Origin of the sequence: Agromyces zhanjiangensis, assembly GCF_040496055.1 — a bacterium.
GTDB classification, from domain to species: Bacteria; Actinomycetota; Actinomycetes; order Actinomycetales; family Microbacteriaceae; genus Agromyces; species Agromyces zhanjiangensis.
Map to the genome: position 1 here is coordinate 1 of NZ_JBEPKB010000001.1, position 56941 is coordinate 56941.

At 72.0% G+C, this 56941-nt stretch carries 51 protein-coding genes and 1 riboswitch (1 of these 52 cut by a window edge); of the genes, 35 read left to right on the plus strand and 16 right to left on the minus strand.

Annotated elements, in window-relative coordinates; translation table 11 throughout:
* Nucleotides 1-253: 253 nt before the first annotated feature.
* From ABME02_RS00005 to ABME02_RS00015, 3 genes are all read right to left on the minus strand, one after another.
* Nucleotides 254-1351: a BMP family lipoprotein gene (locus tag ABME02_RS00005; protein ID WP_353813214.1), complete on the minus strand. Its 1098-nt coding sequence runs from the start codon at nt 1349-1351 to the stop codon at nt 254-256.
* 171 nt (nt 1352-1522) lie between these two features.
* Nucleotides 1523-2581 (minus strand): BMP family lipoprotein, encoded by a 1059-nt coding sequence (locus ABME02_RS00010; protein WP_353813215.1) that lies wholly within the window; start codon nt 2579-2581, stop codon nt 1523-1525.
* Between the two features lie 22 nt (nt 2582-2603).
* The gene (locus ABME02_RS00015; protein WP_353813216.1) at nt 2604-3722 is read right to left on the minus strand and encodes a mannose-1-phosphate guanylyltransferase; all 1119 of its coding nucleotides are present in this window, start codon (nt 3720-3722) and stop codon (nt 2604-2606) included.
* Between the two features lie 158 nt (nt 3723-3880).
* On the opposite strand from ABME02_RS00015, the gene sdhC reads away from it, so the two are divergent.
* From sdhC to ABME02_RS00055, 8 genes are all read left to right on the plus strand, one after another.
* Nucleotides 3881-4303 carry a succinate dehydrogenase, cytochrome b556 subunit gene (gene sdhC, locus ABME02_RS00020; RefSeq protein WP_154345235.1) on the plus strand — a complete coding sequence of 141 codons (423 nt, stop codon included), beginning with the start codon at nt 3881-3883 and terminating at the stop codon, nt 4301-4303.
* Nucleotides 4304-4313: 10 nt separating this feature from the next.
* Entirely contained in the window at nt 4314-4760 is a 447-nt protein-coding gene (locus tag ABME02_RS00025) for a succinate dehydrogenase hydrophobic membrane anchor subunit (protein WP_155841959.1), read from the plus strand.
* A 7-nt stretch (nt 4761-4767) separates the two neighbouring features.
* A complete protein-coding gene (gene sdhA, locus ABME02_RS00030; RefSeq protein ID WP_353813217.1) occupies nt 4768-6576 on the plus strand; it encodes a succinate dehydrogenase flavoprotein subunit in 1809 nt (602 codons plus the stop codon).
* A 1-nt stretch (nt 6577) separates the two neighbouring features.
* On the plus strand, nt 6578-7336 hold the full coding sequence (locus tag ABME02_RS00035) for a succinate dehydrogenase iron-sulfur subunit (protein WP_353813218.1): 759 nt from the start codon (nt 6578-6580) through the stop codon (nt 7334-7336).
* A 155-nt stretch (nt 7337-7491) separates the two neighbouring features.
* A complete protein-coding gene (locus ABME02_RS00040; protein ID WP_353813219.1) occupies nt 7492-8802 on the plus strand; it encodes a YhjD/YihY/BrkB family envelope integrity protein in 1311 nt (436 codons plus the stop codon).
* A gap of 10 nt (nt 8803-8812) precedes the next feature.
* Nucleotides 8813-9649 (plus strand): exodeoxyribonuclease III, encoded by an 837-nt coding sequence (locus tag ABME02_RS00045; protein WP_353813220.1) that lies wholly within the window; start codon nt 8813-8815, stop codon nt 9647-9649.
* A gap of 23 nt (nt 9650-9672) precedes the next feature.
* The gene (trpS, locus tag ABME02_RS00050; protein ID WP_353813221.1) at nt 9673-10683 is read left to right on the plus strand and encodes a tryptophan--tRNA ligase; all 1011 of its coding nucleotides are present in this window, start codon (nt 9673-9675) and stop codon (nt 10681-10683) included.
* On the plus strand, nt 10680-11498 hold the full coding sequence (locus tag ABME02_RS00055) for an HAD family hydrolase (RefSeq protein ID WP_353813222.1): 819 nt from the start codon (nt 10680-10682) through the stop codon (nt 11496-11498). The genes trpS and ABME02_RS00055 overlap by 4 nt, the downstream gene beginning before the upstream one ends.
* 118 nt (nt 11499-11616) lie before the next feature.
* Here ABME02_RS00055 and glpK read toward each other — a convergent pair whose 3' ends face one another.
* From glpK to ABME02_RS00070, 3 genes are all read right to left on the minus strand, one after another.
* A complete protein-coding gene (gene glpK, locus ABME02_RS00060) occupies nt 11617-13131 on the minus strand; it encodes a glycerol kinase GlpK (protein ID WP_353813223.1) in 1515 nt (504 codons plus the stop codon).
* A 59-nt stretch (nt 13132-13190) separates the two neighbouring features.
* A complete protein-coding gene (locus ABME02_RS00065) occupies nt 13191-13964 on the minus strand; it encodes an MIP/aquaporin family protein (protein WP_353813224.1) in 774 nt (257 codons plus the stop codon).
* A 134-nt stretch (nt 13965-14098) separates the two neighbouring features.
* Nucleotides 14099-15847: a glycerol-3-phosphate dehydrogenase/oxidase gene (locus ABME02_RS00070; protein WP_353813225.1), complete on the minus strand. Its 1749-nt coding sequence runs from the start codon at nt 15845-15847 to the stop codon at nt 14099-14101.
* Nucleotides 15848-15967: 120 nt separating this feature from the next.
* Between ABME02_RS00070 and ABME02_RS00075 the strand changes: the two genes are divergently transcribed.
* The 6 genes from ABME02_RS00075 to ribH all read left to right on the plus strand — a co-directional run bounded on the left by ABME02_RS00075 (nt 15968) and on the right by ribH (nt 22196).
* A complete protein-coding gene (locus ABME02_RS00075) occupies nt 15968-16996 on the plus strand; it encodes a sugar-binding transcriptional regulator (RefSeq protein ID WP_436408230.1) in 1029 nt (342 codons plus the stop codon).
* Nucleotides 16997-17089: 93 nt separating this feature from the next.
* Nucleotides 17090-18355 carry a hypothetical protein gene (locus ABME02_RS00080; protein ID WP_353813226.1) on the plus strand — a complete coding sequence of 422 codons (1266 nt, stop codon included), beginning with the start codon at nt 17090-17092 and terminating at the stop codon, nt 18353-18355.
* An 83-nt stretch (nt 18356-18438) separates the two neighbouring features.
* Nucleotides 18439-18584, plus strand: a riboswitch (FMN riboswitch).
* Between the two features lie 76 nt (nt 18585-18660).
* Entirely contained in the window at nt 18661-19725 is a 1065-nt protein-coding gene (gene ribD / locus ABME02_RS00085) for a bifunctional diaminohydroxyphosphoribosylaminopyrimidine deaminase/5-amino-6-(5-phosphoribosylamino)uracil reductase RibD (RefSeq protein ID WP_353813227.1), read from the plus strand.
* A 1-nt stretch (nt 19726) separates the two neighbouring features.
* The gene (locus ABME02_RS00090) at nt 19727-20431 is read left to right on the plus strand and encodes a riboflavin synthase (protein WP_353813228.1); all 705 of its coding nucleotides are present in this window, start codon (nt 19727-19729) and stop codon (nt 20429-20431) included.
* A complete protein-coding gene (gene ribA / locus ABME02_RS00095) occupies nt 20428-21729 on the plus strand; it encodes a GTP cyclohydrolase II (RefSeq protein WP_353813229.1) in 1302 nt (433 codons plus the stop codon). The genes ABME02_RS00090 and ribA overlap by 4 nt, the downstream gene beginning before the upstream one ends.
* Nucleotides 21726-22196, plus strand: coding sequence for a 6,7-dimethyl-8-ribityllumazine synthase (gene ribH, locus ABME02_RS00100; protein ID WP_353813230.1), 471 nt, complete (start codon nt 21726-21728; stop codon nt 22194-22196). Before ribA ends, ribH begins: the two co-directional genes overlap by 4 nt.
* Nucleotides 22197-22286: 90 nt before the next feature.
* On the opposite strand, the gene ABME02_RS00105 is transcribed toward ribH, so the two are convergent.
* Genes ABME02_RS00105 through ABME02_RS00115 form a run of 3 tightly spaced genes read right to left on the minus strand, consistent with a single transcriptional unit; the run spans nt 22287 to nt 26948 of the window.
* Entirely contained in the window at nt 22287-22757 is a 471-nt protein-coding gene (locus tag ABME02_RS00105) for an FMN-binding protein (protein ID WP_353813813.1), read from the minus strand.
* Nucleotides 22757-24163: a ferredoxin reductase family protein gene (locus ABME02_RS00110; RefSeq protein WP_353813231.1), complete on the minus strand. Its 1407-nt coding sequence runs from the start codon at nt 24161-24163 to the stop codon at nt 22757-22759. Before ABME02_RS00110 ends, ABME02_RS00105 begins: the two co-directional genes overlap by 1 nt.
* Nucleotides 24164-24221: 58 nt before the next feature.
* Nucleotides 24222-26948 (minus strand): AMP-binding protein, encoded by a 2727-nt coding sequence (locus ABME02_RS00115; protein WP_353813232.1) that lies wholly within the window; start codon nt 26946-26948, stop codon nt 24222-24224.
* 338 nt (nt 26949-27286) lie between these two features.
* Between ABME02_RS00115 and ABME02_RS00120 the strand changes: the two genes are divergently transcribed.
* Nucleotides 27287-28786: an MFS transporter gene (locus ABME02_RS00120; protein ID WP_353813233.1), complete on the plus strand. Its 1500-nt coding sequence runs from the start codon at nt 27287-27289 to the stop codon at nt 28784-28786.
* 206 nt (nt 28787-28992) lie between these two features.
* Nucleotides 28993-29412 (plus strand): four-helix bundle copper-binding protein, encoded by a 420-nt coding sequence (locus tag ABME02_RS00125; protein ID WP_353813234.1) that lies wholly within the window; start codon nt 28993-28995, stop codon nt 29410-29412.
* 72 nt (nt 29413-29484) lie between these two features.
* Here the strand turns inward: ABME02_RS00125 and ABME02_RS00130 are convergent, their stop codons facing one another.
* Nucleotides 29485-29835 (minus strand): hypothetical protein, encoded by a 351-nt coding sequence (locus ABME02_RS00130; RefSeq protein WP_353813235.1) that lies wholly within the window; start codon nt 29833-29835, stop codon nt 29485-29487.
* A 174-nt stretch (nt 29836-30009) separates the two neighbouring features.
* Between ABME02_RS00130 and ABME02_RS00135 the strand changes: the two genes are divergently transcribed.
* From ABME02_RS00135 to ABME02_RS00155, 5 genes are all read left to right on the plus strand, one after another.
* A complete protein-coding gene (locus ABME02_RS00135) occupies nt 30010-30930 on the plus strand; it encodes a pseudouridine-5'-phosphate glycosidase (protein ID WP_353813236.1) in 921 nt (306 codons plus the stop codon).
* Nucleotides 30914-31819, plus strand: a complete 906-nt coding sequence (locus ABME02_RS00140) for a carbohydrate kinase family protein (protein ID WP_353813237.1) — start codon at nt 30914-30916, stop codon at nt 31817-31819. The genes ABME02_RS00135 and ABME02_RS00140 overlap by 17 nt, the downstream gene beginning before the upstream one ends.
* Nucleotides 31820-31958: 139 nt before the next feature.
* Entirely contained in the window at nt 31959-34013 is a 2055-nt protein-coding gene (locus ABME02_RS00145) for an ABC transporter ATP-binding protein (RefSeq protein ID WP_353813238.1), read from the plus strand.
* Between the two features lie 141 nt (nt 34014-34154).
* The gene (locus ABME02_RS00150) at nt 34155-34955 is read left to right on the plus strand and encodes a hypothetical protein (RefSeq protein ID WP_353813239.1); all 801 of its coding nucleotides are present in this window, start codon (nt 34155-34157) and stop codon (nt 34953-34955) included.
* A 37-nt stretch (nt 34956-34992) separates the two neighbouring features.
* The gene (locus ABME02_RS00155) at nt 34993-35463 is read left to right on the plus strand and encodes a 2'-5' RNA ligase family protein (RefSeq protein ID WP_353813240.1); all 471 of its coding nucleotides are present in this window, start codon (nt 34993-34995) and stop codon (nt 35461-35463) included.
* A gap of 219 nt (nt 35464-35682) precedes the next feature.
* Here the strand turns inward: ABME02_RS00155 and ABME02_RS00160 are convergent, their stop codons facing one another.
* Nucleotides 35683-36078, minus strand: a complete 396-nt coding sequence (locus ABME02_RS00160; RefSeq protein WP_353813241.1) for a DUF1622 domain-containing protein — start codon at nt 36076-36078, stop codon at nt 35683-35685.
* A gap of 168 nt (nt 36079-36246) precedes the next feature.
* On the opposite strand from ABME02_RS00160, the gene ABME02_RS00165 reads away from it, so the two are divergent.
* The gene (locus ABME02_RS00165) at nt 36247-36762 is read left to right on the plus strand and encodes a CHRD domain-containing protein (protein ID WP_353813242.1); all 516 of its coding nucleotides are present in this window, start codon (nt 36247-36249) and stop codon (nt 36760-36762) included.
* A 147-nt stretch (nt 36763-36909) separates the two neighbouring features.
* On the opposite strand, the gene ABME02_RS00170 is transcribed toward ABME02_RS00165, so the two are convergent.
* The gene (locus ABME02_RS00170) at nt 36910-38778 is read right to left on the minus strand and encodes a phosphoenolpyruvate carboxykinase (GTP) (protein ID WP_353813243.1); all 1869 of its coding nucleotides are present in this window, start codon (nt 38776-38778) and stop codon (nt 36910-36912) included.
* A gap of 128 nt (nt 38779-38906) precedes the next feature.
* On the opposite strand from ABME02_RS00170, the gene ABME02_RS00175 reads away from it, so the two are divergent.
* The 3 genes from ABME02_RS00175 to ABME02_RS00185 all read left to right on the plus strand — a co-directional run bounded on the left by ABME02_RS00175 (nt 38907) and on the right by ABME02_RS00185 (nt 41826).
* Nucleotides 38907-40349 carry a helix-turn-helix domain-containing protein gene (locus ABME02_RS00175; RefSeq protein WP_353813244.1) on the plus strand — a complete coding sequence of 481 codons (1443 nt, stop codon included), beginning with the start codon at nt 38907-38909 and terminating at the stop codon, nt 40347-40349.
* 152 nt (nt 40350-40501) lie between these two features.
* A complete protein-coding gene (locus ABME02_RS00180; protein WP_353813245.1) occupies nt 40502-40843 on the plus strand; it encodes a PadR family transcriptional regulator in 342 nt (113 codons plus the stop codon).
* Entirely contained in the window at nt 40840-41826 is a 987-nt protein-coding gene (locus tag ABME02_RS00185) for a hypothetical protein (RefSeq protein ID WP_353813246.1), read from the plus strand. The genes ABME02_RS00180 and ABME02_RS00185 overlap by 4 nt, the downstream gene beginning before the upstream one ends.
* Before the next feature lie 168 nt (nt 41827-41994).
* Here ABME02_RS00185 and ABME02_RS00190 read toward each other — a convergent pair whose 3' ends face one another.
* The 4 genes from ABME02_RS00190 to ABME02_RS00205 all read right to left on the minus strand — a co-directional run bounded on the left by ABME02_RS00190 (nt 41995) and on the right by ABME02_RS00205 (nt 46070).
* Complete coding sequence (locus tag ABME02_RS00190) at nt 41995-42783, minus strand: SDR family NAD(P)-dependent oxidoreductase (RefSeq protein ID WP_353813247.1); 789 nt, start codon at nt 42781-42783, stop codon at nt 41995-41997.
* Between the two features lie 34 nt (nt 42784-42817).
* Nucleotides 42818-43993, minus strand: coding sequence for a thiolase family protein (locus ABME02_RS00195; RefSeq protein WP_353813248.1), 1176 nt, complete (start codon nt 43991-43993; stop codon nt 42818-42820).
* A 52-nt stretch (nt 43994-44045) separates the two neighbouring features.
* Nucleotides 44046-45572, minus strand: coding sequence for a glyceraldehyde-3-phosphate dehydrogenase (locus ABME02_RS00200; RefSeq protein ID WP_353813249.1), 1527 nt, complete (start codon nt 45570-45572; stop codon nt 44046-44048).
* A 195-nt stretch (nt 45573-45767) separates the two neighbouring features.
* Entirely contained in the window at nt 45768-46070 is a 303-nt protein-coding gene (locus ABME02_RS00205; RefSeq protein ID WP_353813250.1) for a hypothetical protein, read from the minus strand.
* A 214-nt stretch (nt 46071-46284) separates the two neighbouring features.
* Here ABME02_RS00205 and ABME02_RS00210 point away from each other — a divergent pair, with 214 nt between their 5' ends.
* The 10 genes from ABME02_RS00210 to ABME02_RS00255 form a co-directional block, all read left to right on the plus strand.
* Nucleotides 46285-47952, plus strand: coding sequence for a thiamine pyrophosphate-binding protein (locus tag ABME02_RS00210; protein ID WP_353813251.1), 1668 nt, complete (start codon nt 46285-46287; stop codon nt 47950-47952).
* A gap of 117 nt (nt 47953-48069) precedes the next feature.
* Complete coding sequence (hpaH, locus tag ABME02_RS00215; protein WP_353813252.1) at nt 48070-48855, plus strand: 2-oxo-hept-4-ene-1,7-dioate hydratase; 786 nt, start codon at nt 48070-48072, stop codon at nt 48853-48855.
* On the plus strand, nt 48840-49715 hold the full coding sequence (locus tag ABME02_RS00220; protein ID WP_353813253.1) for an HpcH/HpaI aldolase family protein: 876 nt from the start codon (nt 48840-48842) through the stop codon (nt 49713-49715). Before hpaH ends, ABME02_RS00220 begins: the two co-directional genes overlap by 16 nt.
* Before the next feature lie 77 nt (nt 49716-49792).
* Nucleotides 49793-51343, plus strand: a complete 1551-nt coding sequence (locus ABME02_RS00225) for a fumarylacetoacetate hydrolase family protein (protein ID WP_353813254.1) — start codon at nt 49793-49795, stop codon at nt 51341-51343.
* Nucleotides 51340-52023: a GntR family transcriptional regulator gene (locus tag ABME02_RS00230; RefSeq protein WP_353813255.1), complete on the plus strand. Its 684-nt coding sequence runs from the start codon at nt 51340-51342 to the stop codon at nt 52021-52023. The genes ABME02_RS00225 and ABME02_RS00230 overlap by 4 nt, the downstream gene beginning before the upstream one ends.
* Nucleotides 52024-52106: 83 nt before the next feature.
* Nucleotides 52107-53639, plus strand: coding sequence for a 5-carboxymethyl-2-hydroxymuconate semialdehyde dehydrogenase (gene hpaE / locus ABME02_RS00235; RefSeq protein WP_353813256.1), 1533 nt, complete (start codon nt 52107-52109; stop codon nt 53637-53639).
* 76 nt (nt 53640-53715) lie between these two features.
* On the plus strand, nt 53716-54840 hold the full coding sequence (hpaD, locus tag ABME02_RS00240; protein WP_436408220.1) for a 3,4-dihydroxyphenylacetate 2,3-dioxygenase: 1125 nt from the start codon (nt 53716-53718) through the stop codon (nt 54838-54840).
* A gap of 176 nt (nt 54841-55016) precedes the next feature.
* A complete protein-coding gene (locus tag ABME02_RS00245) occupies nt 55017-55496 on the plus strand; it encodes a sugar 3,4-ketoisomerase (RefSeq protein ID WP_353813258.1) in 480 nt (159 codons plus the stop codon).
* A complete protein-coding gene (locus tag ABME02_RS00250) occupies nt 55493-56698 on the plus strand; it encodes an NAD(P)/FAD-dependent oxidoreductase (protein WP_353813259.1) in 1206 nt (401 codons plus the stop codon). Before ABME02_RS00245 ends, ABME02_RS00250 begins: the two co-directional genes overlap by 4 nt.
* Nucleotides 56695-56941, plus strand: partial view of a glycosyltransferase family 2 protein gene (locus ABME02_RS00255; protein ID WP_353813260.1) — the 5' end (the start) only. 632 nt of this gene lie beyond the right edge of the window; only the first 247 of its 879 coding nucleotides appear in the window; its start codon is at nt 56695-56697; its stop codon lies beyond the right edge, outside the window. The genes ABME02_RS00250 and ABME02_RS00255 overlap by 4 nt, the downstream gene beginning before the upstream one ends.

Genomic DNA, 56941 nt, shown 5'->3' on the forward strand with positions numbered 1-56941 from the left:
TCTCCCCCGCCTCGACAGTGAGATCGATATGGTCGTTCGCCACCAGGGAACCGAACTTCTTCGTGATTCCTCGGAGTTCGAGTTTCATGCCACCGATCCTAGTGATCGCGCCGGGTTCCGCAGCGGTCGTGCGCCGAAGTGCGCCGATGAGCGTCCCGAACTGCTCAGATGTTGGCGGACGTGCTCAGCAGCGCCCGGAAATGCAGGGAGGGAGGCCGGTTCCTCACCGGCCTCCCTCCGCGAACGGCTCGGCTCAGCCGGCCAGGTAGGACTCGACGGTGATGTCGCCGTCGATGATCATCTGCTGCAGCTCATCGATCTTCGACGAGAGGTCGGCCGGAACCGCGTCCTCGAAGTCGTGGAAGGGGGCAAGGCCCACGCCCTCGTTCTCGAGCGTGCCGATGAACGGCGACGGGTCGAACTCGCCGGCGCCCGCCGCGAGGATGGTGTCCTCGACACCCACGTCGATGCCCTTGCGGATCGAGGTGAGGAGCAGGTCGCCGACCGACGGGTCGGTTTCGTAGACGTCGGCGTCGACACCGAGCAGCATGATGTCGCGGCCGGAGTCGCGGATCGCCGCAGCACCCGACTGGTAGATCGGGCCGCCGACGGGCAGCAGCACGTCGATGTTCTGGTCGATGAGGCCCTGGGCGACCTGGCGCGCCGTGTCGTTCGCCTCGAAGCCACCCGTGAACGAGCCGTCCTGCGCCTCGCGATCCCAGCCGAGGACCTGCACGTCGGTGCCGTTCTCCTCGTTGTAGTAGTCGACGCCCTGCGCGAAGCCGTCCATGAAGATCGACACGGTCGGGATGTTGATGCCGCCGTAGGTGCCGACCGAACCGGTCTCGCTCATGCCGGCCGACAGGTAGCCCGCGAGGAACGCCGCCTGCGCGGTGTCGAAGATGATCGGCTTGATGTTCTCGGCGTCGGTGGTGCCGTCGAAGTCCTGGTCGACGGTGTCGTCGATCGAGACGTACTCGAGGTCGGGGTTCGCGGTGGCCGACTCGAGCGCCGCGGGCGCGAGCAGGAAGCCAACCGTCACGATGGTGTCGCAGCCCTGGTCGACGAGGCTCTGCAGGTTGGACGCGTAGTCGGTCTCGGCCGCCGACTCGACGAGCGTCGGATCCACGCCGAGCTCCTCGGACGCTGCCTCGAGGCCCTCGGCACCCAGCTGGTTGAACGACTTGTCGTCGAAGCCACCGGCGTCGGAGACCATGCAGGGCAGGTAGTCGAGCGCCTCGCCGCCGCCGTTGTCGGTCTCCTCGGGAGCCGACGCGCAACCCGCGAGGAGCGCGACCGCACCGATGGTCGCGAGGCCGCCAACGGCGGCCTTCTTGAACGTGAACGTCACAGTGTCCTCCAAAAGACAGTGCACCCCGAACGATCGCGGGGACCGTGAGGTCACGTTACCCAATGTTTCGACGCGCGCCATCGGCCGTCGGACCCGGTACGGCCAAAGGTTATGAAGCCGCGACCTTCTGCTCATATGAGCAGGCTCGGGGCTCCCCCGAGCAGGGGACACTCAGGGCGCCGAGGGCGATTCGACGAGGAGCTCGCCCGAGATGATCGCCTGTCGGAGGCCCTCGATCTCGCCCTGCAACCCGGGCGTCACGAGCGACTCGAGATCGTGGTACGGGGCGATCTCGACCCCGCCGTTCTCGAGCGTGCCGACGTACGGCTCGCTCGAGAACGTGCCGTCCTGGACCGCGGCGACGATCTCGACCATCGCCTGCTGGGTGTTCTTCAGGACGCTCGTCAGCACGACGGGGCGGAACTCGGCGGGCAGCGTCTCGTAGCCGTCGCTGTCGACCCAGATCACGGAGGTCGAGCCGTCCTCGATCGCCGCCGCGGCGGCGCCCTCCCCGACCTGGCCGGCGACCGGCAGGATCACGTCGGCGCCCTGGTCGATGAACCCCTCGGCGAGCACCTTGCCCTTGTTGATGTCCTCGAAGTCACCCGTGAAGGAGCCGTCCTGCTCCTCCTTGTTCCAGCCCAGGGCCCGGACCTTCGTCCCGTGCACTTCGTTGTACCGGTCCACGCCGTCGACGAAGCCGTCCATGAACAGGGTCACCGGAGGCTGGTTCCCTCCGCCGAACGTCGCGACGACGCCCGTCTTCGAGACGCCCGCGGCGAGGTAGCCGGCAAGGTAGGACGCCTGCGCGGTGTCGAAGACGACCGGCTTGACGTTCTCGGCGTCGACCGTCTCGTCGACGATCGCGAACGACACGTCCGGGTTGGACTCGGATTCGGCGAGCGTGGCCTCGGCGAGCTCCCATCCGACCGTCACCACGAGCCGGCACCCGGAGTCGACCGCCTGCCGGACGTTGGGCGCAAGGTCGGTCTCGCTCGTCGACACGAGCGCCTCCGCCTCCACGCCGAGTTCGTCCTCGGCCAGCTGCAGGCCCTCCCAGCTCGACTGGTTGAACGAGCGGTCCTCCAGGCCACCCGAGTTCGTGACCATCCGCACGCACCCGTCGGAGGCCGCGTCCCCCTCGCCCTCCGGCGCCGGGGCGCACCCCGTGACGACAGCGGATGCCACGACCAGCGCGGCTCCGAACGTGACGACCCGTCGCAGCGACATCCGCTCGACCACCTTCCCGTGCCTAGAGCACGTCGTTGGATCCGCCGAGGCGCAATGCGTCGACGACGGCCTTGACCCGTTGCGCGTGCTCACTCGTGGTCACGAGCAGCGCGTCCGGCGTGTCCACGACCACGATGTCCTTCACGCCGATGAGGCTGATGACGCGGTCGGCCCGGCTCACGACGATACCGCTGGAGGCGTCGGAGAGGACGCGGGCGTGCTCGCCGAGGATCGCGAGCTCGCCCGACCGACCCGCCGTGTTCAGCTTCGCGAGCGAGGCGAAGTCGCCGACGTCGTCCCACTGGAAGTGGGCGCGCACGACGGCGAGCCGGCCGCGGTCGGCCGCGGGCTCGGCGACCGAGTAGTCGATGGCGATCTTCTCGAGCGTGGGCCAGATGCGGTCGACCGCCGGTCCGCGCGCCTCGGGGTCGTCCCAGACCTCCGCCAGCTCGACCACGCCCGCGTGGAGCTCGGGCTTCGTGCGCGCGAGTTCCTCGAGCAGCCGGTCGGCCCGGGCGATGAACATGCCGGCGTTCCAGAGGTGGCGCCCGCCCTCGAGGTACTCGCGGGCGGTCTCGAGGTCGGGCTTCTCGACGAAGCTCGACACCGCGGTGACCTCATCGGTGCCGGGGACGTCGAGCGGCTCGCCGCACTCGATGTAGCCGAACCCGACCGCGGGCTCGGTCGGCGTGATGCCGATCGTCGCGATGTACCCGGCATCCGCGGCGGCGACCGCGGCGGTCACCGCGTCGCGGAAGAGCGCGGACCCCGAGATCACGTGGTCGGCCGCGAACGAGCCGATGACCACGCCCGGCTCGCGACGCTCGAGGATCGCCGCGGCCAGGCCGATCGCCGCGGTCGAGTCGCGCGGCTCGCTCTCCAGCACGATGTTCGCGTCGGCGAGCTCGGGCAGCTGGGCCTCGACCGCCGCGCGATGCGCGCGACCGGTGACGATCATGATGCGCTGCTCGCCCGAGAGCGGCGCCAGCCGGTCCCACGTGTCGCGCAGCAGCGTCTGCCCCGAACCGGTGAGGTCGTGCAGGAACTTCGGGGCGTCTGCGCGCGAGAGCGGCCAGAGCCGTGATCCCACGCCGCCGGCGGGGATGACGCTGTAGAAGCGGTCGAGCGGAGCCTGTCGCATCCGATCAGGATAGCCGCGGGCCGCCGGGGACAACGGCATGCGGATGCCTCGCCACCACGGCGAACGGAGCACCTCCGCGAGCGCACTAGACTCGGAGCCGGGCCATCGGTCCCGTCATGCCCGCAGTCGGGCGACGCACACCGCCAGGAGGGACGTCCATGTCAGCAACGACGACACGGACCCCGATCGCACCCGAGAAGCCGGCGAAGCAGAAGCCGGGCGGCACGCTCTATCGCGGCCGCGAGGGCATGTGGTCGTGGGTGCTGCACCGGATCACCGGGGTGGCGATCTTCTTCTTCCTCCTCGTGCACATCCTCGACACCGCGCTGGTGCGCGTGAGCCCCGAGGCGTACAACGCCGTGATCGGCACGTACCAGACCCCGATCATGGGCCTCGGCGAGGTGGCGCTCGTCGGCGCGATCGTGTTCCACGCGTTCAACGGCCTGCGCGTCATCCTCGTCGACTTCTGGTCGTGGGCGACCCGCAACCAGAAGGTCCTCTTCTACATCGTCATCGCGCTCTGGGTGATCACGATGCTCGGGTTCGTGCCTCGGCACCTCATGAACGTCTTCAGCCACTAGGAGCGCAGAGATGACCGTCATCGAATCCCCGCGCACCCCCGCTCGCCCGGCGCCCAAGCGCGGCGTCAACCTCGAGAAGTGGGGCTGGATCTACATGCGCGCGTCGGGCGTCGTGCTCGTCGTGCTCGTCTTCGGACACCTCTTCGTCAACCTCATGGTCGGCGAGGGCGTCAAGGCCATCGACTTCGGCTTCGTCGGCGGCAAGTGGGCCGACCCGTTCTGGCAGTGGTGGGACGTGCTGATGCTGTGGCTCGCGCTGATCCACGGCGCGAACGGCATGCGCACGATCGTCAGCGACTACACGAATCCGGGTACCGTGCAGCGGATCCTGAAGGGCGCGCTGCTGCTGTCGACCATCGTCCTCCTCGTCCTCGGCACGCTCGTGGTGTTCACCTTCGACCCGTGCCCCGCAGGCTCGCCCGCCGAGCTGCTCCCCTCGTTCTGCCCCGCCGCATAGGAGACACGTGACCAGCGAGAACCACGTCGAGACGACGGTCGTCGACGGCGTCCACTACCACCAGTACGACATCGTGATCGTCGGCGCCGGCGGCGCGGGCATGCGCGCGGCGATCGAGGCCGGGCCCGGCGCGAAGACCGCGGTCATCTCCAAGCTCTACCCGACGCGGTCCCACACCGGCGCCGCGCAGGGCGGCATGGCCGCCGCCCTCGCGAACGTCGAGGAGGACAGCTGGGAGTGGCACACCTTCGACACGATCAAGGGCGGCGACTACCTGGTCGACCAGGACGCCGCCGAGATCCTGGCGAAGGAGGCCATCGACGCGGTCATCGACCTCGAGAACATGGGCCTGCCCTTCAACCGCACGCCCGACGGCAAGATCGACCAGCGCCGGTTCGGCGGCCACACGCGCGACCACGGCAAGGCGCCGGTCCGCCGCGCGTGCTACGCGGCCGACCGCACGGGCCACATGATCCTGCAGACGCTGTTCCAGAACTGCGTCAAGCTCGGCATCGAGTTCTACAACGAGTACTACGCGCTCGACCTCGTGATGACCGAGGTCGACGGCGTGCAGAAGCCCTCCGGCGTCGTCGCCTACGAGCTCGCGACGGGCGAGCTCCACGTCTTCCAGGCCAAGGCCGTGATCTTCGCGACCGGCGGCTTCGGCAAGATCTACAAGACGACCTCGAACGCGCACACGCTCACCGGTGACGGCGTCGGCATCATCTGGCGCAAGGGACTGCCGCTGGAGGACATGGAGTTCTTCCAGTTCCACCCGACCGGCCTCGCCGGACTCGGCATCCTCCTCACCGAGGGTGCGCGCGGCGAGGGCGCGATCCTCCGCAACGCCTCGGGTGAGCGGTTCATGGAGCGGTACGCCCCGACCATCAAGGACCTCGCACCGCGCGACATCGTCGCCCGCTGCATGGTGCAGGAAGTGGCTGAGGGCCGCGGCGCCGGGCCCGACAAGGACTACGTGCTGCTCGACTGCACGCACCTCGGCGCGGAGGTGCTCGAGACGAAGCTCCCCGACATCACGGAGTTCGCCCGCACGTACCTCGGCGTCGACCCGGTCTACGAGCCCGTGCCGGTGATGCCGACCGCGCACTACGCGATGGGCGGCATCCCGACCAACGTCAAGGCCGAGGTCCTGAGCGACAACACGACCGTCGTCCCCGGCCTCTACGCCGCAGGCGAATGCGCGTGCGTCTCGGTGCACGGCTCGAACCGACTCGGCACGAACTCGCTGCTCGACATCAACGTCTTCGGCAAGCGGGCCGGCCGCAACGCGGTGGAGTACGTCAACTCCGGCGTCGAGTTCACCCCGCTGCCCGACGACCCGGCCCACGGCGTGCGGGACCTCCTCGAGACCCTCCGCGACTCGAACGGCACCGAGCGGATCGCCGCGATCCGCAAGGAACTCCAGGACGAGATGGACAAGGGCGCCCAGGTGTTCCGCACGAGCGAGTCCCTCGACCACGTCGCCGAGGTGATCGCGGGCCTCCGCGACCGCTACCGCAACATCGCCGTGCAGGACAAGGGCAAGCGGTTCAACACCGACCTGCTCGAGGCCGTCGAGCTCGGATTCCTGCTCGACCTCGCCGAGGTCGTCGTCGCCTCCGCCCGCAACCGCGAGGAGAGCCGCGGCGGCCACATGCGCGACGACTTCCCGAACCGCGACGACGAGAAGTTCATGCAGCACACGATGGCCTACCTGTCGGGCGACGCCCACTCGTCGGTCGCCTCCGATCACATCCGGCTCGACTGGAAGCCGGTGACGATCACCCGATACCAGCCGATGGAGAGGAAGTACTGACGTGACGACCGCCACGCTCGAGACGTCGTCGACGGATGCCGCGACGAAGTCCTTCACCGTCACCTTCCTGATCCGCCGCTTCGACCCCGAGGTCGACGCCGAGCCGCGCTGGCAGGACTTCGACGTCGAGATGTACGCGACCGACCGCGTGCTCGACGCGCTGCACAAGATCAAGTGGGAGCAGGACGGCTCGCTGACCTTCCGCCGCTCGTGCGCGCACGGCATCTGCGGCTCGGACGCGATGCGCATCAACGGCCGCAACCGCCTGGCGTGCAAGACGCTCATCAAGGACCTCGACATCACGAAGCCGATCTACGTCGAGGCGATCAAGGGCCTGCCGCTCGAGAAGGACCTCATCGTCGACATGGAGCCGTTCTTCGCGAGCTACCGCGAGGTCCAGCCGTTCCTCCAGGCGGGTTCGGCGCCCTCCGCAGGCAAGGAGCGCGTGCAGTCGGTGGCCGAGCGCGCGCGCTTCGACGACACCACGAAGTGCATCCTGTGCGCCGCGTGCACCTCGTCGTGCCCGGTGTTCTGGACCGACGGCCAGTACTTCGGCCCGGCCGCGATCGTCAACGCCCACCGCTTCATCTTCGACTCGCGCGACGAGGAGGCGAAGGTGCGCCTCGACATCCTGAACGACCAGGAGGGCGTCTGGCGCTGCCGCACGACCTTCAACTGCACCGACGCGTGTCCGCGAGGCATCGAGGTGACCAAGGCGATCGCCGAGGTCAAGCAGGCCATCCTGCGCGGCACGCCCTGACGAGGGCGACCGCGATGCGGAGGGGCCGGTGCGCGAATGCACCGGCCCCTCCGTCGTCCCTGGGCGGATGCCGCGCCCAGCACGTCGTCGAAGCGGGAGACGTGCACGCCGACGGGCGCGGCCTCACCGGGGCATCCGCTCGCTAGGGTGAGCGTGTGAGCGATCGCGATCGGGGGCGCGGCAGGGCGCCGGCGCGCGCGGACGGCGCGTCGACGACCGCGGCGCCGGGCGATGCGTCGACCTCGACGAGCGCGCGCGTGCGAGAGCGGTTCGAGGCGGCGAGCGCGCCGATCCGCGAGCGGCTCGACGAGCCGATCACGCGGATGGAACGGCTCACGCAGCGCACGATGGCGCTCTTCCCGGTGCGGGTGTGGCGGCACTTCCTCGCCCGCAACGGCTTCCTCCTCACCGCGGGGATGAGCTACCAATCGCTGTTCGCGGTGTTCGCGGCCGTCTACATCGTGTTCGCGGTCGCGGGCATCTGGCTGCTCGGCGACACGGAGACGCTCAACGCGCTCCTGCTGCTCATCAACACCTACGCCCCCGGCCTCGTCGGTCCCGAGGGCGTCATCAGCACCGAGGACCTGCAGGCTGCGGCGACGGCGAGCACGAGCCTCTTCGGCTGGACCGGCGCCGTCGCGCTGGGCGGCCTGATCTGGACGGCCATCGGCTGGGTCACCTACGCCCGCATGGCCGTGCGCAGCATCTTCCTGCTGCCGAAGGACGATCGCGCGTACCTCTACCTCAAGGCGCGCGACTTCGCCGCGGCGTTCATGTTCGGCGTCGCCATCCTGATCGCCGCCGTCCTCTCCATCGTCGCGACGGGCTTCCTGGACTGGATGTTCGGCCTCCTGGGCATCGACCTCACGACCGAGTCGCCGGTCGTGCGGGTCGGGCTGCAGTTCGGCGCGATCATCGTGGTGTTCGTCATCGACACCCTCGCACTCGCGGTCATGTTCCGGTTCCTCTCGGGCGCGGAGATGCCGTGGCGGCGGATGTGGACCGGTTCTCTGCTGGGATCGGCCGCGCTCAGCGTGCTGCAGATGCTCGGAGGACTGGTGCTCTCGTGGGCCGGCAGCAACCCGCTGCTCGCGACCTTCACGGTGATCGTGGCGCTGCTGCTGTGGTTCCGCATCGCGAGCATCATCATCCTGGTCGCCGCGGCGTGGATCGCGGTCGAGGCGGCGGATCGGAACGAGTCGCTCCGGCGCGTGTCCGCGGCCCAGCTCGAGGCGGAGCGCCGCCAGCGCGAGTACGAGGCGCTCCTCACCGCCGCGAAGGTCCGTGTCCGCGAGGCGCGCGCGGACGCGCAGTCCGCACGGTGGTACGAACGGGTGCCCGCGGCCCGCCGCCTCGGGCGGGCCCGGCGTCGCCTCGACGAGCTCGAGGCATCCGCCCCGCCACCGCCGCCGGCGAGGGCGCACCCGTGGCTGAACGGGAACGGCCGTGGGGGTGGCAGCACCTAGGATCGTAGGCATGCCCTCCCCCTCCCCGCTCCGGATCGTCAGCGCCAACGTGAACGGGGTCAGGGCGGCGTTCCGCCGCGGCATGGGCGACTGGCTCGAGGCCCGCGACGTCGACATCCTCGCGATGCAGGAGGTGCGCGCGTCGACCGACGACCTCGCCGCACTCCTCGGCGACGAGTGGAGCATCCTCCACGACCCGGCGACGTCCAAGGGCCGCGCGGGCGTCGCGATCGCGAGCCGCGCGGGCGCGCGCATCCACCGCGTCGAGCTCGGCGCCGAGGACCACGACACCGCCGGGCGCTGGCTCGAGGCCGACTACGAGGTGGGTGACCGCATCGTCACCGTCGTCAGCTGCTACGTCCCGTCCGGCGAGGCCGAAACGCCGAAGCAGGTCGACAAGTACCGGTTCCTCGAGGCGATGAGCGAGCGGATGTCGCAGCTCGCGTCGCACGAGCTGGCCGTGGTGGTCGGCGACCTGAACGTCGGCCACCGCACGCTCGACATCAAGAACTGGAAGGGCAACGTCAAGCGCGCGGGCTTCCTGCCGGAGGAGCGCGCGTACTTCGACCGCTTCATGGGCGCAGAGGGCGAGGAGGGCTACAACGCCGGCGCCGGGTTCGGCTGGGTCGACCTCGGCCGCCGCTCCGCCGGCGAGGTGCCCGGCCCGTACACGTGGTGGTCGTGGCGCGGCAAGGCCTTCGACAACGACAGCGGCTGGCGCATCGACTACCAGCTCGCGACCCCCGCGCTCGCCGACGCCATGGTCTCCTACGCCGTCGACCGGGCCGACGCGTACGACGAGCGATGGTCCGACCACGCTCCCGTCGTCGTCGACTACGCCATCTGAGACCGAAGGACCCCCACTCCACGATGAACACCGCACGCCCCGTCGTCTTCTCCGGCATGCAGCCGTCGGGCGACTCGCTCCACCTCGGCAACTACCTCGGCGCCCTGGTCAACTGGGTCGCCCTGCAGGACGACCACGACCCGATCTACTGCGTCGTCGACCTGCACGCCATCACGGTCCCGCAGGAGCCCGAGGCCCTGCGGGAGGCCACGCGTCGCACGGCCGCGCAGTACCTCGCGGCGGGGGTCGACCCCGAGCGGTCGACGCTGTTCGTGCAGTCGCAGGTGCCCGCGCACGCCGAGCTCGCGTGGGTGCTCGGCACCCTCACCGGCTTCGGCGAAGCGAGCCGCATGACCCAGTTCAAGGACAAGTCGTCGCGATACGGCGCCGAGTCGACCACGGTCGGCCTCTTCACCTACCCGGTGCTCATGGCCGCCGACATCCTGCTCTACGGCACGCACCTCGTGCCGGTCGGCGACGACCAGCGTCAGCACCTCGAGCTCACCCGCGACCTCGCCGGACGCTTCAACTCGCGCTACGGCGACACGTTCGTGGTGCCCGAGGCGATGATCCCGAAGGAGTCGGCGCGCATCTACGACCTCCAGGAGCCCACCTCCAAGATGTCCAAGTCCGCGGCGAGCCCGAACGGCCTGATCAACCTCATGGACGACCCGAAGGTGATCGCGAAGCGCATCCGGAGCGCGGTGACCGACACCGAGCGCGAGATCCGGTACGACCCGAGGGCCAAGCCCGGCATCGCGAACCTGCTCGACATCTACGCGACGGTGACGGGACGGAGCATCCCCGACCTGGAGGCCGCCTACGACGGCAAGGGCTACGGCGACCTGAAGAAGGACCTCGCCGACGTGGTCGTCGAGCGCGTCGCCCCGATCCGCGAGCGCACGCTCGAGCTCATGGAGGACCCGGCGGAGCTCGACCGACTGCTCGCCATCGGTGCCGAGAAGGCGTCGGAGCGCGCCGAGCGGACGCTCGCGACGGTCTACGACCGGGTCGGGTTCCTCCGCCGGGCGTGACGCGCGTGCAGGACGAGCGGCGCGGCGCACCGGACCGCGACCCGGCCTCGGCGGGCCCGGCACGCGCCGGTCGCCCCGTCGTGCTGTTCGACCTCGACGACACGCTCATGGCGCACCGCGAGGCGGTCGCCGCGGGCATCGTGCTGCACCTGCGCGAACGCGGCTACGACGCCGACGAGGCGGCGGCACAGGTGCTGTGGCACGAGCTCGAGGAACGGCACTACCACGCGTATCTCGCGGGCGAACTGACCTTCGAGGGTCAGCGCCGCGCCCGGGCAACGGAGTTCGCCCGTGCGCACGGGGACGCGCTCGACGGCGAGTCGGCGGGCGCGTGGTTCGCGACGTACTTCGAGCGCTATCGCGAATCGTGGGCCCTGCACGACGACGTCCTGCCCGCGCTGGACGCGCTCGAGTCGGCGCTGCCGGGGGTGCGGTTCGGCATCATCACGAACGGGGAGCCCGACTTCCAGCTGGCGAAGCTCGTGCGAATCGGCCTCGAGGTCGGCCATCCCGGGCGGATCGAGCACCTCGTCGCGTCCGGCGCCGAGGGCGTGACCAAGCCGGATCGACGGATCTTCGAGATCGCGGCGTCGCGGTTCGCCGCCGACGGCGCGGTCTCGGGCGCGGCGTACATCGGCGATCGACTGCGCACCGACGCCATCGGCGCGGCCGACGCCGGGCTCGTCGGGGTGTGGATCAACCGGTCCGGCGAGCGCCCGGCGGAGCCGGAGGCGACGGATGCCGCGGCCGCGGGCGTCGTCGAGATCCGGACGCTCGCGGAGTTGCCCACGCTGCTCGCCGACCGGCTCGCGTGAGCTCGCGCTCCGGCGCGGAGACGACGACGGGCCGGGGTGCCTTCCCGTGCACCCCGGCCCGTGTCATCCGCTCGCCCGAGGGCGAGCGCGACCCCGCGTCGGCGGACTCGCGTCAGCCTCAGCGGACGTCCTCGTCGACCCAGTCGAGGGTCTTCGTGACGGCCTTCTTCCAGTTGCGCACGAGACGCCCCTGCTCGGCCTCGTCCATCGACGGCTCCCAGCGACGGTCCTCCTGCCAGTTCTTGGCGAGGTCGTCGAGGTCGGCCCAGAAGCCGACCGCGAGGCCGGCCGCGTAGGCGGCGCCGAGCGCGGTCGTCTCGGCGACGACCGGGCGGACGACGGGCACGCCGAGGATGTCGGCCTGGAACTGCAGCAGCGTGTCGTTGGCCGTCGCACCGCCGTCGACGCGCAGCTCCGTGAGGTCGATCCCCGCATCGGCATTCACGGCTTCCACCACGTCGCGCGTCTGGAACGCGATCGCCTCGAGTGCCGCCCGCGCGATGTGCCCCTTGTTCACGTAGCGGGTCAGGCCCACGAGCGCACCGCGTGCGTCCGGACGCCAGTACGGGGCGAAGAGCCCCGAGAAGGCGGGCACGAAGTACGCGCCGCCGTTGTCCTCGACGGACTTCGCCAGCTCCTCGACCTCGGCGGCCGACGAGATGAGGCCGAGGTTGTCGCGCAGCCACTGCACGAGCGAGCCGGTCACCGCGATCGAGCCCTCGAGGGCGTAGTGCACGGGCTGGTCGCCGAGCTTGTAGCCGACGGTCGTGAGCAGCCCGTTCTTCGAGTGGACGATCTCCTCGCCCGTGTTGAAGATCAGGAAGTTGCCCGTGCCGTAGGTGTTCTTCGCCTCGCCGGCCGCGAAGGCCGCCTGGCCGAAGGTCGCCGCCTGCTGGTCGCCGAGGATGCCCGCGATGGGCGTCTCGCGGAGCAGGCTCGACGACTCCACGGTGCCGTAGACCTCGGAGGAGGACTTGATCGCCGGGAGCATCGAGCGCGGCACGCCGAAGATCCCGAGGATCTCCTCGTCCCACTGCAGGGTCTCGAGGTCCATGAAGAGGGTGCGGCTCGCGTTGGTGACATCCGTCGCGTGCACGCCGCCGTCGACGCCGCCGGTGAGGTTCCAGAGCACCCAGGTGTCCGTGGTGCCGAAGATCAGGTCGCCGGCCTCGGCCTTCTCGCGCGCGCCGGGCACGTTCTCGAGGATCCAGACGATCTTGGTGCCCGAGAAGTACGTCGCGAGCGGCAGGCCGACCTTGGCCTTGAAGCGCTCGACCCCGCCGTCGGCCGCGAGTCGGTCGACGATGTCCTGCGTGCGGGTGTCCTGCCAGACGATCGCGTTGTAGACGGGCTCGCCGGTCGTGCGGTCCCAGACGACCGCCGTCTCGCGCTGGTTCGTGATGCCGACCGCGGCGATGTCGTGGCGGGTGAGGTCGGCCTTGCCGAGCGCCTGGCCGATCACCTCACGGGTGTTCTTCCAGATCTCCTTCGGGTCGTGCTCGACCCAGCCGGCCTTGGGGAAGATCTGCTCGTGCTCGAGCTGTCCGGTGGAGACGATCGAGCCGTGCTTGTCGAAGATGATCGCGCGCGACGAGGTCGTGCCCTGGTCGATCGCGAGGACGTAGTCAGCCATCTGAGAACTCCGTTGCTGTCAGTGATGGGTGGATGGATGCGGTGCGTGCGCCGGGACGCTCAGCCGAGCACCGGGAGCGCGACGAGCGCGGCCCAGCCGGCGAGCACGCCGCCGATGATGGGTCCGACGACGGGGACCCAGGAGTAGCCCCAGTCGCTGCCGCCCTTGCCCGAGATCGGGAGGATGGCGTGGGCGATGCGCGGACCGAGGTCACGGGCCGGGTTGATCGCGTACCCGGTCGGGCCGCCGAGGGAGGCGCCGATGCCGATCACCAGGAGGGCGACGGGCAGCGCACCGAGCGCCGCGAGTCCCGAGCCGTCGCCGTTGCGGCCGAAGCCGATCACGACGAACACGAGCACGAACGTGCCGATGATCTCGGTCACGAGGTTCCAGCCGTACGAGCGGATGGCGGGACCGGTGGAGAACACGGCCAGCTTGGTCGCACCCTCCGGCTCGGCGTCGAAGTGCTGCTTGTACCCCAGCCACACGATGATCGCGCCGAGGACGGCGCCGATCAGCTGCGCGCCGATGAACGTCAGGACGCTGACGATGGTGACGGGGACGGTGGTCCCGAATGCGGGGTTGCCGAACTCGGTCGCGCCGTTGGCGACGAGCCCGAGGGTGACGGCGGGGTTGATGTGCGCGCCCGATGCATAGGCGACGATGACGCCGGCGAAGACCGCGAGGCCCCAGCCGATGTTGACCATGAGGAAGCCGCCGTTGTAGCCCTTGTTCTTCGCCAGGGCGACGTTCGCGACCACGCCGCAGCCGAGCAGCACGAGCATGGCGGTGCCGACGAGTTCCGAGAGGAACAGCACTCCGAGATTGTCCACGTTGACCTTTCTGGGTAGGACCGGGGCGGCCCGGGGGCGGGTCGCCCGGATGGGCCGCATCGGAGCGGCCCGGATGAAACGTACCCGCGGAATCCGCCGATCATCGGCGGATCCGCGTGCACATCCGTGCAGATTCAGCGCGCGGCGAGCTCCTCCAGCACGACGCCGTGGCGCTCCGCGAGCACCCTCCGCGCGTCGCCCACCTCGGCGGCGCGGGTGGCGGCGTCCCACCCGAGCACGCCGCCGACGACGTCGGCGAGCTCGTCGAGGAGCGGCCCGGTGACGGCGCCGGTGAAGGCGAGACTCGTGCGGCGGAGGATCACGTCGGCGAGGTGCACGACGCGCTCGTTGGCGGCGAGCCAGGCGATCTCCTCTCGAGAGTAGGCGGGGGCGTCCGCCAGGGGCGTCTCCGCGGCATCCTCGACGCCCTCGATGATCGACTCGGCCCGCGTGCCGTAGCGCTCGAGCAGCTGCTCCGCCCGCTCGCGCCCAACGCCGTCGCCGTGACCGACGACCCACACGAGCCGAGCGGCATCCGTCGTCGGGTAGCCGGCGCCGCCGCCGATCGCCAGGCCCTTCGTCGACCGGACCCGGTCGCGGCCGACGAGGCCGAGGACCTCGTCGGCGAGGTGCTCTGCGAGCGCGCGGAACGTGGTCCACTTTCCGCCGACGAGGCTGAGCAGGACCGTGCCGGGGCGCTCCGCGACCTCCGCCCGCTCGATGCGGTAGTCGCGGCTGACGAAGCCGGGCTGCGTGTCGTCGTGACGAGGCAGCGGGCGGACCCCCGAGAAGCGGAACACGATCTGCGAGCGGTCGACCCGGATGCCTGGGAAAACGTGCGCGACGAGGTCGAAGAAGTAGTCGACCTCCTCCTCGGTGCAGACGGCGGGCGTCCGCATGTCGTGCTCGAGGTCGGTCGTGCCGACCATGACCCGTCCCTTGAGCGGGTAGATCAGCACGATGCGACCGTCCTCGTGCTCGAAGAAGATCTCGCGTCCGCCGGTGGCGGCGAGCAGCTCGTCGTTCTCGAGCACGATGTGCGAGCCCTTGGTGCCGCCCATGAAGCGCGTGTCGCGGCCGAGCTGCGCGTTGGTCAGGTCGGTCCACGGACCGGACGTGTTGACGACGACGTCCGCGACGAGGTCGAACTCCTCCCCCGTCACGCCGTCGCGGACGCGGACGCCGCCGGACCCGAGGCCGACGGCCTCGAGCTGGTTGGCGGCGCGGGCGTGCGGACCGGCGGCGAGTCCGTCGTGCAGCACGTCGAGCGCGAGGCGCTCGGGGTCGTGCATGCTCGCGTCGTAGTACGTCGCGGTGTACTTCAGGCCGGGGTTCAGCGCGGGCAGCTCGGCGAGCGACTTCCTCGCACCGAGGAAGCGGTGCCGCGGCACCGATCCGCCGTCGCGGGAGAACGCGTCGTAGATGGTGAGCCCGGCCTTGATGAGCGCAGCGCCGCGCTCGGTGGGCTTGCCCTGCCGGTGCGTGAGGAAGCGCAGCGGCGCCGACAGGATGCCGGAGAACGTCGAGAAGATCGGGACGGTCGTCTGCAACGGCTTCACGTAGTGCGGCGCGATGCGGATCAGTCCGTTGCGCTCCTGCACCGACTCCTGCACGAGTCGGAACTCGCCGTTCTCGAGGTAGCGGATGCCGCCGTGGATCATGTGGCTCGAGGCGGCGGACGCCCCCGAGACGAAGTCGTCGCGCTCGACGAGCACGACGTCGACGCCCTGGAGGGCGAGGTCCCGGAACGTGGCGATGCCGTTGATGCCGCCGCCGATGATCACGACCTCGGCAGTGGGTCGGGCGCGCAGCGCGGAGATCTCCGCGCGGGTGCCGGGAGCGGGCGTGGGGCGGTTCGTCGTCGGCGACGTGGTGGGCGACATCGCTGTCCTTTCGAGCTGGTCACGCCGGGTTGCGTGGAGTCCCCGGGTGTGGATGAATACATCGTGGCAGCGATGAACATGCTTGCAAGCCGAATGAACAAACGTGCAGGGGGAGGCCAGATGGTCGTGACGGATGCCGCGGGGCCGGGCGCAGGGCACGAACTGCCCACCGGGAAGACGCGCGACGCACTGCGCGCCGCGCACCTCTACTACCTGCAGGACCTGACGATGGACGCCATCGCCAAGGAGCTGCACACCTCGCGATCCTCGGTGTCGCGCCTGCTCAGCCACGCCCGCGCGACCGGCCTCGTCGAGATCTCGATCCACTCGCCGCTCGACCTGCCGAGCCGCCTCGAACAGGAGATCCTCGAACGCCACGAGGTCTCCGCGCACGTCGTCCCGGTGCCCGACCACGCGAGCGACGTCGACCGACTCGAGCGCGTCGCCCTCTCGGCTGCACGGATTCTCAGCCGGTTCATCGACTCGAACCAGACGATCGGCGTCGCCTGGGGCTCGACGATGAGCGCGATGAGCCGGCACCTCGCACCGAAGGCGACGCACAACTCCGAGATCGTCCAGCTGAACGGTGCGGGGAACCTGCGCACGACCGGCATCCTCTACGCCTCCGAGCTGCTGCGGCGCTTCGGCGATGCGTTCGGCGCGCGCGTGCAGCAGTTCCCCGTGCCGGCGTTCTTCGACGACCCCGCGACGAAGGAGGCCTTCTGGCGCGAGCGGAGCACGCGGCGCCTGCTCGACCTGCAGGCGTCGATGGACGTCGCGATCTTCGGCATCGGCTCGCCGTTCGCCGAGGTGCCGAGCCACGTGTACCAGGGCGGGTACCTCGAGCGCACCGATTACCAGGCCCTCTCCCGCGACGGCGTCGTGGGCGACGTCGCCACCGTCTTCTACCGAGCGGATGGCTCGACCGACGGCATCCCGCTGAACTCCCGCGCCACGGGCCCCGACTTCAGCGTGCTGCGCCGGGCGCCGAGGCGGATCTGCGTGGTCTCGGGGCAGGCGAAGCTGCCCGGCCTCACGGGCGCGCTCGCGGCCGGGCTCATCACCGACCTCATCGTCGACGAGGGCACGGCACGGCGCCTGGTCGAGGACCGGCCGCCGAGGCAGGGAGACGCCAGGTCGACGGGCTGACCCGCGCCGCGACGGAATCGTGATCCCGCCGAACGGGTCGGCGCGGTAGGTTTGCCCTCGCGACTGCCCGACCGCGGCGCGCGAGAGGACCGCATGCACCACCCCGACACCCCGGAGACGACGGCGACGCCCTCGACCCCGTCCATCGGGTTCCCGCTCGCCGATGCTCCCCCGTCGCCCGAGGGTGCGGTCGAGTTCGTCATGGTCCCGTCGGACCCGCATGCGCCGCGCGCCCCGCGGCGGCTCGGCGGACTCGCCGGCGCGGCGATCGTCGCAGCCGTCGTCGCGGTGTGGGCGATCGGCCACCAGCTCGTCGCCACGGCCGTGCACGCCGAGGCGTGGCCCGCCTGGGCCGCCGCCGACGCAGCGTACGACGACGCCGTCGCCGACTACCGCGAGACCGCGGAACGCGCCGAGAGCGCGATCGATCGCGGCGACGCACTCGTCGAGATCGCGGTCGGCGACCTCGTCGCCGACGAGGATCGCGCGAACCTCGCCGCGAGCATCGACGAGGCCCGCGGGATCCTCGCCGACCGGCCCGCGAGCCCGGGCATCGCCGCGCTCGGCGATCCGGCCGAGTTCGCGCCCGCGTGGGAGCGGTACGCGGACGTGGCGAGCATGTTCGACCTCGTCCCGTCGAGGGAGGCGGCAGCCGAGCGGTACTCCGCCGCACGCGATCGCGTCGCCGCGGGAAGCCTCGCGATCGCCGACGCCACCGAGGCGCTCATCGCCGGCACCGAGGCACGTGCCGTCGCCGCGGTCGACCAGCACCCGTCGGCGACCGTCGCCTCGAGGGTCGCCGTCGACGAGGCCGTCGCGGCGCTCCGCCACTCCCCGACGATCTCGTCGGGCGACTCGAGCCGGTACGCCGACCTCACCGCAGCGGTCGACGAGCTCCGCGCCTCGCACGCCGCCGAGGTCGCGCGCCTCGGCGAGTTCCCGGTCCGCGCCGAGATCGAGGCGTTCGCGAGGTCGATCGCCTTCGGGGTGCCGTTCGACGTCACCTGGGCCTACGAGGTCGGGGGATTCTCCAGCGACGGGTACTACTCCGGCACGGCCGAGTTCTTCGACCGTGCCGACGACGAGGGCTGGGGCCTCATCTCGCTGACGCACAGCATCGAGGACGCCTGGTCGTGGGACGAGAACGCGAAGGCCGTGGTCGTCCACGAGGTCGGTCACGTCCAGGTGCTCCGCGAGGCGTGCGCGTCGATCTTCAGCGGCCCCGACTTCTCGAGCGACCACGAGGTGTGGGCGACGGCGTGGGCGATCGGCATGGGCTACGACCTGCCCGGTGCGGGCATCGAGGCGTACGGTCGTCCGAGCGACGCGCAGATCCAGGCCTCGACCGCCTGCCGCTGACCGACCGACGGCCGAGGCCTCGCTCCCGGGGGACCGACCGGGAATACCTCCGCCAGCGGCGCGTTGACCTAGAATCGAACACGTAACGTGCTCCGGGGTCGGTGCAAGTCCGAACCGGCGGTGAAAGTCCGCGAGCCGCGAGCGCGTGACCATCCGGTCGCGCGCGGACGGTTGATCCGGTGGAATTCCGGGACCGACGGTGAAAGTCCGGATGGGAGGCAGCACGTGTCGTCGACGCCATGAGCGTGGTCGACCGGTCCGGCGATGCCCGGGCGCCCCGGAGCCTGGAAGGCAGGCGACAGGCGATGACCACGGCCACGCGTGCGACGACGGATGCCGCGATCATGCGTCGGGCGCTGGAGCTCGCGGAGCGCGGCCCCGCGAAGGGCGTGAACCCCCGCGTCGGGTGCGTCATCCTCTCCCCCGACGGCGACGTGCTGGCCGAGGGCTGGCACCGCGGTGCGGGCACCGCGCACGCCGAGGTCGACGCGCTGTCCCGGCTCGCACCCGGCGCCGCACGCGGCGCCACCGCCGTCGTCACCCTCGAACCGTGCAACCACGTGGGGCGCACGGGGCCGTGCGCGCAGGCGCTCGTCGAGGCCGGCGTCGCGCGCGTCGTCTACGCCGTCGACGACCCCGGCCGTCACTCCGCCGGCGGAGCCCGCACACTCCAGGACGCGGGCGTCGAGGTCGAGGGCGGCGTGCTCGCCGACGAGGTCGAGGCCTTCCTCGAGGACTGGCTCTTCGCGACCCGCGAGCGGCGCCCGCGCGTGAGCGTGAAGTGGGCGTCGAGCCTCGACGGCCGCGCCGCCGCCGCCGACGGCTCGAGCCGCTGGATCACCGGGCCCGAGGCGCGTGCGGACGTGCACCGTCGCCGGGCGGTCGCCGATGCCATCGCGGTCGGCACGGGCACCGTGCTCGCCGACGACCCGGCGCTCACCGCACGCGACGACGACGGTGCGCTGCTCGACGACCAGCCGACGCCGGTCGTCTTCGGCCGACGCGCGATCCCCGCCGGTGCGGCCGTGCTGCGGCATCCGATCGAGGCGGTCACGCTGTCCGGCGCCGACCTCGCCGACGACCTCGAGCAACTGCAGCGACGCGGCATCCGTTCGCTCTTCGTCGAGGGCGGCCCGACGCTCGCGAGCGCCTTCCTCTCGGCCGGCCTGGCCGACGAACTGCTCGTCTACCTCGCCCCCGCCGTCATCGGCGGCCCCCTCACCGCGATCGGCGACGTCGGCGTCGCGACGATCGCCGAGGCCCAGCGCTTCCACTTCACCGAGCTCGTGCGACTCGGCGACGACGTCCTCGTCATCGCCCGGCCGGGCACGGCCGCGCACCCCGACACCCACACCCGAGAAAGGGTCTGACATGTTCACCGGAATCATCGAGGAGCTCGGCGAGGTCACGCGCGTCGAGCCGGCGGCCGACGTCATGCGCGTGACGATCCGCGGTCCCGAGGTCGTCGACGGCGTGCGGCACGGCGACTCGATCGCGGTCTCCGGCGTCTGCCTGACCGTGGTCGACTCCGACGCGGAGACGTTCACCGCCGACGTGATGGCGCAGACCCTCGCGATGTCGACGCTCGACACCGTCGAGGCCGGTCGACGGGTCAACCTCGAGCGCGCGGCGCTGGTCGGCGACCGGCTCGGCGGCCACATCGTGCAGGGACACGTCGACGGCACGGCGGAGGTGCTGCAGGTCGTCCCCGGCGACGCGTGGCGCGTCGTCCGCTTCTCGCTGCCGTCGGGGCTCGCGGCACTCGTGGTCGACAAGGGCTCGATCGCGGTCGACGGCGTCTCGCTCACCGTGAGCGGCCTGGGCGACGAGCCGGAGGGTTCGTGGTTCGAGGTCTCGCTCATCCCCGAGACCCTCGCGGCCACGACGCTCGGCGCGCTCGAGCCCGGCGACCGGGTGAACCTCGAGACCGACGTGCTCGCGCGTCACGTGCAGCGGATGCTCCGGCTGGACGCGCACCACGCCCTGCCATCCTCGCTCGCCGAGCCGGGCGGCGAGTCCGGCTGGGGGTTGCGCGCGGACGACCCCGCATCCTCGACGATCGGGGGCGACCGATGAGCCTCGCCACGATCCCCGAGGTGCTCGACGCGCTCCGCGCGGGCAAGCCCGTCATCGTGGCCGACGACGAGGCGCGCGAGAACGAGGGCGACGCGATCATGGCGGCCGAGTTCGCCACCCGGGAGTGGATCGCCTGGATGGTGCGCAACACGAGCGGCTACCTGTGCGCGCCCATGCCGAACTCGTACGCGGACCGGCTCGGCCTGCCCCTCATGGTGGAGCGCAACGAGGACGTGCGCGGCACCGCGTACACGGTCTCCGTGGATGCCGCGGACCGCACGTCGACGGGCATCTCGGCCTCCGACCGGGCGCACACGCTGCGCGTGCTCGCCGATCCCGACTCGACGCCCGACACCCTCATCCGGCCGGGCCACATCCTCCCGCTCCGCGCGGTCGACGGCGGCGTACGCGAACGCGCCGGCCACACCGAGGCCGCCGTCGACCTCATGCGCCTCGCGGGCCTCTCGCCCGTCGGCGTGATCGGCGAACTCGTCGAGGACGACGGGGAGATGATGCGCCTGCCCGGGCTGATCGAGCTCGGCGAGCGCGAGGGGCTGCCGGTCACGACGGTCGCGGCGCTCGTCGACTGGCTCCGCGACCGGCACGGCGGGCAGGACCTCGCGGCGGGCGAGACCCCCGTGGCCATCGACGAGTCCCCGCGCGTGCAGTTCGAGGTGGAGACCAACCTGCCGACGATGCACGGCACGTTCCGCGTTCGCGCGTACCGCGACCGCAACACCGGCGCCGACCACCTCGCGATCATCGCGGGCGACCCGGCGGCCGACCCGGCCGGTGCGATCACCCGCGTGCACTCGGAGTGCCTCACCGGCGAGGCGATCGGCTCGCTGAAGTGCGAGTGCGGGCCGCAGCTCGATGCCGCACTCTCGACGATCGCGGACCGCGGCGGCGTCGTCGTCTACCTCCGCGGCCACGAGGGCCGGGGCATCGGCCTCATCAACAAGCTGCGCGCCTACCGCCTCCAGGAGGGCGGCCTCGACACGCTCGACGCGAACGTCGCGCTGGGCCTGCCGATCGACGCGCGCGACTACACCGCGGCGAGCGCCATCCTCGACGACCTCGGCGTCGATCGAGTGCGGCTGCTCACCAACAACCCTGAGAAGGTGCACCAGCTCGAGGCCCACGGCATCCGCATCGCCGACCGCCTCCCCCTCGTGGTGGGCGTCGGCGCGGTCAATGCCGGCTACCTCGAGACCAAGCGCACCCGCATGGGACACGCCATCGACGACCAGCAGCTGACCGAGGCTGCGGACGAACTGCTGAAGGGACACGCATCATGAGCGGAGCCGGATCACCTGAACTCGACGTCGACGGCGAGGGCCTCAACGTCGTGATCGTCGCCGGAAGCTGGCACGACGAGATCTCCGACGGCCTCATCGCGGGCGCGACGCGAGCGCTCGAGGCCGCGGGGGCGTCGTTCGAATTGGTCCGCGTGCCGGGCAGCTTCGAGCTCCCGGTCGTGTCGAAGGCCGCGCTCGAGGCGGGCGCCGACGCGGTCGTGGCGCTCGGCGTCATCATCCGCGGCGGCACGCCGCACTTCGAGTACGTCTCGTCGGCCGCGACCGACGGGCTGACGCGCGTCGCGCTCGACACCGGCAAGCCCGTGGGCTTCGGCGTGCTGACCCTCGACGACGAGCAGCAGGGCCTCGATCGGGCGGGACTGCCGGGCTCGAAGGAGGACAAGGGCCGCGAGGCGGCCGAGGCCGCGATCGCGACGGCGAACACGATCCGGGCGCTGCGCGGCTGACCGCGCCCGGACGACCGACGGGTCGTGCACGATGCGGACGCTCACGGTCGTGCCCGTCGAGTCGAAGACGCGCACGGTCACGGCGGCGTCCTATCCGGTGGACCCGATCGCGTCGAGCGCGGACTGCACCGACGAGCGATAGGCCTCGGAGGTGTAGGTGGCGCCCGAGACGTTCTCGACCTCGGTCGACTGGGCGGCCAGGATCTCCTCCCGGAGGATGGGTGCCGCCCTCGCGCTGACCTCGATCGACGTGTCGCTCGAATCGGTCAGCTTCACCGCGACGAGGTCGACGATGACCTCGGCGTCGACGACGACCTGCACCTGCACGGTGCCGTACTTCGTGTCGACGACGGCGCCGTCCACGGTGACCGGACCCGTCGGCGTCGCGGTCGGTGGGACGGTCGCGGCATCCGTCCCCGTCGGGTCGGGCACTGCGGTCGCCGACGGGCTCGCGGCGCTGCCGGCGTCGGTCGGGAGCCCGTACCCGGCACCGAGGAGCCACCCCGCGCCGAGGGTCGCCGTCGACGCGGAGACGAGGATGACTGCGCTCGAACGTCGCATCACCAGGCGAACCTCTCGCTGTGGATCTGGCGTCGCCGGAGCCCCGCCGACCGGGCGTCGGCGATCACGAGGTCGGCCCACACCGCCGGACCGCAGACGTACACGTCGGCGTCGACCAGGTCGGGGACGAGCGTGGCCAGCGACGCGTCGCCCATCGAGTCCGGCAGCCAGGTCCGCGTTCGGGTCGCCGGCGGGCCGACGACCTCGATCACGCGCACCGACGGGTGCTCGCGGAACGCATCGAACTCGCGTCGCAGGTAGAGCTGGCCGTCCTCGTTGGCGCGCAGGATGACGGTCACGCTCCGAGCGGCTCGCACCATCGAGTCGGCGAGCGCACGGATGGGCGTGATGCCGATCCCCGCGCCCATGAGCACGGCGTCGGGACTCGTCCGCGTCGCGGTCGTGAACACGCCGTACGGCCCCTCGAAGTACACGCGGGTCCCGGGCTCCAGCGAGAGCACGCGCCGGCTGTCGTCGCCGAGGTCGCGGACCGTGATGCGGAACGAACGCCCGTCCGGGGCGGCCGACAGGGAGTACGGGTGCCCCTCCCAGCGCAGTCCGGGCGACCAGAAGCGCCAGATCGAGTACTGGCCGCCCTCGCCGTGCAGCCGCTCGAGGTCGCGACCGGTCATGGTGACGGATGCCACCCCCGGCGCCTCCCGCACGACCTCCGTCACCCGGAGCCGGTGGCGCAGGTTCCGGCCGAGCGGGATGAGGACCCGGAACACGAGGATCAGCGCGAGCACGCCGAACGACACCGCCACCCAGTACCAGCGCGCCCACGTGCCCTCGGCGAAGAGCCCGCCCTGCGAGAACTGGTGCGGCAGGGCGAGGAGCACCGCCGCGTAGGTGACGAGGTGCACCAGGTACCAGAACTCGTGCGAGACGACCCGACGCACGACCGCGAGGGAGGTCACGACGACGAGGATGAACCCGGCCAGTGCCGCGAAGGCCTGCGGCATGTCGCGCATGGAGGTGAGCATCGCCGCAGCCTGGGCGATGGGGTCCCGGCCGAGGGCGAGGCCGTAGCCCCACATGAGCAGGAGGGCGTGGGCGATGAGCAGGATGATCGCCGGCTTGCCGAGCCATCGGTGCGCGGCGAGCGTGCGGTCGGCGCCGAAGGCCCGGTCGAGCAGCGGGACGCGGGCGACGAGCACGAGCATGATGAAGACGACGTTGCTGCCGACGAGCCCGGCGACGATGCCGAGCCCGGTGGGGACCTCGAGCGGGTTCGTGAAGTAGGACGCCCCGCCGTCGGCGAGGAAGAGGGCGAGCACCACCACGGTGGAGAACCACGCGACGCCCTCGAGGAGGTCGGCCAGGCGCACGCGGCCGAGGTGGCGACGTTGGAGCTGCACCGGCGTGGGCGCGAGCGGCTCGGGCAGCTCGCGGGTCGCGCCGGTCATCCTGCCTCCCACACGGTCGGGCGTCGAGCGGAATCGCCCCATCCTATGGGTCGGACGATCAGCGCAGGGGGGCCTTGGTCCTCGATCGCGCGGTGTCGCCCCGGCGCTTCGCGCCGAGCCATCCGGTCGCCCTGCCCCACGCCCACCAGGCGGCGAGGCCGACGGCGAACGACGCGACGATCGCGAGGGGCGGCGACCACTCCTCGATGCCCGGGTACACCTGCCAGTGGGTCAGGTAGACGAACATCGAGGCGGAGGCCACGGTGCCGACCGCTCCGGCGAGTGCGGCGGGCACCGGCAGGCTCGTGACCCAGATGAGCAGGGCGAGGCCGACGATCACGATCCCCTCGCGCACCGGGTCGCCGAAGAAGCCCGGCACCGTCGCCAGGACGATCGCGCTCGCGGCCGCCTTCCGCGGCAGCGTGGTCGACCGGGCGACCAGCCAGCCGAGGGCGATGAGCCACGCGATGGCGGGCAGCGCGTAGCGCATCGGCGACGACGGGGTGATCCCCCCGGAGACGACGTAGCGCACGATGAGGGCGATGCCGAGGACGGCCAGCGCGAAGGCGAACGGGTGGCGCCGTTCGAGCCTCGTGACGCCGGGGATCGCGAAGAGCGCGGCCAGCCCGACGATCGACCACACGAGCGTCTCGAGGAACCAGAACTGCCACTGCTCGCTCCAGGCGGTGGCGCCGGGCACGAGCCAGTTCGAGAGCAGCACCGTCGCGGGGTCGTACGTCCGGGCGACGAGGGCGACGCCGCCGATCCAGAGCACGGCGGGCACGGCGATGAGCGTCGCACTGCGGAGCAGGCCGCGCACGCGCCGGCGGCGCTCGGGGCGTTCGTCGACGACCCCTGTGGCGGAGCCGTTGAACCGGAATCGCGCGAGGTTGAAGCCGGCCACGGCGAGCAGCAGGTGCGCGCCGCCCTTCAGCTGCACGACGTCGGCGTGCGTCGCGACGATCAGGATGATCGCGATGGCGCGCAGGACGACGGAGGTCTCGAGCCGTGCGATGCGGCGGCGCCCGGTGGTCGACGCCGCACCCGTCGCCTGCGACGGGACGGCCGGCACCGCCCGACCGTCCGGCGGCACGCGGGCGTCGACGGCGGCCGGGGCCTCCACCGACAGCGCAGGCTCCACCGGCGGCACCGGCGCGCCGAACGAGCGGATGCTCCGGCTCGGCCAGTCGGCGGGGAGCGCGCCGACCAGCTCCTCGAGCCGAAGCGCGAGCTCGACGTAGTTCAGCGAGTCGCCGTCGAGCGAGGCGAAGCTGTCGTCCTCCGTGGCATCGGGCCGGCCGAGGAGCTCGGCGTACAGGTCGCGGAGCTCGGCGGCCGAGGGGGCCGATGGTGCGATGGGAGCGTCGGCCGGCGACGCGACCGGGGCATCGGTCGACCGGAGCAGCGTCGCGTGCGCGCGGAGCGCCGCGTGGTCGGGCTTGCCGTTCGCGGTGCGCGGGAAGTCGGCGAGCGCGTGCACGTCGAACGCGTGCACGGGCAGGCCCGTGTGCCGGGCCACCGCGTCCCGTGCGGCATCGACGAACCGGTCGTGGCGCACGAACACGGCGAGCCGCTCGTCGACGGCGACGCTGCGCGCCTCGAGGCCGTCGGCGACCAGCAGCCGTTCGATCCGGTCGAGGTCGAGGCGCAGGCCGAAGCTCTTCGCGAACCGGCTGAGCCGCCCCGTGATCTCGAGGAGGCCGTCGGCCCGGCGACGGGCCAGGTCGCCCGTCCGGAGCTCCGACAGCTCGGGTCCGCGGGCGAGGTCGGCCGGCGACTCGGCGTAGCCCATCATCACGTTGGGCCCGGCGTAGACGAGCTCGCCCTCTCCGGCGGCCGCGCCGGGGACGGACTCGTCGATGCGGAACGAGCCGCCCGGGATCGGCACGCCGATCGCGCCCGCGGCCGAGTCGGCGAGCGTCGGCGGCAGGTACGCCATGCGAGCGGTCGCCTCGGTCTGGCCGTACATGACGTAGAGGTCGAACCCGCGCTGCCGCCCGAGGCGGGCGAGGGCACGGACGCGGTCGGGCGCGAGGCGCCCGCCGGCCTGGGTGACGTACCTGAGGTCGGGCAGGTCGCGGCGCGCGAAGTCGGTGGTCTCGAGGAGTTCGTACGTGTACGGGACGCCCGCGAAGGAGGTCGCGCCGAGGTCCGCGAACTCGTCCCAGAACGTCGGCTCGACGATCGAGCGATCGGTGAGGAGCACGCTGCCGCCCGCGACGAGGTGGCTGTTCACGACGGAGAGGCCGTAGCAGTAGCCGAGCGGCAGCGTGGTCGCGGCACGGTCGTCGGGCGTCAGGGCGAGGTAGTCGGCGATGCTCCGTGCGTTCGCCGTCACGTTCGTCCGCGACAGCCGCACGAGCTTCGGCGACCCGGTCGAGCCCGACGTGCTCGCGAGCAGCGCGAGCTCGGGATGGAACGCGTGCGGCGCGCCGCCGGAGGCATCCGTCAGCTCGAACCCGCGCTCGTCGGCGCGGACGACGACGTCGGGCGCGTATCGGCTCACGAGCGCGTCGAGCGCGCCGCCCTCGATGCCCGCGGGCAGGAGCAGCACGGGGTGACCGGCCGCGAGCGCCGCCAGGTAGGTGACGACGGCTTCGACCGTGTTGCCGCCCGACAGGAAGACGAGTCGGCGTCCGTCGCCGAGCGCGCTGCGGCGGTCGTCGATCCGGTCGTGCAGCTCCGCGTAGTCGATCCGGGTGGTCGGCGTCACGAGCGCCGGGGCGCCGGGGTCGCCGCCGAGCAGGTCGAGCGCGGGCTCGGTCCTGGTCAGCAGCGTGGGCATGGCACCGGTCCGGTTCGTGGGCGTCGAGGGGGCAGGTCCGCCTGATCGGCGGAAAGGTAAGGCTAACCTTACGCGACGGCCGCGGCGTGCCGAAATCGACGACGATTCGTGACGGGCGAGCGCGCGGCATCCGTCACCGACCGACGCGCCGCGACAGCGGCGCGCCGCTCGTCGCACGACCGCCGCCGTTCGTCGCATCCGGTTCGTCCGGTCCCCGACCGCCCACGTAGCGTGTGCGGGTTGCCACGAGCAGCGGATCCATCGACCCGCGCGGTGCGGCGCCCGATCGACGCGCCCCGCGAGGGCCTCGCTCCCCATCGGAAGTCTCCCGCACCGCAATGACCGCAACCCAGTCCTCCGTCGACGCCCCGGCCACGACCCCCACCGCGCCCGTGAACTCGCGCGGCCGGGTCATCCTCGCCAGCCTCGTCGGCACCACGATCGAGTTCTACGACTTCTACGCGTACGCGACGGCCGCCGTCCTCGTGTTCCCGATCCTGTTCTTCCCCACCGGCAACCAGACCACGGCCCTCCTCGCCTCGTTCGGCGTGTTCGGCGCGGCGATGATCGCCCGCCCGATCGGCGCGATCGTCTTCGGCCACTTCGGCGACAAGCACGGCCGCAAGGCGACGCTCGTCGCGTCGCTGCTCGTCATGGGCGTCGCGACGTTCCTGATCGGCCTCCTGCCCACGTTCGGGCAGATCGGCTGGTTCGCCGCGCTCCTGCTCCTCGTGCTCCGCCTCGCGCAGGGCTTCGCCCTCGGCGGCGAGTGGTCGGGTGCCGCACTCGTGGCGACCGAGAACGCCCCGGCAGGCAAGCGCGCCTGGTACGGCACCTTCCCCCAGCTCGGTGCCCCGCTCGGCTTCATCATCGCGAACGGCCTCTTCCTCGCCATCAACCTCGCGGCGCCCTCGCGCGAGTGGTTCTTCGAGTGGGGATGGCGCGTGCCGTTCCTCTTCTCGGCCGTCATGGTCGTCGTGGGCCTCTGGGTGCGGCTCCGCCTCGTCGAGTCGAGCGCGTTCACGAAGGCGAGCGAGAAGGGCGCCATCCGCAAGCTGCCGCTCGGCACGGTGTTCCGGCACAACTGGCGCGAACTCGTCCTCGGCACGTTCTTCATGCTGGCCACGTACGTCCTCTTCTACCTGATGACGAACTTCACGCTGTCGTACGGCACGAAGGCCGCCGACCTGGAGACCGCGAGCGCCGCCGCCCGGGCCGCCGCCGAGGCGTCCGGCACGACGTTCGACGCGGGGGCCTTCGCCGCGCAGTTCTACCCGGGCCTCGGCTTCGGCTACGCCGACTTCGTCACCATGCAGATCATCGGCGTCGTCTTCTTCGGCGTCTTCACGCTCCTGTCGGGTCCGATCGCGGACGCCATCGGCCGCCGGCGCCTGCTCATCTGGGTGACCTCGGCGATCATCCTGTTCGGCCTGACGTTCAACCTGTTCCTGCTGCCGCAGCTCGACCCGAAGTTCACGGGCGCGCTCACGCAGGCGTTCCTCGTGTTCGGGTTCATGCTCATGGGCGCCACGTTCGGCCCGATGGGCGCCCTGCTGCCCGAGCTGTTCCCGACCAACGTGCGCTACACGGGATCGGCGATCGCGTACAACGTCGCCTCGATCCTCGGCGCCGCGGTCGCTCCGCTCATCGCGGTCGCGCTCTGGGCGGCGGCCGACGGCGAGCCGTGGCCGGTCGGCGTCTACCTCTCCGCGATGGGCGTGCTGACCCTCGTCGCGCTCCTCGTCTCGAAGGAGACGAAGGACGTCGACTACGAGGCCGCCGGCGTGCCGGCCGAGGGCCGGATCGCCGAGGGCGAGGCCGAGGCCGCGTCGCTCTAGGCGGCCCCCGAACCGATCGGCAGGGCGGATGCCGCGGGCTCGACGAGGCCCGCGGCATCCGCCTCGCTGCACGCGCGTGACGGTCGGCTCGACCCCCTTCTCGGCGCCGGGAGCGCGGCGTAGCATTCGGCTCGAGAGGGTCGCCGGGTCCCAAGGCCGGCTGCACCGACACCCGGCGCCCCGGAGACGGCGGGTGCGGGATGAACATGACGATGGACATGATGAAGGGCGCCATGTCGGCGTCGGACATGCCCATGAAGGACATGGACATGTCGATGATGCAGGAGTGTATGGAGGCCCTCTCCGCGTGCATGCAGGCGTGCGTCATGTGCGCCGACGCCGACGCGGGCGAGGGCATGGGTCGCTGCGCCGCGATGTGCGCGAACTGCGCCGACGTGTGCGACGCGATGATGCGGATGATGCTCCGCACCTCCGGCTACGACATGCAGGTCATGATGTCGATGATGGAGGCGTGCGTCGCGATGTGCCGCGCCTGCTCGGCCGAGTGCATGACGCACGCCGAGATGAGCGAGCACTGCCGCATGTGCGCCATGGCCTGCGACCAGGCCGTCATGGCGATGGAGAGGATGATGGGCGCGATGAAGGAGATGATGCCGGCGAGCTGACGCGCGCTCCCATCACGTCGACGCGGCCCGATGCGGCCGCGTCGCGTGCGCCGGGCGCCGACGTCGTGCGCGTCAGACGGCCGCGACGCTGTAGCGGTCGTCGCCGCGGGCCAGCACGCCGTAGACGGGGTGCAGCGCCACGGGGTCGCCGACCGCGAGCCGCCCGGTGAGGGCGCCGTGGTTCCACACGCGGTGGGCGCCGCCCTCGAGGTCGACGAGTTCGACGAACCCGTCTGGCGCCGAGGCGACGACGACCGCGTCGGTCCACCGGCTCGCGACGATCCGCGAGAGCCGGTCCTGCATCGGGTGCAGCCCGTGGCCGGGCCGGTGGCTCGAGCAGGCCCCGCCCTCGACGCAGCCGCGCATGCCCATCGCGAGGCCCGAGAGGGACTCGGCGGCGGCGTGCGGGTTCTGCGGCGACATGGCGTGCTCCTCGGTCGGTCGGTTCGTGCAGGCGACGATACGCCGGGGCGTGACGGATGTCGCGGGGCGCCGTCACACGTGGACACACGCCGCCCGGGCCCGACGACGCCGCCCGACGGCGCGTCCGCCGCGCACCAGCACGCCGTCCCCCGGACGCCGCATACGATGAGGCGCATGCAGCCCGACCGCTCCCCCGCCCTCCGCGTCGCCGACCGGGTGCGCGATGCCGTCGACTCCGGGCGGCCGGTGCTCGCCCTCGAATCGACCATCCTGACGCACGGGCTGCCGAGCCCGCGGAACCTCGAGGTCGGACTCGCGACCGAGGCCCTCGTTCGCGAGGCCGGGGTCGAGCCCGCGACGATCGGGGTCGTCGGCGGCACGGCGGTGGTCGGCCTGGACGAGCACGAGATCGAGCGCCTCTGCACCGCCGACGATGTCGTCAAGGCGAGCACGCGCGATCTCCCGGTGGCGCGGGCGGCGGGCCTTCATGCGGGCACGACGGTCGCGGCCACCGCGTGGCTGGCCCACCGCGCCGGCATCCGCGTGTTCTCGACGGGCGGCCTCGGCGGGGTGCATCGCGGCGCCAGCGACACCTTCGACGAGTCGACCGACCTCCCGGCGCTCGCCGCGACGCCCATCGTGGTCGTGAGCGCCGGCGTGAAGTCGATCCTCGACGTGGGCGCGACGCTCGAACGCCTCGAGACGCTCGGCATCACCGTCGTCGGGCACCGGACCGACCGCTTCCCCGGGTTCTACGTCGCCGACTCGGGGTTCCCCGTCACGGCTCGCGTCGAGTCCGCGACCGAGGCCGCGGAGCTGGCGCGCGCCCGCGACGAGCTCGGCCTCGCCTCCGCGGTGCTGGTCGCGAACCCGGTCGCCGAGTCCGAGCAGCTCGACCCCGACGTGCACTCGCGCGTCCTCGCCGAGGCGCTCGCCGCAGCGGATGCCGCGGGCGTGACCGGCCACGACACGACGCCGTTCCTGCTCGACTTCGTCCAGCGCGCGACCGGCGGCCGCAGCCTCGAGGCGAACCTCGCCGTCTACCGCGGCAACGCACGGCTCGGTGCGGAGATCGCGCGTGCGCTCGCCGGCTGAGCCGCGCGGCGCCGTCGACGGCGTCCTCGTCGTGGTCGGCGACCTGCTCGAGGACGTCGTGGTGTGGGCGACCGAGCCGATCCGCGCAGCGACCGACTCGGCGGCGCAGGTGTTCCGGTCGCGCGGCGGCAGCGCCGCCAACGTCGCCGCGCACGCCGCGGCACGCACGCCGACGAGGTTCATCGGGCGGGTCGGCGACGACGACGCGGGAACCGCGCTCGCGTCCTCCCTCGCTGCGGGCGGGGTCGACGTTCGCGTCCAGCGCGAGGGACGGACGGGCGCGGTCGTGCTCGTCGTCGCGCCCGACGGCGAGCGGACGATGTTCCCCGACCGGGCGTCCGCCGCCGGGCTCGCCGACGTCGACCCCGAGTGGCTCGACGGCATCGCGTGGCTGCACGTGCCGAGCTACGGCTTCGAGCACGAGCCCATGCGAAGCGAGGTGCACCGCCTCGTCGCGCTCGCGCGCGACCGCGCGGCGCGCGTGTCGATCGACGCCTCGTCGACCGGGCTGCTCGACGGACTCGGCGTCGACCACGTGCTCGGCCTGTTCGTCGACCTCCGGCCCGACGTCCTGTTCGCGAACGAGACCGAGGCCGAGCTGCTGGGCGTGGCCGGCGGCGGCGGCGTCGCGGCCTCCGTCGCCGATCGGGTCGTCGTGAAGCACGGGCCGCACCCGACCGAGGTCTTCGACGGCGGCGAGCGCATCGCGCGCGTGCCGGTGCCGCCCGTCGCCGACGTGCGCGACCTGACCGGCGCCGGCGACGCGTTCGCGGCCGGGTACGTCGCGGCCGCCCTGGCCGGCGCGGATGCCACGTCGGCGTGCGTCGCGGGGCACGCGCTCGCGGCATCCGTCATCGCCTCGCCCGGGGGTGGCGTCGCGCCCGCGTGAGCGCCGTCCGCCGACCCCGCGCTCTCCACAGACGTCACCGGCCGGACGCCGGGCTCCCAGCCTGGCGACGTATGCTGCAATGCGGCCCGCGATCCCCCGACGACGGATGCCGCCGACGCGCGCCGCGAAGGAAGACCTCATGAGCGACACCGAGACCACACCCGTCACCCGCGCCGCAGCCCGAGCCGCCGAGCGCGCGGCGGAGCGTGCGGCCCGCACCGGCAGCATCCCGCTCGTCGGCCGACGAGACCCCGCCGCCCGACGACCCGGCGGCGCCGACACGGACGGCACCGCCGCCGCCGGCGACGCCGGGGCTCCCCGCCCCCCGCGCCGCAGCCCGTTCGGGCGCCGCGGCGACACCCCGCCCGGGCCTCGCGCGACGTTCCGCCAGCTGCTGCCGTTCATCTTCGAGCACCGGCCGGTGCTCCTCCTCGTCGCCGCGCTCTCGATCGTCGGCGCTATCGCGAGCCTCGCGCAGCCGCTCCTCGTCGGTCGCGTCATCACGCTCGTCGAGGCCGGCGACCCGCTCGACGGGCTCGTCTGGGTGCTCGTCGTCCTCGTCGTGGTGAGCGCGATCATCACGGGCTACCAGCACTACCTGCTCCAGCGCACCGGAGAGGGCGTCGTGCTCTCGAGCCGGCGCCGCCTCATCGCGAAGATCCTGCACCTGCCGATCGCCGAGTTCGACACGCGCCGCACCGGCGACCTCGTCTCGCGAGTCGGCAGCGACACGACGATGCTCCGCGCCGTGCTCACCCAGGGCCTCGTCGAGGCGATCGGCGGCGCGGTCACGTTCGTCGGCGCGCTCATCGCGATGCTCGTCATCGACGCGGCGCTCCTCGGACTCACCGTCCTCGTCATCGCGGTCGCGATCACGACCGTCACCCTGCTGTCCGCTCGAGTGCGCGAGGCCTCGCACGCCGCGCAGGCGAAGGTCGGCGACGTCGCAGCCTCGGTCGAGCGCGCCATCACCTCGGTGCGCACGATCCGAGCCGCGGGCGCGACCGAGCGCGAGGTGCGCGATGTCGAGGTCGAGGCCGAGGGGGCCTGGGAGATGGGGGTCAAGGTCGCGCGGATCTCGGCGCTCATCGTCCCGATCGCGGGCATCGCGATGCAGGTGTCGTTCCTCGTCGTCCTCGGCGTGGGCGGCTTCCGCGTCGCATCGGGCGCGATCACGATCGCCGACCTCGTCGCCTTCATCCTGTTCCTCTTCATGATGATCCTGCCGCTCGGCCAGGCGTTCGGCGCGATCACGTCGGTCAACCAGGCGCTCGGCGCGCTCGGGCGCATCCAGGAGATCCTGGACCTGCCCGACGAGGACGCGAACGACCGGCAGCTGGCCGCACGCGCCGTCATGGTCGGTCCGGCGAACGAGGGCCTGCTCCCGGATGCCGCGGCCGTCGAGTTCGACGACGTCCACTTCGCGTACGCGCTCACCCGGCCGTCCGACCCCGCCGATCCCGGCAACGACTCGCCCGACGAGCACCTGCCCGAGCCCGACGTGACCGACCGCCAGCCCGTGCTGCGCGGCGTCTCGTTCCGTGTCCCGCGCGGTCAGCGCATCGCACTGGTCGGCCCGTCCGGCGCGGGCAAGTCGACCATCCTGTCGCTCATCGAGCGCTTCTACGACCCGAGCGTCGGCACCGTCCGACTCGGCGGACTCGACCTCCGGTCGCTCGACCGCACCGAGCTCCGCGCGCAGATCGGCTACGTCGAACAGGACGCGCCCGTGCTCGCCGGCACCATCCGCGACAACCTGAAGCTCGGCAGCCCCGATGCGACCGATGAGGAGTGCGTGCACGTGCTGCACGCCGTGAACCTCGGTTCGGTCCTCGAGCGCGACCCCGCCGGCCTCGACGCGCAGGTCGGCGAGAACGGCATCATGCTCTCGGGCGGCGAGCGCCAGCGACTCGCGATCGCCCGGGCGCTGCTCGCCGCGCCGCCGATCCTGCTGCTCGACGAGTCCACGTCCTCGCTCGACGGCGTGAACGAGCGCATGATGCGGGAGGCGATCGATGCGGTCGCCGCCGGGCGCACGCTCATCGTCATCGCGCACCGGCTCTCCACGGTCGTGGACTCCGACCGCATCGTGGTCGTCGAGGACGGCCGCGTCATCGGCGAGGGCACCCACCAGGAACTCGTCGAGACCGTGCCGCTCTACCGCGAGCTCGCCGAGCACCAGCTGCTGGTCTGACCCGAGGCACCCCCACCTCGGATTCAGGGTTGACCCCCACCCCGCCCCGGGGCCTGCGCGGATGCCGCGTACCCCGGGGCGTTCGTACCGTGTCCTCATCGCGTTTCCGGCGCGCACGCGCCACCCACCCGGAGGACCATCATGACCTTGCTCGACGCTCCCAGGACCGCTGCCCGCGGCGCGACGACCGTGCGCGACCTCGCCGCGGTCCTCGCCGCTCCCGCCACCGCCGAGGATGAGGCGCCGACCTCGCCCGAGCCCACGTTCGACGCCCTCCGCTCACGCCTCCAGTCGTGGCTGCGCGAGTGGGACACCCAGCGACTCCCCGCATTCGAGCAGGCGCGCTCCGTCGCCCCGGCGGGCGACCGTCCCAGCTCGCTCCGCGCCGCTCCCACGCGCACGGACGGCGCGGTGCGCATCACCGCGAGCCTGTACGACCCGCCGAGCCGCGGCGGCGACCCGCTCGCCTGGACCCGCAACTGGGTCACCGCGGTCGTGCTGCCGACGGCTCCCGCCGACGGCCGCGTGTTCTACCGCTTCCGCGTCGGCAGCCGGCTCGTGCTCGACGGCCGGGCCGAGACCGCGCTCGTCTCGACGAGCGTGCACGTCGGCGTGGTCCCGGACGCCGCATCCGGCAGCCCGTTCGACGTGCCCGGGTTCGCCACTCCGACGCTCCGGCCCCTCATCGGCGTGACCGCGCGCGAGGACGTCGACGCGCAGGCGGAGCAGGACGTCGAGGGCTCGATCGCCGTGCGCGCGGGCGAGTCGCCCGTCATCGGCATCGTCGTGGGCGCCGACGTCGTGTTCCGCGACGGCTGGATGCGCGTCCACGAGGGGTCGGGCCTCTGGGTCGGCGCCGCCGACCGCGGACCGACCGGATCGGTCGAGGTGCGCTTCGCGCCCGACGCCCTGCTCGACCTCTTCGGCGAGGCCGGCGTCTGACGCCCACGGGGCATCCCATGCGGCGTAGCCTCGCCGCATGGGACGCTTCGCGGTGGTGCTGCCGATCGACCCGCTCGCCGTCGGCGCGGCGTTCCGCGTCTCGTCGTGGCCGCTTCACGTCACGGTCGTCGAGCCGTTCGAGACCCGGCACGACGCCGAGTGGGTCGCCGACGTCATGGCACCGGTGCTGCACGGCCGACGGGCGGTCGAGGTCACGGCCTTCGACCGGGCGATGTTCGGACGGCGCCGCGACGTGCCCGTGACCCTCGTCGGGGACGACGGACCGCTCGGAGCGATGCGCACGCGCCTGCTCGATGCCCTGCGGGAGGCCGACGTCGACGTCGCGCGGGCGCGCTTCGACTTCCGGCCGCACGTGACCGATACCGCGCACGGTTCGATGCCGACGGGCCGGACCGCCCGGCTCGTCCAGGTCGCACTGGTCGACCTCCGGCCGCCGGAAGGCCGCGCGATGCGCTCGGTCGCGGCCGTCTGGTCGCTCGACGGCTGACGCCGGCGCGATCACGCGTCGTCAGTGCGGACCCCCATGACTCCACTCCCGAACTTCCGGGTCGTCGCGACGCCGTTGCGCGTCCGCGTCGTCCCAGAGGTCAGGACCCTCGGTTCCCGCTGAGCGGTCGCGACGGATGCGCGACGCGAGCACGAACCCGAGGACGACCAGGACCACGACGATCCCGATTGCGATCCATACCCACTCCATGACCGCACGCTACTCCCGCGACCCTCCCCCGGCAACGGCCCCCGACGCATCCTCGCCGACGGCGGCATAGCGCGCCTTCTGCCACGGCCAGCGGCCGGAGATCTCGACCTCGAGCGACCAGCTCAGGAAGGTCCTGATCACCACGATGAGCGCGAGGACCGAGACCGACTCGAGCGTGGGCTCGACGGCCACCGTCCTGATGATGTCGGCGGCCACGAGCAGCTCGAGGCCGATGAGGATGCCGCGGCCGAGCACGCGACGGAACCGCGCGTACACCGGCCCCATGTTCCGGACGCGCCGGATCGCGGCATCCGCCATCGCGTAGAGCACGCCGACGACGATCGCGACGACGCCGAGGACGTCGATGACCTCGCCGACCCGCGTGATGACCGCCCCGATCTCCATGGTCCCTCCGCGGTCACGGTAGCCCCGGTCGCCGATGCGACGGGGGACCTGCGCCGCGTGGCGCGTCGGGGATCGGGAGCCGGGGCTTCCGGCCGCCGTCGATGAGGACGAGAATGCGCTCATCGGCCGACGCCGATGCCGGCCGCCTTCCCTCAGAGGAGATCGACCATGAACGCGCTCCGAATCCTGTCCGTCATGGCGTTGGCCGTCGCCGCATCACTGGCTCCGGTCGGCGCCCATGCCGCCCAACCCGACACGTACACCGCGCAGCTCAGCGCCGGGCAGGAGGTCCCGGCGAACCCCTCGCTCGCGCGCGGCGCGGCGATCTTCCAGCTGTCCGCCGACGGCACCGAGCTCGAGTACCGCCTCATCGTGGCGAACCTCGAGAATCCGATCGCGTCGCACATCCACCTCGCACCCGCGGGCCTGAACGGCGCCGTCGTGGCCTTCCTGTACGGTCCCGGGCCTGCGGCGTCCGGCCAGACGAGCGGGGTCCTCGCGACAGGCACCATCACGGCCGACGACCTGGTCGGCGCCCTCGCCGGTCAGCCGCTGAGCGCCCTCATGGCCGAGATCGAGGCCGGCAACGCCTACGTCAACGTGCACACCAACGACGGCGAACCGCCGGCGAACACCGGGCCCGGAGACCTGGCGAGCGGCGAGATCCGCGGCCAGATCGGCTGACCCGCCGAAGGAAGCGGCGACGGATGCCGCGGGCGTGACGTGCCTTCCCGTGCACGTCGCGCCCGCGGCATCCGTCGCCTGCGCGCCCCCCGCGCGCGTCACCGCCGGTCGTCGCCCACCCCTGAGCGACGACCGGCGGAGATCCGGCTACGACACCTGCTGCTGCAGGTGGTACCGGAGGCTGGAGAGCTCGGCCTTGAGCGCTGCAGGCACCCGGTCGCCGAACTGGCCGAAGTACTCCTCGGTGAGGTCGCACTCCGCGAGCCACGTCGTCGGGTCGACCTCGAAGAGCTGCGCGAGCGCGTCGTCCGAGATCTCGATGCCGTCGAGGTCGAGCGAGCCCTCGGCCGGCAGGTTGCCGATCGGCGTCTCGTCGGCCTCCGCCGTGCCCTCGATGCGACCCACGACCCACTCGATCACGCGCGAGTTCTCGCCGAAGCCGGGCCAGAGGAACTTCCCGTCGTGGCCCTTGCGGAACCAGTTGACCTGGAAGATCTTCGGCGCGTTCGTGCCGAGGATGCGACCCATCTTGACCCAGTGGCCCCAGTAGTCGGCCATGTTGTACCCGCAGAACGGGAGCATCGCGAACGGGTCGCGGCGGAGCTCGCCGACGGTGCCCTCGGCGGCCGCGGTCTGCTCGGACGAGATCGTGGCACCCATGAACACGCCGTGCTTCCACGAGCGGGCCTCGGCGACGAGCGGGACGTTCGTCGCGCGGCGACCGCCGAACAGGATCGCGTCGATGGGCACGCCGTCGTGCGCGTCCCAGTCGTCCGAGATCTGCGGGCACTGCGCGGCCGCGACCGTGAAGCGCGAGTTCGGGTGCGCCGCCGGGCGGCCCGACGCCGGCGTCCAGGCGTTGCCCTGCCAGTCCGTGAGCTCGGCCGGGACCGTGTCGGTCAGGCCCTCCCACCAGACGTCGCCGTCCGGGCGGAGCGCGACGTTCGTGAAGATCGTGTTGCCCCAGAGGGTCTGCACGGCCGTCGGGTTGGTGGTCTCGCCGGTGCCGGGCGCGACGCCGAAGAAGCCGGCCTCGGGGTTGATCGCGTAGAGTCGCCCGTCCTCGCCGGGGCGCATCCAGGCGATGTCGTCGCCGATCGTCTCGACCTTCCAGCCCGGGATCGTGGGGCGGAGCATCGCGAGGTTCGTCTTGCCGCAGGCCGACGGGAACGCCGCGGCGATGTGGTACGCCTTGCCCTCCGGCGAGGTGACCTTGATGAGGAGCATGTGCTCGGCGAGCCATCCCTCGTCGCGCGCCATCACGCTCGCGATGCGCAGCGCGAACGCCTTCTTGGCCAGCAGTGCATTGCCGCCGTAGCCCGAACCGTACGACCAGATCTCGCGCGAGTCCGGGAACTGCACGATGTACTTCGTCTCGTTGCAGGGCCACTCCACGTCGTCCCGTCGGTGGCCGACGCCGTCGATCAGCGGGTAGCCGAGCGAGTGGATGGTGCGCACCCACGGCTCGCCGGCCTCGATCAGCCGGTACACCTGCTCGCCCATGCGCGTCATGATGCCCATCGAGAGCACGACGTAGGGCGAGTCGGTGATCTCGACGCCGAGCTGGCTGATCTCGCCGCCGAGCGGGCCCATCGAGAAGGGGACGACGTACATCGTGCGGCCCTTCATCGAGCCGGTGAAGACGCCGACGAGCTCCTCGCGCATCGCGTGCGGGTCGCGCCAGTTGTTCGTGGGTCCCGCGTCCTCCTCGTAGGTGGAGCAGATGAACGTGCGGTCCTCGACGCGCGCGACGTCCGACGGGTCGGTGCGAGCGAGGTAGCTGTTGGGACGCCACTCGGGGTTGAGCTTGATCAGCTTGCCCTCGGCGATGAGCTGGCGCGTGAGCTGGTCGGCCTCCTGCTTGGAGCCGTCGCACCAGACGATGTCGTCGGGCTGGGTGATCGCGGCGATCTCGGCGACCCAGGCGCGCAGCGCCGCGTCGGTCGTGCCGCGCGGGCGGTCCTCCGCGTCCGAGGCGGGTCCGGAGGCGCTGACCGAGAAGTCGGAGATGGTCATCGTCGTCCTTTCGAGGAGTTCGGAGAGCCGCCGTGATCGGTGGCGTGTTTCCAGTCTGAGCGAGGATGCGACATCCATTCGGCCGTTTCGCGGGTTAAGAATGTGCGATCTTTCGATAATCTGAAGCCATGAAGCTCGGCAGCCCCGACCTGGCCACGCTCGGCCACCGCATCCGGCACTACCGCACCGACCTCGGGCTCACGCTCGACCAACTCGGCGACCGCGTGGGCCTCGCGGGCAGCCAGCTCTCGCTCATCGAGAACGGCAAGCGCGAGCCGAAGCTCTCGACGCTCGACGCCCTCGCCTCGGCGCTCGAGGTCGACCTCGCCGACCTGCTCTCCCGGGAGGCGCCGAGCCGGCGCGCCGAACTCGAGCTCGAGCTCGGCCGCGCACAGTCGAGCCCGCTCTACGCGGCGCTCGGGCTGCCCCACGTGAAGCCGAGCCGCGGCATGAGCGACGAGTCGCTCGAGGCCATCGTCGGCCTGCACCACGAGCTGCAGCGGCGCGCGAGCGAGGCGATCGCGACCCCGGAGGAGGCGCGTCGCGCGAATACCGAGCTCCGCGAGCAGATGCGCGTGCGCAGCAACTACCTCGCCGAGATCGAGCAGCTCGCCGAGGAGCAGGTCCGTGCGTCCGGTCACCGCCAGGGCGCCCTGACCCACCGCGAGGTGAGCGTCATGGCCGAGCGCCTCGGCTTCCAGCTCATCTACGTCAACGACCTGCCCGACTCGACGCGCTCGATCACCGACCTCGCGAACGGGCGCATCTACCTGCCGCCGGCCTCGATCCCCGGCGGGCACGGCCTCCGGTCGATGGCGCTCCAGGCGATGGCGCATCGCCTCCTCGGCCACGAGCCGCCCGCGAGCTACGTCGAGTTCCTCTGGCAGCGACTCGAGATCAACTACTTCGCGGCCGCGTGCCTGATGCCGCAGGAGGCATCCGTCACCTTCCTGCAGGAGGCGAAGAAGGACAAGCGCCTCGCGATCGAGGACTTCCGCGACGCGTTCGGCGTCACGCACGAGGCCGCGGCGCTGCGGTTCACGAACCTCGCCACGAGCCAGCTCGACATGACCGTGCACTTCCTGCGGGTGAACGGCGACGGGGCGCTGCTGAAGGGGTACGAGAACGACGGACTGCCGCTGCCGACGGACGTCACGGGATCGATCGAGGGCCAGTGGGTGTGCAAGAAGTGGAGCGCCCGCACGGCCTTCGAGCACACCAACCGGACGACGGAGAACTACCAGTACACCGACACGCCGGTCGGCACGTTCTGGTGCGCGACGCAGACGGGGCGCACGGATGCCTCGGAGTTCTCGATCACGGTCGGCGTGCCGTTCAACCAGGCGAAGTGGTTCCGGGGGCGCGAGACGACCCTGCGCGCGATCTCGACCTGCCCCGACGAGTCGTGCTGCCGGCGGGCGCCCGACGGACTGGCCGAGCGGTGGGCCGGCCAGGCGTGGCCGAGCGCCAGACTGCACGCGCACGTGCTCTCGCCGCTCCCGTCCGGCACGTTCCCCGGCGTGGACGACGCCGAGGTGTACGCGTTCCTCGAGGCCCACGCCGACGAGTGACGCGACGCTCGCAGAATTCGGGAACGACTCGCCTCGGCGGGGTTCGCACGGCTCGAATCGCCGCGCCCACCGGCGCGGGCGAGGCCGCGCTCCTGAATCCTGCTCACACTCGCCCATTGCAATAATGTGTGTTGCACAGTATAGTGCGTGGCATGAGCATGGATGCCACGACCGCCGGCCACCTGCAGGAACTGCGGCGCGGCACGGTCGTGCTCGGCTGCCTCGTGCGGCTGCGCGAACCCGACTACGGGTACGCCCTGCTCGAGTCGCTGAACCGCATCGGCATCACGGTCGACCCGAACACCCTGTACCCGCTGCTCCGGCGGCTCGAGAAGCAGGGCCTCCTCACGAGCGTGTGGAACACCGACGAGGCGAGGCCCCGCAAGTTCTACCGCACCAGCCCGGCGGGCGAACAGCTCGCCGCGATCCTCACCGCCGACTGGAAGAACATCGACCGGGCCCTGGCCCGCCTCACCTCGGGAGAAGAATCATGAGCACCCCGGCTGCAACGCTCACCGACCGCTACGTCTGGGCCGCCGTCCGCGCCCTCCCCGAGAGCCAGCGCGAGGAGTTCGGCCGTGAGCTGCGCGAACGCATCGGGGACGAGGTCGACGCGCGTCGCGGGTCCGGCGCCCCGACCGCCGACGCCGAGTTCGCCGTCCTCGTCGAGTTGGGCGACCCCGCTGCACTCGCGGCGACCTACCTCGATCGCCCGCTGCACCTCATCGGCCCGCGCTACTACCTCACGTGGAAGCGCCTGGTGACGACGCTCCTCGCCATCGTCCTCCCGATCGCCGTCGGCGCGGTCCTGCTGGCCCAGGCGCTCGCAGGGGCGCCCGTCGGGGAGATCTTCGCGAGCGCCATCAGCGTCGGATTCTCCCTCGCCGTGCAGCTGGCCTTCTGGCCGACGCTCGTGTTCGCGATCATCGAGCGCAATCCCGGGTCCGGGCCGGTCGATCGCTGGACACCCGAGCGCCTGCCGACCATTCCGGACGACGGCCGTGCCGGTCGCCTCGGCGACCTCATCGCGTCGCTCGTCTTCCTCGGGCTCTTCGCCGGGGTCATCGTCTGGCAGGGATACGGTGCCCCCGTCGCCAACCCGCTGGGCGAGTCGGTCCCGGTGCTCTCCCCCGACCTGTGGTCCTTCTGGATCCCGTGGTTCCTCGTGCTCATCGGGCTCGAGATGGTGTTCGCGGCGGCGATCTACGCGTGGGGCTGGAACTGGTGGCTCGCGATCGTGAACCTCCTGCTCAACGTCGCCTTCGCCGTGCCCGCGCTCTGGCTCTTCACGACCGGCCAGCTGGTGAACCCCGAGTTCCTCGACGTGATCGGGTGGCCGTGGGGCGAGGCCGGCGGCATCGTGACCACGATCATCGTCGTCGCCGTCATCGCGGTGAGCGTGTGGGACGTCATCGACGGCGTGATCAAGACGGTCCGCCGGCGCGGCGGGTCGGCGCTCTCGCTCGGCCGGATCTGAGGTCGTCGACCGGACGCACCGAGCCCGAGAGGATGCCCTCCGCACCGCTCAGGTGGCCGGCGCGGTGCGAGTGGCATCTCCTGGTACGGGCGCGATCCGGCACGCGCGAGCAGGGCGGATGCCACGGCGTCGCGCCGCGGCATCCGCCCTGCTCGCCCCCACGAACGCCTACTTCGGCTGCATCCGGATGGCGCCGTCGAGGCGGATCGTCTCGCCGTTGATCATCGGGTTCGCGATGATCGAGCGCACGAGCGCCGCGTACTCCGCGGGGTGGCCGAGGCGCGACGGATGCGGCACCTGCTGCTCGAGCGAGGTGCGCACGTCGTCGGGCATCCCCGCCATCATCGGCGTCTCGAAGATGCCGGGAGCGATCGTGACCACCCGGATCAGCAGCTTCGACAGGTCGCGCGCGATCGGCAGCGTCATGCCGGCCACGCCCGCCTTCGACGCGGAGTAGGCCGCCTGGCCGATCTGCCCGTCGAAGGCGGCGACCGACGCCGTGTTCACGATGACCCCGCGCTCGAGCGTCGCCGGACCGCCGGCGACCCCGGCTGCGACCGGCTCCGCTTCGGCCATGGCCGCCGCCGCGAGCCGGATCACGTTGAAGGTGCCGATGAGGTTCACGCGGACGGTCCGCTCGAACGCGTCGAGCGGCGCCGGCCCGTCGCGACCGACCGTGCGGTTCGCGGTCACGATGCCGGCGCAGTTGACCGCGACGCGGAGCGGGCCGAGTGCGGATGCCGCGGCGACCGCCGCTGCCACCTGCGCCTCGTCGGCCACGTCGGCGGGCGCGAACCGCGCCCGCTCACCGAGCTCGGCCGCCGCCTGCTCGCCGCGCGGGCCGGGCAGGTCGACGAGCACGACGTGCGCGCCGCCGTCGAGGAGGGCCTGCGCCGTCGCGCGCCCGAGCCCGGACGCGCCGCCCGTCACGATCGCGGATGCTCCGCTGAGTTCCATGGGTGTCCTTTCGGTGGGGGTGGTGCCGCTCCGGTCAGATGCGCTCGATGACGGTGGCGTTGGCCATGCCGCCGCCCTCGCACATCGTCTGCAGGCCGTACCGGCCGCCCGTCGCCTCGAGCTGGTTCACGAGCGTCGTCAGCAGGCGGGTGCCGCTGGAGCCGAGCGCGTGGCCGAGCGCGATCGCGCCGCCGCGCGGGTTCATCTTCTCGGGGTCGGCGCCGGTCTCGGCGAGCCACGCGAGCGGCACCGACGCGAACGCCTCGTTGACCTCGTACGCGTCGATGTCGTCGTGGGCGATGCCGGCGCGCTCGAGCACCTTCGCCGTGGCGGGGATCACGCCCGTGAGCATGAAGAGCGGATCGCTGCCGACGACCGAGAACGCGCGGAAGCGCGCTCGCGGGGTCAGGCCGAGCCTCTCGGCCGCCTCGGCGCTCATGATGAGGGCGGCCGACGCGCCGTCGGTCAGTGGCGACGAGTTGCCAGGGGTGATGCGCCATTCGACGTCCGGGAAGCGCTCGGCGAGCCGGTCGGTGCGGAACGCGGGGTTCAGGCCGGCGAGCGACTCGACCGAGGTGCCGGGCCGCACGGTCTCGTCGACGAGCCGGTCGACGCCCGCGACGGGCACGAGCTCGGTCGCGAACGCGCCCGACTCCGCCGCCGCCGCGGCGAGGTCGTGGGATCGGGCCGCGAACCCGTCGAGCTGCGCGCGCGAGAAGCCCCACTTCTGAGCGATGAGCTCGGCCGACACGCCCTGGCTCACGAGGCCTTCGGGGTAGCGCGCCTGCATGCGTGTGCCGAACGGGTCGGCGCCTGCCGCGCTCGAACCGAGCGGCACGCGGCTCATCGACTCGACGCCGCACGCGACGACGATGTCGGCCTGTCCGGCGAGGATCGCCTGCGCGGCGAACGTCGCCGCCTGCTGGCTCGACCCGCACTGACGGTCGATGGTCGTGCCGGGCACGGTCTCCGGGAAGCCGGCCGCGAGCACGGCGTTGCGGGTGACGTTGTACGACTGCTCGCCGATCTGGCTGACGCAGCCGCCGATCACGTCGTCGAGGAGGCCCGGGTCGAGGTCGTTCCGGTCGATGATCGCGGTGAGCACCCCTGCGAGGAGGTCCACGGGATGGATCGCGCTCAGCATGCCCCCGGGCTTGCCGCGCCCCACCGGGGTGCGGACGACGTCGACGATGACGGCTTCGGTGCTCATGCCCCCAGCCTAGGATGCCGCGGGCGGGCGCCGGCCCGCCCGCGACGTCCGCTCAGCCGACCTCGGCGACCTCGGGGACCGCGGCCGCGGCGACCTGCTCGATGCGCACTGGCTCGCGCTCGGGCAGCACGACGGGGTGGGTCCCGGCCATCGCCTCGATGACCCGGACGACCTGGCACGAGTAGCCGTACTCGTTGTCGTACCAGACGTAGAGCACGACGTCGGTGCCGTCGGCGATGGTCGCGAGGCCGTCGACGATGCCGGCGCGGTGGCTGCCGACGAAGTCGGTCGAGACGACCTCGGCCGACTCGATGTAGTCGACCTGCTGGCGCAGCGGCGAGGTGAGCGACACCTTGCGGAGGTACGCGTTCAGCGTCGCCTTGTCGGTCGGGCGCTCGAGCTGGAGGTTCAGGATGGCGAGGCTCACGTCGGGAGTGGGCACGCGGATCGCGGACCCCGTGAGCTTGCCCTCGAGTGCGGGCAGCGCCTTCGAGACGGCCTTCGCGGCGCCCGTCTCGGTGATCACCATGTTGAGCACCGCGGAACGGCCGCGGCGGTCGCCCTTGTGGAAGTTGTCGATCAGGTTCTGGTCGTTCGTGAACGAGTGCACGGTCTCGACGTGTCCGCGGACGACGCCGTACGCCTCGTCGATCGCCGCGAGCACGGGGGTGATCGCATTGGTCGTGCACGACGCTGCCGACAGGATGCGGTCGCCCGACTCGATGTCGCCGTGGTTGATGCCGTGGACGATGTTCTTGATCGCGCCCTTGCCGGGCGCGGTGAGCAGCACGCGCGAGACGCCCGTCGACTCGAGGTGGCGGCTGAGGCCGGACTCGTCGCGCCAGCGGCCCGTGTTGTCGACGACGATCGCGTCGGAGATGCCGTAGGCGGTGTAGTCGATCGTGCCCGGGTCGTCGGAGTAGATGACCTGGATCAGGGTGCCGTTGGCGAGGATCGTGTTCGACTCCTCGTCGACGGTGATCGTGCCCTGGAAGGGACCGTGGACCGAGTCGCGGCGGAGCAGGCTCGCGCGCTTCGCGAGGTCGTTCTCGCTGCCCTTGCGCACGACGATGGCCCGGAGGCGGAGGCCCTGCCCGCCGCCCGCGTGCGCGATCAGGATGCGGGCGAGCAGGCGCCCTATGCGGCCGAAGCCGTAGAGCACGACGTCGGTGCCGGATGCCGCGGGCGCTCCGTCCGCGTCCACCGCGGCGGCCGCGTCGACGAGCACGGGGGCGAGCTCGGAACGCAGGAAGTCGACGAGCTCGGTGCCCTCGGGGGCTGCGTGGAAGCGGGAGACGAGGCGCGCGACGTCGATCGAGGCGGGACCGGGCGCGATCTCGGTGAGCGCCTCGAGCACGCGCATGGTGTCGGCCAGGTCGAGCTCGACGTCGCCGGCCTGCCGTGCGAAGCGGTGGGCCTTCAGCAGCTCGACGGCGGAGCGGTTGATGAGCCGCCGGCCGTGGATCGAGGTCACGACCCCGTGCCGGCGGTACAGCCCGCCGATGAGCGGGATCATGCGCTCGGCGAGCTCCTCTCGGGCGATCCAATCCTCACGGCGGGCGTCGAACTCGTGGCTCACGGCTCTTCCTTCCAGCCGCGGGTCGGACCTCGTCGGCCTGTTCGGGTCACGCTCGCTGGTGGGCAGCGTCGACCACGGGGTTGTCCAAGGGGATGCTCAGATGATAGCGGCCGCCGGGCTGCGTGATGGCTGTACACGGCGTCGTGTGACGGGCATGACGGATGCCGCGGCGGCGAGCCGCGGCATCCGGACCGATCAGGCGAAGATGTCGTCGACGAGCGCGATGTCGTGGACGGCGATGCGCTGCGGCACGCCGTCGAACGCGGCGGCCCGCGCGTCGGAGGCGAGGTACTCGGCCTCGAGCTCGCGGAAGGCGTCGGCGTCGCCGGGTGCGCTCACGGCCCAGACGAACTGGTTCGCCTCCCGGATGCCGTACGCGAACTCGATCGCGAACCCGGCCGCGTCGCGCACGCGCGGAATCCACTCGTCCCACCACGACACGAAGGCGTCGTACTCCCCGTCGACGAGCGTGTACCGGCGCAGCTGGATCGTCCTCACGCGTGCCATCCTGCCGCACGCGACGCCCGGATGACGCCGCCCGGACGGCGCCGGCCGCGGCCGGATATACTCGCTTCGTCCAGGCGCCCGATCCGCACGATCGACGCGGCGCCGGCGCTCGAAAAAAGGGCGCGAAGCGTCAGGCCGGTTCGGCCGGCCCCGCGAGACACATACGGAACTCCGCGCATCCGTCACCGTCTCGAAAGGCTTCGCCATGCCCACCGTCTCCGCGCACGTCGCCCGCACCCTCGCCGCCCACGTCGACTACGTCTTCGGCGTCATGGGCAACGGCAATGCCTGGTTCCTCGACGCGCTCGAACGCGAGACGGATGCCTCGTTCACCGCGGTCCGGCACGAGGTCGGCGGCGTGGTCGCGGCCGACGCCCACTTCCGCGCCTCGAACCGGCTCGCCGCGGCCACGGCGACCTACGGCGCCGGGTTCACGAACACGCTGACCGCCCTCGCCGAGGCCGTCCAGGCGCACGTCCCGCTCGTGCTCGTCGTCGGCGACGAGCCGACGTCGGGCCCCCGCCCGTGGGGCGTCGACCAGATCGCGCTCGCCTCGGGCGTCGGCGCGCGCACGTACACCGTGGGGCGAGCGGATGCCGCGGCCACGACCGTGATCGCGATCGAGCACGCGCTGGCGTACCGCGTGCCGACCGTGCTCGCGATCCCCTACGACGTCGCCACAGTCGAGGCCGGGCCGGTGCCGGCGACCGCCGACCCGAAGCCCCCCGCCCCGCTCGCCCCGCGCGGCGAGTTCGCGGCGGGCTCCATCGCCTCGGTCGCCCGGGCGCTCGCCGGCGCGAGCCGCCCCGTCCTGATCGCGGGCCGCGGCGCCTGGCTGGCGGATGCGGGCGAGGCACTCGGCGAGCTCGCGGCGGCGACGGGCGCGGTGACGGCGACGACCGCGCTCGGGCGCGGCCTCTTCCCCGACGAGCGCTACGACCTCGGCGTGACGGGCGGGTTCGGCGCCGAGGGCGCCATGGCGCTCGTCCGCGAGGCCGACGTGGCGGTGGTCTTCGGCGCCTCGCTCAACCAGTTCACGATGCGCTTCGGCGACCTCTTCGCGCCGGGCACGCGCATCGCGCAGGTGGATGTCGCGGCGGCTGCGACGCACCCGCACGTCGGCACCTACGTCAAGGGCGACGCGGCGCTCGTCGCACGGGCCCTGGTCGACGAGCTCGCCGCGCTCGGGGCGGAGTCCTCCGGGTGGCGCGAATCCGTGGAGCTCGCACCGCTCCGTGCGCACGATCCCGGTGTCGGCATCGTTCCGGAGGACGGCCGGCTCGACCCGCGCTCCGTCGCCGCCCGGCTGGCCGAACTGCTCCCCGAGGATCGCGTCGTGGTCTCCGACGGCGGGCACTTCATCGGGTGGGCGAACATGTACTGGCCGGTGGCGTCGCCCGACCGGATGATGATGGTCGGCACGGCGTTCCAGTCGATCGGCCTCGGCTTCCCGAGCGTGCCGGGCGCGGCGGCGGCGAAGCCCGACGCGACGATCGTGCTCACGACGGGCGACGGCGGCGGGCTCATGGCCCTCGCCGACCTCGAGACCGCGGTGCGGACGGCGGGGGGCCGCGGGATCGCGGTCGTGTGGAACGACGCCGTGTACGGCGCCGAGGTGCACGTGTACGGGCGCATGGGCGTCACCGAGGGACCCATGCGGATCCCCGAGTGCGACTTCGCGGGGCTCGCGGGGGCGCTCGGCGCCGAGGGCGTCGTCGTGCGCGAGCTCGCCGACCTCGACCGCCTCGAGGCGTGGCGCGCCGAGGCGGTCGATTCGCGCCGGTTCCTCCTGCTCGACTGCCGGATCTCGAATCGCGTGGCCGCCCCGTACCAGGAGGAGATCCTGCGCGTGAACTCGGCGGCCATCGACTGACGGCCGTCGATCCCCAGCGCCTGCGCGCGACCGGTGGATCGTATATGATCGTGGATACGACCGCTCCCCGGCCTTCGGTAGCATCGCGGGAGACGCTCACGACGAAGTGGAGTCCACGTGCCAGACCCGTCCCGCATCAGTGAGATCGCCGACGAGCTGTTCGCCGCCGATCGCGACCGGACGACCGTCCCGCTCCTCACCGCCCGGAATCCCGGCATGACCGTCGAGGACGCCTACGCGGTCCAGCGTGAGTGGGCCGACCGTCGCATGGCCGCCGGGGCCCGGCTCGTGGGCCGCAAGATCGGCCTGACCTCGAAGGTGATGCAGGTCGCCACCGGCATCACCGAACCCGACTACGGCGTGATCTTCGACGACATGGTCTACGAGTCGGGATCGGTCATCGAGTTCGACCGCTTCTCGAACGTGCGCATCGAGGTCGAGCTCGCCTTCGTGCTCGGCGCCCCGCTCCAGGGCCCCGACACCACGATCTTCGACGTGCTCCGCGCGACCGAGTACGTGGTGCCCGCGCTCGAGGTGCTGAACTCGCACATCGCCCTCGAGGGTCGCACGATCGTCGACACGATCAGCGACAACGCCGCGATGGGGGCGATGGTCGTCGGCGGGCGCCCGGTGACGGTCGACGCCGTCGACCTCCGCTGGGTCGGCGCCCTGCTCTCGCGCAACGAGACGATCGAGGAATCGGGTGTCGCGGGCGCGGTGCTCGGCCACCCGGCGATGGGCGTCGCCTGGCTCGCGAACAAGCTCGCCCAGCACGGCCAGTCGCTCGGCGCGGGCGAGATCGTCCTCGCCGGCAGCTTCACCAGGCCCATGTGGGTCGAGCGCGGGGACACCGTGCACGCCGACTACCACGACCTCGGGAGCATCTCGTGCCGATTCGCCTGACCCTGCCGCCGACCTTCGCCGCCCGCATCGACGAGGCCGACCGCCCGCAGGTCGGCATGTGGGTGTGCTCGGGCAGCCCGCTCGTCGCGGAGATCGCGGCGGGCAGCGGCCTCGACTGGGTGCTCATCGACGGCGAGCACTCGCCGAACGGCCTCGAGTCGATCCTCGCGCAGCTGCAGGCCATCGGCGCCTACCCCGTCGCCCCTGTCGTGCGCGTCCCGTTCGGCGACACCGTCGTCATCAAGCAGTTCCTCGACCTCGGCGTCCAGAACCTGCTCGTCCCGATGGTCGACTCGGCCGAGCAGGCCGCCGAGATCGTCCGGGCGGTCCGCTACCCCACCGGCGGCGTCCGCGGCGTCGGCTCGTCGCTCGCGCGCGCCTCGCGCTGGAACCGCGTCGACGACTACCTCGCCCGGGCGTCGTCGACGATCAGCCTGCTCGTGCAGATCGAGTCGGCCGCCGCGGTGGCGGACGTCGAGGCGATCGCGGCGACGCCCGGCGTCGACGGCCTGTTCGTCGGTCCCGCCGACCTCGCCGCATCGATGGGGCGCCTGGGGCAGCAGTCGCACCCCGAGGTGGTCGAGGCGGTGCTCGCGTCGATCCGCGCCGGCGTCGCGGCGGGCGTGCCGGTCGGCGTGAACGCGTTCGTCGCCGCCGACGCCGAGCGGTACCTCGAGGCCGGCGCCTCCTTCGTCGCGGTCGGCGCGGATGTCGCGCTGCTGGCCCGCGCGTCGGAGGCGCTCGCGGATCGGTTCATCGGCGCGAGTGGGACTGCGGATGCCCCGGGGGACCCGGCCGGCGGAAGCGGCGGGCTCGCGGCCGGTGCGGATGACGGTACCGGCGAGCGTCCGAGCTACTGACCGGCGGCGGCGTCCGGCGTCTTGCCCGCCAACGTCCGATCGTATATGATTTCGGATATCAGAAGACGAGGGAGTCCATGAACGCCATCGCGAAGCCCGGCAAGATCATCGCCGTGCACCTCAACTACCCGTCGCGCGCGGCCCAGCGTGGGCGCACGCCCGCGCAGCCGAGCTACTTCCTGAAGCCGCAGAGCTCCCTCGCGGCGACCGGCGGCACGGTCGAGCGGCCGGCGGGCACCGAGCTCCTCGCGTTCGAGGGCGAGATCGCGCTCGTCATCGGCGAGCCGGCGCGGCACGTCTCCCCCGCCGACGGCTGGGCGCACGTCGCCGCCATCACGGCCGCGAACGACTTCGGCGTCTACGACCTCCGCGCCGCCGACAAGGGCTCGAACGTCCGCTCCAAGGGCGGTGACGGCTTCACGCCCCTCGGGCCCGTCTCGATCCCCGTCGACGGCATCGACCAGGGCGACTGGCGCGTGCGCACGTGGGTGAACGGCGAACTCGTGCAGGAGGACACGTCCGACACGCTCCTCTTCGACTTCGGGCGACTCGTCGCCGACCTCTCCCAGCACTTCACGCTCGAGACGGGCGACGTCATCCTCACCGGCACGCCCGCCGGGTCGACCGTGGTCGTCCCCGGCGATGTCGTCGAGGTCGAGGTCGACGCACCGGGGATCGCCGGCGCACCCTCGACCGGCCGGCTGGTCACGACCGTGACCCAGGGCGCGGTCGCCTTCGGCGACTTCGGCTCCCGGCCCGACGTCGACGACCGCCAGCGCGTCGAGGCATGGGGTTCCGCGGAATCGCACGCGGCCGCCGTCGCGGCCGGGCGCGCGACGCCGCTCGACTCCCCCGTTGCCGCGGCAAGCGAGGGCGCGGATGCCGCCGAGCCGCCGTACGAGCTCACCGACGAGCTCCGCGCCCGGCTCTCGTCCGTGGCCGTCGCGACGCTCTCGGTCGCGCTCCGCAAGCGCGGGTACCACGACGTGTTCATCGAGGGCGTGTTCGCGAACCACCCGGGCGACCGCATCGTCGGCCGCGCCCGCACGCTCCGCTTCATCCCCGCGCGGCCCGACCTCTTCGCCTCGCACGGCGGCGGCTACAACGCCCAGAAGCGCGCGTTCGACACGGTGGGCGCGGGCGAGGTGCTCGTGGTCGACGCCCGCGGCGAGCGCGGCACCGGAACGGTCGGCGACGTGCTCGCGCTCCGCGCCCGGGTGCGCGGCGCGGCCGGCATCGTGACCGACGGCGGGGTCCGGGACTTCGACGCGGTCGCCGAGATCGGCATCCCCGTGTTCTCGCAGGGGCCGCACCCGAGCGTGCTCGGGCGCCGCCACGTGCCGTGGGAGACCGACGTGACGATCGCCTGCGGCGGCGCCGCCGTGCAGCCCGGCGACGTGATCGTCGGCGACGGCGACGGCGTCATCGTGATCCCGCCGCACCTCGTCGCCGAGGTCGCTGCCGAGGCCGCCGAGCAGGACGCCGCCGACGCGTGGGTCGCCGACCGGGTCGCCGAGGGCGAGGCGGTCGACGGACTGTTCCCCATGGACCGCGCGTGGCGCGAGCGCTACGAGCGCGAGCGGGATGCCGCGGCTTCCGCCGCCCCGGGGCCCGAGGAGTCGCGATGAGCGTCGAGAGCAAGTCCCAGCGCGCGTACCGCTTCATCCGCGAGCGCATCGACGACGGCCGCTACGTCCCGGGCTACCGGCTCGTGCTCGCGCAGATCGCCGGCGAGCTCGACGTGTCCGTGGTGCCGGTCCGCGAGGCGATCCGCCGCCTCGAGGCCGAGGGGCTCGTCACGTTCCAGCGGAACGTGGGCGCGCAGGTCGCGCTCATCAAGGAGACCGAGTACCTGCACACCATGCAGACGCTCGCCCTCGTCGAGGGCTTCGCCACCTCGCTGACCGCGCCGTACCTCACGGCCGAGCAGCTCGGGCGGGCGCGTGCGATCAACGAGGAGATGCGTCGCACCCTCGAGGACTTCGAACCGCACCGGTTCACGGAACTCAACCTCGAGTTCCACGCGGTGCTCTTCGACGGCTGCCCCAACCCGCACGTGCTCGACCTCGTGCACCGCGGCTGGAATCGCATGCGGGTCCTCCGCGACTCGTCGTTCAGCTTCGTGCCGGGCCGCGCCCGCGCCTCCGTGGAGGAGCACGAGCGCATCGTCGAACTCATCGAGCAGGGCGCCGACGCGCTCGAGATCGAGCTCGCCGCCCGGCAGCACCGCACCGCGACCCTCGACGCGGTCCTCGCCTACCAGGCCACGCAGAAGCCCTCCACCGCACCCGAGGCCGTCGCCACCTGACCCGGCCGATCCACCCGACCACCGGCATCCCGACGCGCGACGGCGCGCGCCACCCGCCCAGCACCATCCGGAAGGAACCGCACATGACCCAGCACATCCCCGAGGGCCTGCCCGACCGCATCCGCCACTACATCGACGGCGAGTTCGTCGACTCGATCGGCGGCGAGACGTTCGACGTGCTCGACCCGGTGTCGAACGAGACCTACGTGCAGGCCGCCGCCGGCCAGCAGGCCGACATCGACCGCGCCGTCGTCGCCGCGCGTCGCGCCTTCGCCGACGGCCCCTGGCCGCGGATGCTGCCGCGCGAGCGCTCGCGCGTGCTGCACCGGATCGCCGACCTCGTCGAGTCGCGCGACGCGCGCCTGGCGGAGCTCGAGACGTTCGACACGGGCCTGCCGATCACGCAGGCGCTCGGCCAGGCCCGCCGCGCGGCCGAGAACTTCCGCTTCTTCGCCGACCTGATCGTCGCGCAGGCCGACGACACCTACAAGGTGCCCGGGCGCCAGGTGAACTACGTCAACCGCAAGCCGATCGGCGTCGCCGGCCTCATCACGCCGTGGAACACGCCGTTCATGCTCGAGTCGTGGAAGCTCGCCCCGGCGATCGCGACCGGCAACACCGTCGTGCTGAAGCCGGCCGAGTTCACGCCGCTGTCCGCGTCCCTGTGGGCCGAGATCTTCGAGGAGGCCGGGCTGCCGCAGGGCGTCTTCAACCTCGTGAACGGGCTCGGCGAGGAGGCGGGCGACGCGCTCGTGAAGCACCCCGACGTGCCGCTCATCTCGTTCACGGGCGAGAGCCGCACCGGGCAGATCATCTTCGGCAACGCCGCGCCCTTCCTCAAGGGCCTGTCGATGGAGCTCGGCGGCAAGAGCCCGGCCGTGGTCTTCGCCGACGCCGACCTCGACGCCGCGGTCGACGCGACGATCTTCGGCGTCTTCTCGCTGAACGGCGAGCGCTGCACGGCCGGCAGCCGCATCCTCGTCGAGCGGCCGATCTACGACGAGTTCGTCGAGAAGTACGCGGCGCAGGCGAAGCGCGTCGTCGTCGGCGACCCGCACGACCCCGCGACCGAGGTCGGCGCGCTCGTGCACCCCGAGCACTACGACAAGGTCATGAGCTACGTCGAGATCGGGAAGGGCGAGGGCCGGCTCGTCGCCGGCGGCGGTCGCCCCGAGGGCCTGCCGACGGGCAACTACGTCACCCCGACGGTCTTCGCGGATGTCGCGAAGGACGCCCGGATCTTCCAGGAGGAGATCTTCGGCCCCGTCGTCGCGATCACGCCGTTCGACACCGACGAGGAGGCCCTCGAGCTCGCGAACGGCGTGAAGTACGGCCTCGCCGCCTACATCTGGACGAACGACCTCAAGCGGGCGCACAACTTCTCGCAGGCCGTCGAGGCCGGCATGGTCTGGCTGAACTCCAACAACGTCCGCGACCTCCGCACCCCGTTCGGCGGTGTGAAGGCCTCCGGCCTCGGCCACGAGGGCGGCTACCGCTCGATCGACTTCTACACCGACCAGCAGGCGGTGCACATCACCCTCGGGGCCGTGCACAACCCGACGTTCGGCAAGCAGGAGCACCACGAGACCGACCTCGACGATCCCGACCCGCGCTGACGCGCCATCCCACCGACCCATCTCACGCAAGGACGCTGACATGACCGACCGCACCCCCTCATCGCACCGTGATGGCATGACCCTCACCTCCTCGGGCTTCTACGTCTCCCAGGAGGCGCCGATCCACTCCGGGAACCCGATCCCCACGCCCTCGGCGCCCGCGCCCGACATCCTGCGCTGCGCGTACATGGAGCTCGTGGTCACCGACCTCGAGGCCAGCCGGAACTTCTACGTCGAGGTCCTCGGGCTCACGGTGACCGAGGAGGACGAGGAGACCGTCTACCTCCGCTCGCTCGAGGAGTTCATCCACCACAACCTCGTGCTCCGCAAGGGCCCCGTCGCGGCGGTCGCCGCGTTCAGCTACCGCGTGCGCACGCCGGAGGACCTCGACAAGGCGGTCGCGTTCTACACGGAGCTCGGATGCCGCGTCGAGCGCCGCACCGAGGGCTGGACCAAGGGCATCGGCGAGTCCGTCCGCGTCGAGGACCCCCTGGGCTTCCCGTACGAGTTCTTCCACGACGTCGACCACGTCGAGCGCCTCGCCTGGCGCTACGACCTGTACACGCCCGGCGCGCTCGTGCGCCTCGACCACTTCAACCAGGTCACGCCCGACGTGCCGCGCGCGGTCGCGTTCATGCAGGACCTCGGCTTCCGCGTGACCGAGGACATCCAGGACGAGTCGGGGACCGTCTACGCGGCGTGGATGCGGCGCAAGCCCACCGTGCACGACACCGCCATGACCGGCGGCGACGGCCCGCGCATGCACCACGTCGCGTTCTCGACGCACGAGAAGCACAACATCCTCGCGATCTGCGACAAGCTCGGCGCCCTGCGGATGTCGGACGCGATCGAGCGCGGGCCCGGCCGCCACGGCGTCTCGAACGCGTTCTACCTCTACCTGCGCGACCCCGACGGCCACCGCGTCGAGATCTACACGCAGGACTACTACACGGGCGACCCCGACAACCCCGTGGTCACGTGGGACGTGCACGACAACCAGCGCCGCGACTGGTGGGGCAACCCCGTCGTGCCGTCGTGGTACACCGAGGCCTCGCTCGTGCTCGACCTCGACGGGAACCCGAAGCCCGTCGTCGCTCGCACGGACGACTCCGAGATGGCGGTCACGATCGGCGCGGACGGGTTCTCGTACACGCGCAAGGGCGACGAGGAGAAGGGCTTCAAGCTCGGCCACACGCTCTGATCGCGAGGCGGGATGCGTCGTGGTCGACGCCTCCCGCCGACGCGGCTCGCGGGGCGACGCCCCCGTCGTCGATCCGGTCGTTGTCCCGGCGACGCACGACCGGATATCGTCGGTGCCCTGAGGCCCGGTCCGGGCGCACGCCCGGGACCGGCACGGTCCCGCCCGTGGAGGAGCGCATGGCACCTGTTCCCGAGTCGGTCGACGTCGGCGCGAGCATTCCAGCGGGCGCGGCGGCCGAGTCGATCCTCGACGGCGCGGTGCGCCCGCTGATACCGGAACGGTTCTCGGACGACCGCGGGGTGCTGACGCCGCTGCAGCTCGGGGAACTCGGCTTCGCCCTCGCGCGCGTCTTCGTGGTGAGCGCACCGGGAGGCGCCGTCCGCGGGGGCCACGCGCACCGCGACGTCCGCCAGCTGTTCTTCCGGGCGAGCGGGCGCATCGAGGTGGAGTTCCGCCACCGCGGCGCCACGACGCGACTCACGCTCGACGAGGAGCGCCCCGCCGTGCTCGTCGAACCGGGCGTCTGGGCGCAGCAGACCTACCTCGTCGACGGCGCGACGCTCATCGTCTTCGCCGACGGCGGCTACGACCGCGGCGAGTACATGGACCACGACCGCGGCACCGGCGACCGAGGCGCCGGCGGGGGCGCCTCGTGAGGCGACGCCGCGTCGCCGTACTCGGGGCCGGAATCATGGGCAGCGCGACGGCCATCGAGCTCGCGCGCCGCGGACTCGACGTGACCCTCATCGACCGGGAGCCCGCGCCGATGTCGGCCACCAGCCGGTGGAACGAGGGCAAGATCCACCTCGGGTTCCTCTACGGCGCCGATCCGACGACCGCGACCGCCGAGCACATCCTCCCCGGCAGCCTCCTGTTCGGCGACCGGGCCCGTGATCTCATCGGCACGGGGCTCGACGGGCATGTCACACGCGGAGACGACCTCTACCTCCTGCACCGCGACTCGGTCGTCGACGTCGAGACGATGCGGCGCAAGTTCGAGGCGATCGGCGGGCTGGTGCGCGCGCACCCTGACGCGTCCCGCTACCTCGTCGACGTCTCGGATGCCCGAGTCGCCGAGCTCGCGCCCGACGAGCTCGCAGCCATCGCCGGCGACGACATCGTCGCCGGCTTCCGCGTGCCCGAGCGGTCCGTGGACACCAGGTGGTTCGCAGACCGGCTCGCCGGGGCCGTCGACGCCGAACCCCGCGTCACCCTCCGTGCCGGCACGACGGTGGTCGGCGCCGAGCCGCTGCGCGACGAGGACGGCAGGTGGCGCGTGCGCACTGAGGACGGCGACCACGAGGTCGCCGACGCGGTCGTCAACGCCCTCTGGAACGGCCGGTTGCCGATCGACGTCGCGGCGGGCCTCGCCCCCGAGCCGCCCTGGACCCACCGGTACCGGTTGTGCGCGTTCGTCAGGACGCGCACGCCGCACGCCGTCTCGAGCGCGCTCGTCGCCGTCGGCCCGTTCGGCGACGTCAAGAGCTACACCGACCGCGATTTCTACCTGTCCTGGTACCCCGAGGGCCTCGTCGCCGAGAGCGGCGACCTCGAGCTCGCCGCGCCCGAGACGCCGGCCGGCGACGACGCCACCGCGTTCGTCGACCGCGTCCGGTCCGCGCTCGGCCGGCTCATCCCCGGCATCGGCCCCGTCCTCGACGACGCCGAGGAGACCCTCGTCCACGGCGGGTTCGTGTTCGCCCAGGGCCGTGGCACGCTCGACGACCCGCGGTCCGACCTGCACCGACGCGACCGGTTCGGGGTGAGGCGACGCGGCGCCTACCGTTCGGTCGACACCGGAAAGTACTCGACCGCCCCGTGGAGCGCCCGGAACCTCGCCGAGGAGATCGCCGGATGAGCCGGCCGAACGTTCCGGCGGATGCCGGCGGCGCATGGAACCCGCTCGTGACGGCACTCGTGCCGACCTACAACGGCGCGAGCTTCATCGAGCGCACGCTCGACAGCCTCGCGGCCCAGACCTGGCCGAACCTCGAGATCCTGATCGGCGACGACCGGTCGACGGACGACACGCTCGAGGTCGTGCGCCGCTTCGCCGAGCGGCATCCGCACACGCGGATCGTCGAGCGGGACCGGAACCTCG

Excerpts from the sequence above, each read along its gene's own strand:
- sdhC (WP_154345235.1), top strand. The coding sequence starts at position 3,881 with ATGTCAGCAACGACGACACGGACCCCGATCGCACCCGAGAAGCCGGCG.
- ABME02_RS00155 (WP_353813240.1), top strand. The coding sequence starts at position 34,993 with ATGGGACGCTTCGCGGTGGTGCTGCCGATCGACCCGCTCGCCGTCGGC.
- ABME02_RS00145 (WP_353813238.1), top strand. The coding sequence starts at position 31,959 with ATGAGCGACACCGAGACCACACCCGTCACCCGCGCCGCAGCCCGAGCC.
- ABME02_RS00010 (WP_353813215.1), bottom strand. The coding sequence starts at position 2,581 with ATGTCGCTGCGACGGGTCGTCACGTTCGGAGCCGCGCTGGTCGTGGCA.
- hpaE (WP_353813256.1), top strand. The coding sequence starts at position 52,107 with ATGACCCAGCACATCCCCGAGGGCCTGCCCGACCGCATCCGCCACTAC.
- glpK (WP_353813223.1), bottom strand. The coding sequence starts at position 13,131 with ATGGCTGACTACGTCCTCGCGATCGACCAGGGCACGACCTCGTCGCGC.
- ABME02_RS00195 (WP_353813248.1), bottom strand. The coding sequence starts at position 43,993 with ATGAGCACCGAAGCCGTCATCGTCGACGTCGTCCGCACCCCGGTGGGG.
- ABME02_RS00120 (WP_353813233.1), top strand. The coding sequence starts at position 27,287 with ATGACCGCAACCCAGTCCTCCGTCGACGCCCCGGCCACGACCCCCACC.
- ABME02_RS00075 (WP_436408230.1), top strand. The coding sequence starts at position 15,968 with ATGGTCGTGACGGATGCCGCGGGGCCGGGCGCAGGGCACGAACTGCCC.
- ABME02_RS00110 (WP_353813231.1), bottom strand. The coding sequence starts at position 24,163 with ATGACCGGCGCGACCCGCGAGCTGCCCGAGCCGCTCGCGCCCACGCCG.
- ABME02_RS00160 (WP_353813241.1), bottom strand. The coding sequence starts at position 36,078 with ATGGAGATCGGGGCGGTCATCACGCGGGTCGGCGAGGTCATCGACGTC.
- ABME02_RS00070 (WP_353813225.1), bottom strand. The coding sequence starts at position 15,847 with ATGTCGCCCACCACGTCGCCGACGACGAACCGCCCCACGCCCGCTCCC.
- ABME02_RS00225 (WP_353813254.1), top strand. The coding sequence starts at position 49,793 with ATGAACGCCATCGCGAAGCCCGGCAAGATCATCGCCGTGCACCTCAAC.
- ABME02_RS00090 (WP_353813228.1), top strand. The coding sequence starts at position 19,727 with ATGTTCACCGGAATCATCGAGGAGCTCGGCGAGGTCACGCGCGTCGAG.
- ABME02_RS00115 (WP_353813232.1), bottom strand. The coding sequence starts at position 26,948 with ATGCCCACGCTGCTGACCAGGACCGAGCCCGCGCTCGACCTGCTCGGC.
- ABME02_RS00165 (WP_353813242.1), top strand. The coding sequence starts at position 36,247 with ATGAACGCGCTCCGAATCCTGTCCGTCATGGCGTTGGCCGTCGCCGCA.
- ABME02_RS00185 (WP_353813246.1), top strand. The coding sequence starts at position 40,840 with ATGAGCACCCCGGCTGCAACGCTCACCGACCGCTACGTCTGGGCCGCC.
- ABME02_RS00170 (WP_353813243.1), bottom strand. The coding sequence starts at position 38,778 with ATGACCATCTCCGACTTCTCGGTCAGCGCCTCCGGACCCGCCTCGGAC.
- ABME02_RS00230 (WP_353813255.1), top strand. The coding sequence starts at position 51,340 with ATGAGCGTCGAGAGCAAGTCCCAGCGCGCGTACCGCTTCATCCGCGAG.
- ABME02_RS00135 (WP_353813236.1), top strand. The coding sequence starts at position 30,010 with ATGCAGCCCGACCGCTCCCCCGCCCTCCGCGTCGCCGACCGGGTGCGC.
- ribD (WP_353813227.1), top strand. The coding sequence starts at position 18,661 with ATGACCACGGCCACGCGTGCGACGACGGATGCCGCGATCATGCGTCGG.
- ABME02_RS00210 (WP_353813251.1), top strand. The coding sequence starts at position 46,285 with ATGCCCACCGTCTCCGCGCACGTCGCCCGCACCCTCGCCGCCCACGTC.
- ABME02_RS00015 (WP_353813216.1), bottom strand. The coding sequence starts at position 3,722 with ATGCGACAGGCTCCGCTCGACCGCTTCTACAGCGTCATCCCCGCCGGC.
- hpaD (WP_436408220.1), top strand. The coding sequence starts at position 53,716 with ATGACCCTCACCTCCTCGGGCTTCTACGTCTCCCAGGAGGCGCCGATC.
- ABME02_RS00045 (WP_353813220.1), top strand. The coding sequence starts at position 8,813 with ATGCCCTCCCCCTCCCCGCTCCGGATCGTCAGCGCCAACGTGAACGGG.
- ABME02_RS00025 (WP_155841959.1), top strand. The coding sequence starts at position 4,314 with ATGACCGTCATCGAATCCCCGCGCACCCCCGCTCGCCCGGCGCCCAAG.
- ABME02_RS00105 (WP_353813813.1), bottom strand. The coding sequence starts at position 22,757 with ATGCGACGTTCGAGCGCAGTCATCCTCGTCTCCGCGTCGACGGCGACC.
- ABME02_RS00080 (WP_353813226.1), top strand. The coding sequence starts at position 17,090 with ATGCACCACCCCGACACCCCGGAGACGACGGCGACGCCCTCGACCCCG.
- ribA (WP_353813229.1), top strand. The coding sequence starts at position 20,428 with ATGAGCCTCGCCACGATCCCCGAGGTGCTCGACGCGCTCCGCGCGGGC.
- ABME02_RS00130 (WP_353813235.1), bottom strand. The coding sequence starts at position 29,835 with ATGTCGCCGCAGAACCCGCACGCCGCCGCCGAGTCCCTCTCGGGCCTC.
- ABME02_RS00150 (WP_353813239.1), top strand. The coding sequence starts at position 34,155 with ATGACCTTGCTCGACGCTCCCAGGACCGCTGCCCGCGGCGCGACGACC.
- ABME02_RS00180 (WP_353813245.1), top strand. The coding sequence starts at position 40,502 with ATGAGCATGGATGCCACGACCGCCGGCCACCTGCAGGAACTGCGGCGC.
- ABME02_RS00245 (WP_353813258.1), top strand. The coding sequence starts at position 55,017 with ATGGCACCTGTTCCCGAGTCGGTCGACGTCGGCGCGAGCATTCCAGCG.
- ribH (WP_353813230.1), top strand. The coding sequence starts at position 21,726 with ATGAGCGGAGCCGGATCACCTGAACTCGACGTCGACGGCGAGGGCCTC.
- ABME02_RS00125 (WP_353813234.1), top strand. The coding sequence starts at position 28,993 with ATGACGATGGACATGATGAAGGGCGCCATGTCGGCGTCGGACATGCCC.
- ABME02_RS00175 (WP_353813244.1), top strand. The coding sequence starts at position 38,907 with ATGAAGCTCGGCAGCCCCGACCTGGCCACGCTCGGCCACCGCATCCGG.
- trpS (WP_353813221.1), top strand. The coding sequence starts at position 9,673 with ATGAACACCGCACGCCCCGTCGTCTTCTCCGGCATGCAGCCGTCGGGC.
- ABME02_RS00190 (WP_353813247.1), bottom strand. The coding sequence starts at position 42,783 with ATGGAACTCAGCGGAGCATCCGCGATCGTGACGGGCGGCGCGTCCGGG.